We start from the raw sequence: 55,656 nt of genomic DNA on the forward strand, positions 1-55,656 counted from the left end.
ATAGGTAACAATGAGCTATGGTCCGTAAGGTCGGTGCGTTCCTGTCGCGCCCCGCCGCCCGGCGCGCCCGTGCGGTCGTGCGACCGGGTCGTCACCGCCGCGCCCGCCCGACCTCCGTAGGAGCCCATGCACCCCGATCGCGAATCCGCCTGGCAGGCGCCCGCCGACGCTGAGGAACAACCCCGGCAGGTTCGCCGCATCCTGCGACTGTTCCGCCCCTACCGCGGCCGTCTCGCGGTCGTCGGACTGCTCGTCGGCGCCGCGTCCCTCGTCTCGGTCGCCACCCCCTTCCTGCTGAAGGAGATCCTCGACGTCGCGATCCCCGAGGGGCGTACCGGCCTGCTGAGCCTGCTGGCCCTCGGCATGATCCTCGGCGCCGTCCTCACCAGCGTCTTCGGCGTGCTCCAGACGCTGATCTCCACGACCGTGGGCCAGCGGGTCATGCACGACCTGCGTACCGCCGTCTACGGCCGCCTCCAGCAGATGTCCCTCGCCTTCTTCACCCGCACCCGCACCGGCGAGGTCCAGTCCCGCATCGCCAACGACATCGGCGGCATGCAGGCCACCGTCACCTCCACGGCGACCTCCCTGGTCTCCAACCTCACCAGCGTGGTCGCCACGATCGCCGCCATGGTGGTGCTCGACTGGCGCCTGACCGTCGTCTCGCTGCTCCTGCTCCCGGTGTTCGTGTGGATCAGCCGCCGCGTCGGCCGGGAGCGCCGCAAGATCGCCACCCGGCGGCAGAAGCAGATGGCCGCGATGGCGGCCACCGTCACCGAGTCGCTCTCCGTCAGCGGCATCCTGCTCGGCCGCACCATGGGCCGCTCCGACTCGCTGACCCGCGCCTTCGCCGACGAGTCCGAGGGCCTGGTCGACCTGGAAGTGCGATCGAACATGGCGGGCCGCTGGCGGATGGCCGTCATCACGATCGTCATGGCCGCCATGCCGGCCGTCATCTACTGGACCGCTGGCATCGCCCTCCGGTTCGGCGGCCCCGACGTCTCCCTCGGCACGATCGTCGCCTTCGTCTCGCTCCAGCAGGGCCTGTTCCGTCCGGCCGTGAGCCTGCTGTCGACCGGCGTCCAGATCCAGACCTCGCTCGCGCTCTTCCAGCGCATCTTCGAGTACCTCGACCTGCCCGTCGACATCACCGAGCGGGACGACCCCGTCCACCTCGACCGCGTCAAGGGCGAGGTCCGCTTCGAGGACGTCGAGTTCCGCTACGACGACAAGGGCCGCCCGGTCCTCGTCGGCATCGACGTCACCGTGCCCGCCGGCAGCAGCCTCGCCGTCGTCGGCCCGACCGGCGCCGGCAAGTCCACGCTGGGCCACCTGGTGCCGCGGCTGTACGACGTGACCGGCGGCCGGGTCACCCTCGACGGGGTCGACGTGCGCGACCTCGACTTCGACACCCTCGCCCGCGCGGTGGGCGTCGTCTCGCAGGAGACGTACCTCTTCCACGCCTCCGTCGCCGAGAACCTGCGCTTCGCCAAACCGGACGCCACCGACGCGGAGCTGGAGGAGGCGGCGCGGGCGGCGCAGATCCACGAGCACATCGCCGCCCTGCCCGACGGCTACGACACGGTCGTCGGCGAACGCGGACACCGGTTCTCCGGCGGCGAGAAGCAGCGCCTGGCCATCGCCCGCACCATCCTGCGCGACCCGCCCGTCCTCGTCCTCGACGAGGCGACCAGCGCCCTGGACACCCGCACCGAGGCCGCCGTGCAGGCCGCCATCGACGCCCTGTCCGCCGACCGCACCACGATCACCATCGCGCACCGCCTGTCCACCGTCCGGGACGCCGACCGCATCGTGGTCCTCGACTCCGGGCGGCTGGCGGAGCAGGGCACGCACGACGAGCTGCTGGAGCGGGGCGGACGGTACGCCGCCCTGGTCCGCCGGGACGCCCGACTGGAGCCGACAAGCTGACGATATGCCAGGTTTGTCCGCTTATCAGGGTTACCGTGCCCGCATGCAGACGAACACACCGCCGCGCAGCGCGAGAGGCACCAGGAGAACGATCCGACTGACGCGCCGGGGCCGCATCGCCCTGATCGCGACCGGCGCCATCGTGGCCGGTACCGCCGTGGCGGTGCCGCTGCTCATGACGGACGACGAGGGAGAGTCCCGTCCCACGTCCCTCGTGATCCCGGAGGGCTGGCGCGCCACCCAGGTCTACGACGCCGTCGACAAGACCCTGGCCCTGCCCGCGGGCACCACCAAGAAGTCCCTGGACAAGGCCAACCTCAAGCTTCCGAACGACGCGGGGGGCAACCCCGAGGGCTACCTCTTCCCGGCGACCTACCCGCTCGGCGAGGAGCCCACCCCGGAGAAGCTGCTGACGGCCATGGTCGACACGGCGAACGAGAAGTTCACCGGCGCACCCGTCGCCGCGGGCGCCCAGCGCAACGCGCTCAACGTCTACCAGGCGGTCACCATCGCCAGCATCGTGCAGGCCGAGGCCGCCACCAAGGAGGACATGGGCAAGGTGGCCCGGGTGATCTTCAACCGCCTGGAACGCGGCATGCCGCTCCAGATGGACTCCACCATCAACTACGCCCTGGGCCGCTCCACCCTGAAGACCACCACCAAGGACACGAGGATCGACAGCCCGTACAACTCGTACCAGCGCATGGGGCTGCCGCCCACGCCCATCGCCAACCCGGGCGAGGACGCGATGGGCGCCGCGATCAACCCCACGCCGGGGGACTGGCTGTACTTCGTCACCGTCAAGCCCGGTGACACCCGGTTCACCGCCGACTACGCGGAACACCAGCGCAACGTCGCCGAGTTCAACCGCCTCGGGCAGAGCACCTCGGGCAAGGCACAGGACACGTGACCCGGCGGGGCGTCACGCGGCGACCGGATGCCCCTCGGCCAGCAGCCGCCTGATGTCCCGTACGGCCGCGCGGCCCGCCCGGTTGGCGCCGATGGTGCTGGCGGACGGTCCGTAGCCGACGAGATGGATGCGCGGGTCGGCGACCGCGCGCGTCCCCTCGACCCGGATGCCGCCGCCCGCCTCGCGCAGCCGCAGCGGCGCCAGATGGTCGATCACGGGCCGGAACCCGGTCGCCCAGAGGATCACGTCGGCGGCCACCCGCCGTCCGTCGGCCCACGCCACGCCCTCCTCGGTGACCCGGTCGAACATGGGCAGGCGGTCCAGCACCCCGGACTCCAGCCCCGCCCGGACCGCGTCGTTCAGCGGAAGCCCGGTCACCGACACCACGCTCCTCGGCGGCAGCCCCTGCCGCACCCGCTCCTCCACGAGCGCCACCGCGGCCCGGCCCGCCTCCTCGTCGAAGGGCCCCTCCCGGAAGACGGGGGGCCGCCTGGTCACCCAGGTGGTGGCGGCCGCGTACGGGGCCAGCTCCAGCAGGTGCTGGGTCCCCGAGGCGCCCCCGCCCACCACGACCACCCGCTGTCCGGCGAACTCCTCGGGACCGGCGTACCGCGCGGTGTGCAGCTGCCGCCCGCGGAAGGTCTCCTGCCCCGGGTAGCGCGGCCAGAAGGGGCGGTCCCAGGTGCCGGTCGCGTTGACCAGCGCCCGCGTCGACCAGCTCCCGGCCGACGTCTCGACGAGCAGCCGCCCGGCCGTCCCCTCGCGCACCGCGTGGACGTCGACGGGCCGCCGTACCCGCAGGCCGAAGGTCTCCTCGTACGCCGCGAAGTACTCGCCGATCACCTCGGCGGACGGCCGCGCCGGGTCCGCCCCGGTCAGTTCCATGCCCGGCAGCGCGTGCATCCCGTGCACCTTGCCGTACGTCAGCGACGGCCAGCGGAACTGCCAGGCGCCGCCCGGCCCGGGGGAGTGGTCCAGCACCACGAAGCCGCGCTCCGGCTCGAAGCCGGTGCGCCGCAGGTGGTGGGCCGCGGCGAGTCCCGCCTGACCGGCCCCGATGACGACGACCTCGACCTCACGTGTGTGGTTCACACTTCAAGTAACCGCATGGCGCGCCCCGGTCTTCCCCCGATGTCAGGATGGGGGCATGCCAGATGCTCCCTTCACCACCCGGGTCCTGAACCTCGCCACCGGATCGACGGAGCGGGTCGCCGACATCACGGGTGACTGCGAGTCGTTCCTCCGCGAGGCGGCGGCCGGCCGCGACGGCCTCCTCAACGTCTTCGTTCCGCACGCCACCGCCGGCATCGCCGTCATCGAGACGGGCGCCGGCAGCGACGACGACCTGCTGTCCGCCCTGCACACCCTGCTGCCCGCCGACGACCGCTGGCAGCACCGCCACGGCAGCCCCGGCCACGGCCGCGACCACGTCCTGCCCGCCTTCGTGCCGCCGCACGCGACGCTTCCCGTGATCGGCGGCCGGCTGGAGCTGGGAACCTGGCAGTCGGTGTGCCTGGTGGACACCAACAGGGACAACCCGGAGCGGAAGGTCCGGCTCAGCTTCCTGGGCTGACCGGACCGTCACCGGAGTGGCTACTCCCGTGAGCCGACGATGCCGGTGGGGGCGCGTAGGCCCGAGACGACCTAGCAGGCGCCGGGAGCCTGGCCGGGCTCGGTGAGCGGGCCATGGCCGCCAACACCGTCTGGTGCTGCGACACGAGGCCGCCCGCATCCTCCGGTGGCGGAGGAGGGGCGCGCTCCGGCAGAGCGCGCGCCCCGCCTCCGCGGGTGGCTCCGGCGCCCTACTCGACCGCCATCTCACCCAGCTCCGACCAGCCGTCCTGGTCGAGCGTCGTGTTCACGATGCGCGGCGTGCGGGCCAGGTAGCGCGGCAGCTTCTCCTGCGCGGCCCGGAAGTGCGCGGACTGGACGTGCGCGGCGCCGGCCTCGTCGTCGCGGAATGCCTCGACCAGGACGTACTCGGACGGGTCGTCGAGGCTGCGGGACCAGTCGAACCAGAGGCAGCCGGGCTCCTCACGGGTCGCCCGGGTGAACTCGCCGGAGATCTCCGGCCACTGGTCCGCGTGTTCCGGGAGCACCTGGAACTTCGCCGTAATGAAGATCATGACATTCGCCTTCTGTGAGGGGTGGACCGGAGCCGTCCGTCACGGCACCAGGACGGCGCACCCGCGGCCCGGGACCGGTCGAGTGGATATGCCGCCGAGGTTACCGATGAAGTTGATCTCGGACGAAATGCCACCGTTCGGATCTCCCGGTCCGGTGACTCAGGCGCCGCTCCGCGCCCGCTTGCGGACCACCAGCCGCTTCAGCAGCGGCCACGCCAGCAGCAGCACGATCACCGCGTACACCGTCACCGCGAACGGCGTGTCGACCAGACCCGTCACGCTGCCGTCGCTGATCTGCAGGGCCCGGCGCAGCTGCTGCTCGGCGTTCGGGCCGAGGATGACGCCGATCACGGCGGGCAGGATCGGCAGGCCGTAGCGCCGCATGCCGAACCCGACCAGGCCGATGACCAGCAGGGTCACCAGGTCGATCACCTCGCCGCCGACCGCGTACGCGCCGACCGCCGCGAAGAACATGATCCCCGCGTAGAGGTAGGGCCGCGGGATGCGCAGGAGCTTGGCCCACACCGGCGCCAGCGGCAGGTTGAGGGCGAGCAGCAGCACCATGCCGACGAAGAGGGAGGCGATCAGGCCCCACACCAGCTCGGGTTCGCGTTCGAAGAGCAGCGGTCCGGGCTGGATGCCGTACTGCTGGAACGCAGCCAGCATGACCGCCGCGACCGCCGTCGTCGGCAGGCCCAGCGTCAGCATCGACACCAGCGTGCCCGCCGCCGAGGCTGACGCCGCCGACTCCGGGCCGGCCACGCCCTCGATGGCGCCCTTGCCCCACTCGTCCTTGTGCTTGGACAGGCGCTTCTCCGTGACGTACGACAAAAACGTGGGTATCTCCGCGCCGCCCGCCGGGATCGCGCCGAACGGGAAGCCGATGAACGGGCCGCGCAGCCAGGACTTCCAGGTGCGCTTCACGTCACCGCGTCCGAGCCAGGGACGGCCCACCGGGATCGGCTCCGCCGCCCCGCGCCGCAGATGGGCCGCCACCCACAGCGCCTCGCCGATCGCGAACAGCCCGACCGCGACGATCACCACGTCCACGCCGTCGGCGAGTTGCAGCGAGCCGAAGGTGAGCCGCTGCTGGCCGGTCATCTGGTCCAGGCCCACCAGGCCGATCGTCAGTCCGATCAGCAGGGAGGCCATGCCTCTGACGCGCGAGGAACCCAGCACCGAGGTCACCGCGATGAACGCCAGCACCATGATGGCGAAGTAGTCCGGCGCGCCGATGTCCACGGCCAGGTCGGCGACCGTCGGCGCGAGCGCCACCAGCAGGACCGTGCCGATCATGCCGCCCGCGAAGTGGCCGATGGCGGCGGCGGCCAGCGCCTGCGCGCCGCGCCCCGCCTTGGCCATGGGGTTGCCCTCCATGGCCGCGACCACGGCGGCGCTCTCGCCGGGTGTGTTGAGCAGGATGGAGGTGGTGGAACCACCGAACATCGCGCCGTAGTAGATGCCGGCGAACATGATGAACGCGGCGACCGGATCGAGCCCGTACGTCACCGGCAGGAGCAGCGCCACCGCCATCGCGGGGCCGATGCCGGGCAGCACGCCGATGGCCGTGCCCAGCAGCACCCCGAGCGCGGCCCACAGCAGGTTGACCGGGGTCAGGGCCGTGCCGAACCCGTCCATGAGGGAGTTGAGGGCGTTCATGTCAGAGCACTCCCATCAGCGGACCACCGGGCAGCGGCACGCCGAGCAGCTTGTCGAAGACGACGTAGGTGATCAGGGACAGCACCGCGGCGATCAGCGGGTCCCGGTCCGCGCGGCGGCTGCCCAGGGCGAAGGCCGCGCCCCAGAACAGCAGCGCGCCCGCGACGGGGAAGCCGGCCGGCTCGATCAGCACGGCCGCGCCCAGGAAAATCCCGGCGAGCAGCAGCACCGTGCGCCAGTCGGCCGGTTCGGACAGGTCGACGTCCTCGCCGCCCTCGGCCTCGCCCCGGCCGCCGCGCAGGACGTCCACGGCGAGCAGCGCGGCGATCACCAGCAGGCCGATGCCGACGACGATCGGCACGGTCTTCGGGCCGACCGGCCCGCGCTGGGTGATGTCCACGTCCATCGTGAGGGCGTCGGTCAGCACCAGCACGCCGAGCGCCAGCAGCAGGACGCACACGCCCAGTTCGGAGTGCTCGCGCAGCCACGAGCGGCGGCCGGAGGCCGTCCCCGTGGAGGATTCGGTGGTCGGCGCCGTCACAGTCCCAGCTCCTTCAGTACCGACACCACGCGCTTGTCCTGGGCGTCCAGGAAGGTGCCGAACTCCTCACCCGTGAGGAAGGCGTCGTCCCAGCCGTTCTTCTCCAGGGACTCCTTCCATTCGGGGGAGTCGTGCAGCTCCTCGAACAGGCGGGTCAGCTTGTTCCGCTCCGCCTCGGACAGGCCGGGCGGGGCGACGACGCCGCGCCAGTTGGTGAAGTCCACGTCGTAGCCGGACTCCTTGAGGGTCGGCGCGTCCTCGAGGTCGTCGACCCGCTCCGGGCCGGTCACCGCGAGCACCCTCAGCTCGCCGGCCTTGATCTGGTCCAGGTACTCGCCGACGCCGGAGACCCCGAAGCCGACCTTGTTGCCGAGGATCGAGGCGAGCAGCTCGCCGCCGCCGTCGAAGGGGATGTAGTTGACCGACTTGGGGGAGATCCCGGCGGCCTGCGCCATCAGCATCGGCGCGAGGTGGTCGGGCCCGCCCGGCGACGAACCGCCGCCGACCGGGAGCTTGCCCGGGTTCTTCTTCCAGGCACCGATCAGCTCGTCGATCGTCTTGTACGGCGAGTCCTTGGCGACCACCACGACGTCCTGCTCCTCGGTGAGCCGCGCGATCGGCGTGGTGTCGGCGAGGGTCTTCGGCGCGTGGTTGGAGCGGACCGCGCCCACGACGCCGAGGCCCATCGACATGGCGAGCTTGCCGTTGCCGTGCTCGCTCACCAGCCGGCTCAGCCCCACGGTGCCGCCGGCCCCGGGCAGGTTGAACACCTCGATGTTGTGCGTGAGGCCGGCGTCCTCGGCGTTCTTGGCCGCCGTGCGGGCGGTGATGTCGTATCCGCCGCCGGGCGTGTTGGGAACCATGAAGCGCAGGCCGGGGATCTGCGTGCCGGTCTCGGAGTCGCTGCCCGTGGAGAGCAGCGGCGGTCCCGCGAGCACGAGCACGGCGGCCCCGAGCAGGGCAAGGGGGGTGCGCAGGCGCACGTATGACACCACCTGTCGGTTGGGTAGAGGTACGGGGGCAGCCCTGTGGGGGAGGGTGACGTGGGCCACATGGTGCCCGCGCGCCTGCCTCCTGTCTTCCTTGCGGAACCAAGGGAGGTTGTGTTCATTGCGGTCGCCGGTTCATTGCGAAGTCGGCACATCCCTTTCCTTCGCCGCAGGTGAACGCCATGATGGCGACCCGGCCCCCGCCCCCGTCGCCATTCGAGACCCATCCGAGAAGCACCCGAGACCCAGCCCGGATCCAGCCGAGAACGAGTCCGCCGTGGCCCCCACCTTCCGCCGTCAGACCCTCGCGGGCGAGATGCTGGTCCTCCAGCTCGCCATCGTCGTGGTGGTCCTGCTCGCGGTCGCCGGCGTCTCGCTCGCCCAGTCCAGGGCCACCTTCAACCGCGTCGAGGGCCGCCGGGTCGCCGCCCTCGCCGAACAGCTCGCCGCCACGCCCCTGGTCCGCAGCCAGCTCCTGCGCCCCGTCCCGCAGGAGGCCCTCGCCCCGCTGGTCAACTCCACGCAGACCCAGTCCGGCGTCACCTCCGTCACGGTGGCCGACGCCGGCGGCCGCGTCGTCAGTTCCACCGACCCCACGCTGATCGGCGGCCGGCTGCCGCGCGGCGAGGGCGCCACCGCGGGGCGCGGCTGGTCGGGACCGCTGACCGTGCAGGGCGGCCGGGAGCTCGTCGCCCAGGTCCCGGTGCTCGGCGCCACCCGTCAGACCCTCGGCCGGCACCTCGGCACGGTGATGGTCGGCGAGGCCGCCCCGACGGTGTGGCAGCGCCTGAGCGGCGCCTCCTCGTACCTCCTCGCCTACCTCGGCATCGCCAGCGGACTCGGTGTGGCCGGGTCCTGGCTGCTCGCCCGGCGGGTGAAGCGGCAGACCCTCGGCCTGGAGCCGCGCGAGATCGCCGGGCTGGCCGAGCACCGGGAGGCGATGCTGTACGGCATCGCCGAGGGTGTGGTGGCCCTCGACCCGCAGCACCGGCTCACCCTGGTCAACGAGGTGGGCCGGCGCCTGCTCGGCCTGCCCGCCGACTGCGTCGGCCAGAGCCTGGACGGCCTCGGCATCGACGGGCGGCTGCGCGACGTCCTCGCCGGTGCCACGCCGGAGGCGGACGAACCGCGCGACGAGGTCGTCGTCCGGCACGGCCGGGTCCTGGTCATGAACCGCATGACCGTCACCAAGGAGGGCCGTCCGCTCGGCTCGGTCACCACCCTGCGCGACCGCACCGAACTGGCCCGCCTGGAGCGGGAGATCGGCTCCTTCCGCTCCACCTCCGAGCTGCTGCGCGCCCAGGCCCACGAGTTCGCCAACCAGCTGCACACCATCTCCGGGCTCATCCAGATCGGCGAACACGACGAGGTGGTGCGCTACATCCGCGCGCTCAACCAGCGCCGCCAGTCGCTGGACGTCACCCTCAGCCGCCGGGTGCGCGACACCGCCGTCGCCGCGCTGCTGACGGCGAAGTCCTCCCTCGCGGCCGAGCGCCGGGTCGCCCTGCGCCTCTCGGACCGCACGGCGCTCGACCGGCTGGCCCCCGAGGACGCCGCCGATGTGGCCACCGTGGTCGGCAACCTCGTGGACAACGCCGTGGACGCCGCCGCGTCGGCCGGTGACGGCCACGAGGCATGGGTGGAGGTGGAGCTGAGGCAGGACGCCTCCAGCGTCGAGATCGTGGTCCGCGACTCCGGGCCCGGTGTGGCGCCCGAACTGGCCCGTGAGGTCTTCTCCCACGGCTTCACCACCAAGGCCGCCCGGCAGGGCGAGCGCGGCGTCGGCCTGGCGCTGACCCGGCTGGTCTGCGAGCGTCACGGCGGTGAGATCTCGGTGGCCAACACGTCCGAGGGGGCCGTGTTCACCGCACGCATGACCGTCAGCCACCTCACCGACGCGGTGGCGGAAGGAGCAGCACCATGACCGCTTCGAGCGGCCTGTCCGACGCGACCGCCACGACCGCCGAGTCCGGGGCAGGGGATTCCCGGACCCGCGACTCCGCGATCGGCGTGCTCGTGGTCGACGACGACTTCATGGTGGCCCGGGTCCACCGCGCCTTCGTCGAGCGCGTCGAGCCCTTCCGGGTCGTCGGGGTCGCCGGCACCGGCGAGCAGGCCCTCGCCGCCGTCGGCGAGCTGCGCCCCGACCTCGTCCTGCTCGACCTGTACCTGCCGGACGTCTTCGGCCTCGACGTCATCCACAAGCTGCGCGCCGCCGGCCACGACTGCGACGTCATGGTCATCAGCGCGGCCCGGGAGGCGGACGCGGTGCGCGGCGCCGTACGGCACGGAGTGGTCGACTACCTGCTGAAACCGTTCGAGTTCGAGGACCTGCGGGTCCGGCTGGAGCGCTACGCCGCCCAGCGGGGCCGGCTGCTCGGCGCGGTGGTCCGCAGCCAGGCGGACGTCGACCGCGTCCTGGCCGGGGCGGCGCCCGCCTCAGCCGTCCCGGCCCTGCCCAAGGGCATGAGCGTGGAGACCGCCGAGCTGGTCGAACGCGTTCTCCGCGAGGCTGACGGCACCCTTTCGGCCAGCGAGTGCGCGGCGCTGACCGGCGTCTCCCGGGTCAGCGCCCGCCGCTACCTGGAGTACTTCCACACCGTCGGCAGTGTGGACGTCTCCCTGCGCTACGGGGTGGCCGGCCGCCCCGAACGCCGCTACCGCCTGCGTGACGCGGTCACCGGCCGGGCGCTCCCGCCCGCAGCCCGTCCATGACGACGTCCAGGAACCGGGTGACCCGCGGCTGCCAGTCCTCGCCGGGGCCGATCAGCCACAGACCGCCCAGGACGAGGAAGAAGTCGTCGCGGGTCAGGCCGGGCCGGATGGTGCCGGCCTCCTCGTTGGCACGGAGCAGTAGTTCGGCCGCGTCCTCCAGCGGGGTGGGCCGCGGTTTCTCCGGAGCCCCGGGCGCGCTGGTGACCAGCCGGATCGCGTCCGCCAGCCCCGCCTTGGTCATGGCGAACTCGGCGAGACGGTCCATCCACTCGCGCAGGGCCCGGTCGGGCTCCAGGGTGGACAGCATCTCGGGCGCGGCCTCGGCCACCTGCTGCATCCCGTAGCGGTAGATCTCCAGGACGAGCGCCTCGCGGTTCGGGAAATTGCGGTAGAAGGTGCCCTGCCCGACCCCGGCCTTCTTGGCGATGGCGCTCAACGGGGCGTTCGCGCAGTGCGTCAGTTCCTCCGTGGCCACTTCCAGGATGCGCTCGCGGTTGCGCTGGGCGTCCGAGCGCAGGGGAGTGTCCGGCTTGTCCTTCTTCTGCTGCGGCACTCGTCCTCCTTCCGGGTTCGTGACCGAATCCCGACCTTGCTAAGCGGACAGCTGTCCGTTACGTTTTCCGTTGAGCGGACAGTTGTCCGGTTGTAGTCCACTCTAGCGGTGGAAGCGGCCGGTCGCCCCTGCCCATGGACGAAATCACCGCCTACAGCCAGTTTTCCCGGTCACCAGACACCAAAGAAGGCTGATCATGGCCCCAGCGCCCTCGTCGACGTCCAGCGCCGTCATCCTGAACATCAACGGCGAGCAGCACCAGCTGACCGTCGACCACCGCACCACCCTGCTCGACGCCCTGCGCGAGCGCCTCGACCTCACCGGTACCAAGAAGGGCTGCGACCAGGGACAGTGCGGTGCCTGCACCGTCCTGGTCGACGGGCGCCGCACCGTCTCCTGCCTGTCCCTCGCCGTCGCCGCCGAGGGACGCGAGATCACCACCATCGAGGGCATGGCCGAGGGCGACCGACTGCACCCGGTGCAGCAGGCCTTCCTCGACCTCGACGGCTACCAGTGCGGCTACTGCACCCCCGGCCAGATCTGCTCGGCGATCGCCGTCATCGAGGAGCACGCGGCCGGCTGGCCCAGCGCCGCCACCGACGACGTCCGGCCCGAGGCCGGACCGCCACCCCTGACACCGGACGAGATCCGCGAGCGGATGAGCGGCAACCTGTGCCGCTGCGGTGCCTACGTCTCCATCGTCCAGGCGGTCGCCCGCGCGGCCGAGGCGTACGGCGAGGCGGACGCGGGGAGCACGAAGGAGACGGCCGCATGAGGGAGTTCGGATACCAGCGCGCCGACGACGTCCCCGGCGCGGTGGCACTGCTCGCCGCCGACCCCGACGCCCGCTACCTCGGCGGCGGCACCAACCTCGTCGACCTGATGAAAACCGGCGTCGAGCGCCCCGCCCGGCTCGTCGACGTCCGCGAACTCCCTCTGGACGGCATCGAGTACACCCCCGACGGCGGCCTGCGCATCGGCGCCACCGTCACCAACAGCGACCTCGCCGCCCACCCGGACGTGCGCCGCCGCTACCCGGCGCTGACCCAGGCGGTGCTGGCCGGCGCCTCCGGGCAGCTGCGCAACATGGCCACCGTCGGCGGCAACCTCCTCCAGCGCACCCGCTGCGGCTACTTCACCGACGTGAGCAAGCCCTGCAACAAGCGTGTCCCCGGCAGCGGTTGCCCCGCCGTCACCGGCGAGCACCACAACCACGCCATCCTGGGCGCCACCGACCACTGCGTGGCCGTGCACCCCTCGGACATGGGCGTCGCCCTCACCGCCTTCGACGCGGTCGTCACCTACGAAACCCCAGACGGACCAGCCGAGTCGCCGCTCGCCGACTTCTACCTCCCCGTCGGCGACACCCCGCACCGGGAGACCGCCCTGCCGCCCGGCGCGCTGATCACCGGCGTCGTCCTCCCGCCCACGCCGGTCGCCACCCGCTCCCGCTACCGCAAGGTCCGCGAGCGGGCGTCGTACGCCTTCGCCATCGGCTCGGTCGCCGCCGCGCTCGACGTCGAGGACGGCGTCGTACGCGACGCGAGGCTGGCCCTCGGCGCGGTCGCCTCCCGGCCCTGGCGCGCCCACGCGGCCGAGAGAGCGCTGATCGGCGGTCCCGCCGACGGCGCGGCCTTCGCCGCCGCGGCCGACGCCGAACTCGCGGCCGCGAAGCCGCTGCCCGACAACGGATACAAGGTGACCCTCATGCGCAACCTCGTGGTGGCCGTCCTGACCGAACTCTCCGAGGAGGCCGCCCGATGACCACCGCCACGACCGGCACCGCGACGGTCAAGGGCGCCGTCGGCACCGCGCACACCCGTGTGGAGGGCCGCGACAAGGTCACCGGAGCGGCGCGCTACGCGGGCGAGATCCCCTTCGCCGGCCTCGCCCACGGCTGGCTCGCCCTGTCCACCGTCGCCCGCGGACGCGTCCGCTCCCTCGACACCGAGGCCGTCCGCGGCATGCCGGGCGTACTCGCCGTGCTCCACCACGGCAACGCGCCGCGCGTCGACACCGACTACATCGGCCTGCTGGGCATCCCGCCGGACCCGACCGCCGCCGTCTTCCAGGACGACAGGGTCCCGCACGCCGGCTGGCCGGTCGCCCTCGTGGTCGCCGAGACGCCGGAGCAGGCCAGGGAGGCCGCCGAGGCCCTCGTCGTCACCTACGACGAGGAGCCGCACGACGTCGCGCTCACCCACGGCCACCCCGGCGCCTACCCGGCCGACGGGCACATGCCCGCCGAGACCGAGAAGGGCGACCTGGCGGCATCGCTCGCCGCGTCCGCCGTCGTCGTGGACGAGGAGTACACCACCCCCGAAGAGCACCACAGCATGATGGAGCCGCACGCGGCCACGGCCCTGTGGGACGGCGGACGGCTGGAGGTCGTCGACTCCAACCAGGGCACCACCTGGGTCCAGAGCGAGCTGGCGAAGATGTTCTCCCTCGACGAGTCGGCCGTGCGGGTGCGCTCCGAACACATCGGCGGCGGCTTCGGCAGCAAGGGGCTGCGCGCCCACCAGGTCGCCGCCGTGATGGCCACGACCGTCCTGCAGCGCCCGGTGCGCGTGGTGATGACCAGGCGTCAGATGTTCTCGCTGGCCGGCTACCGCAGCCCCACCGCCCAGCGCGTCCGGCTCGGCGCCGACGCCGACGGCCGGCTGCGGGCCCTGGAGCACCGCTCGCTGAACCAGACCTCGACGGTGTACGAGTTCGTCGAGCCCGGCGCCGGCGTCGCCCGGGTGATGTACGACGCCGACGCCCACCGCACCGCCAACCACGTGGTACGGCTCGACGTGCCGTCCCCGACCTTCATGCGCGCCCCGGGCGAGGCGCCGGGTTCCTTCGCGATCGAGTCCGCGCTGGACGAACTCGCCGAGCGCGGCGGCATCGACCCGGTCGAACTGCGCCTGCGCAACGAGCCGGAGGCCGGCCCGGTCTCCGGACTGCCCTTCAGCAGCCGCAACCTGACGGCCTGCTTCCGGGAGGGTGCCCGCCGCTTCGGCTGGGCCGAGCGCGACCCGCGTCCAGGCACCCGGCGCGACGGACGCTGGCTGCTGGGCACCGGCACGGCAGCGGCCTCCTTCGGGGCGGGCGCCGGCCCCTCCACGGCCCTGCTCACCGCCGAGGCCGACGGCACCTTCACCGTGCGGATCGCCGCGGCCGACCTCGGCACCGGCGCCCGCACCGCGCTCACCCTGGTCGCCGCCGACGCGCTGGAGGTCACGCCCGAGCGGGTCCGGGTCCGGATCGGGGACAGCGACTTCGGACCGGCGATGATCGCGGGCGGATCGATGGGCACCCGCTCCTGGGCCTGGGCGATCACCGAGGCGGCCCGCGAAATGCGCGAACGGCTGGCACTGGGCGCGGCCGTCCCCCCGGAGGGCATCACCGTGCGCTCCGACACCACCGCGGCCCTCGGCGCCCTGGCACAGAAGGAACGGCACTCCTACGGGGCGCAGTTCGCCGAGGTCGCCGTGGACACCGCCACCGGCGAGGTGCGGGTGCGCCGCATGCTCGGCATCTTCGCGGCGGGCCGCATCGTCAACCCCCTCACCGCCCGCAACCAACTCGTCGGCGGCATGATCTGGGGTGTCTCCATGGCCCTGCACGAGGAGGCGGTCCGGGACCGCGCCACCGGCGGCCTCTACGCCCCCGACCTCGCCGGCTACCACGTGGCCACGCACGCCGACGTCGGCGACATCGACGCCGACTGGGTGGACGACCACGACCCGGACGACCCGGTCGGCATCAAGGGCGTCGGCGAGATCGGCATCGTCGGGGCTGCGGCGGCCGTCGCCAACGCCGTCTGGCACGCGACCGGCGTACGCCACCGCAGCCTCCCGATCCGTCCCGACCGCGTGCTGTCGGCGACGGCCCCCACCGCCGGGGGCGGGACGGATGCTTGACATCGCCGATGAGCTGAACGCCTGGCTGGAGGAGGGCCGGGAGTTCGCCGTCGCCACCGTCGTCTCCGTCGGCGGCAGCGCGCCGCGCGGGCCCGGCGCCGCCCTCGCCGTCGACAGCGAGGGCACGGCGATCGGCTCCGTCTCCGGCGGCTGCGTGGAGGGCGCGGTGTACGAGCTGTGCGCCGCCGCCCTGAGCAGCGGGGAGACGGTTCGGGAGCGCTTCGGCTACAGCGACGAGGACGCCTTCGCGGTCGGCCTCACCTGCGGCGGGGTCATCGACGTGCTCGTCACGCCGGTGCGCGCGCAGGCGCCCGCTCGGGAGGTGTTCCGGGCGGCGCTGTCCACCGCCGCCCGGGGCGGGCCCGCCGCCCTCGCCCGGATCGTCGAGGGCCCCTCCGGCCTCCTGGGCCGAGCCCTGCTGGTCCGCGCCGACGGTTCGCACGAGGGCGGTCTCGGCGGCCACCCGGAGCTGGACCGTACAGCGGTCGCCGAGGCCGGGGCGCTGCTGCACGCCGGCCGGACCGGCACGGTCGGCCTCTCGGAGGACGGGTCGCACTGCCCCGGCGGGCTCACCCTGCTCGTCGAGTCCAGGGTGCCGCCGCCCCGCATGATCGTCTTCGGGGCGGTGGACTTCGCGGCGGCGCTGGTACGGGCCGGCAAGTTCCTCGGCCACCACGTCACCGTGTGCGACGCCCGGCCCGTCTTCGCCACGCCCGCCCGCTTCCCCGAGGCCGACGAGGTGGTGGTCGACTGGCCGCACCGCTACCTGCGGAGCACTCCGACCGACGAACGCACGGTGCTGTGCGTCCTCACCCATGACGCCAAGTTCGACGTGCCGCTGCTCACCGAGGCCCTGCGGCTGCCGGTCGCGTTCGTCGGGGCGATGGGCTCCCGCCGCACCCACGAGGACCGGAACCGGAGGCTGCGCGAGGCGGGCGTGACCGAGCGTGAGCTCTCCCGCCTGCGCTCACCGATCGGCCTGGACCTGGGCGCCCGCACACCCGAGGAGACCGCGCTCTCCATCGCGGCGGAGATCGTCGCGCTGCGGCACGGCGGGACCGGCGCGCCCCTGACGGGCGGCGCGGCGCCCATCCACCGGGGGCTGAGCGGGGCGGCGGCGGCCTGACGGGAGCGGGCGGCGGTGGCGGCCGCCTCGCGGGCCGGTCGCCCGCCGGCCCACTGCGCGGCCGTCCGCCGGCGGGACCGGTGGGGTAGTGGACCCGGCCGGGGGCATCGCGTCGCAAGGCGCCGGCCGACCGCCCCGAGCGCCGAGGGCTCAGGACAGCGTCGACTCGCCGGCCAGGCGCACCGCGCACTCCAGCAGCAGGGCGTGCACGAAGGCCTGCGGGAGATTGCCGCGCAGCTGCCGCTGCCGCACGTCGTACTCCTCCGCGAACAGGCCGGACGGTCCGCACGCGGCCCGGGTGCGTTCGAACCAGCGGAACGCGCCGCCCCGGTCACCGACGCGGTGTGTCGCGAGCGCCATGGTGAACCCGCAGAGCAGGAACGCCCCCTCCGCCTCACCGAGCGGCACGCCGGGATGCTCGAAGCGGTACAGATATCCGTCCTCGGCCAGCCGGGACTCGACGTACGCGCGGGTGGCGGCGCCGTCGTCGTCCCCGAACGCGCAGCCGCGGGCCATCGGCACCAGCAGTGCGGCCTCGGGCCCGTCGTCGTCGGCGGCCCGCCGCCAGCGGCCGTCGGCGCTCAGGCACCGGCGCCGGGTCTCGGCCAGCACGGTGCCGGCGAGCTCGGCGCAGCGCCGCCCCGGCTTCCCGGGCAGCACCTCCGCCATCCGCCGCAGCCCGCACACCACGCTCAGCCGCGAGTGGGTCCACCACCGGTCCTCCAGCTCCCACAGCCCGGCGTCCGGTGCCTGCCACCGCCGCTCCACGACGTCGACGGCCACGGCGGCCGCCCGCTCCGCGTCCCCCGTGAGCCGGTCGTGCGCGGCCGCCGCGGCGAACAGCTGCAGGGCCTCCCCGAAGGTGTCGAGCTGGAACTGGGTGCCCGCGTCGTTGCCGACATGGTCGGTGCCGCCCGGGTAGCCCGGCAGCCGCAGGGAGCGCTCCCCGCCGACCGGCTGCCCGTCGACCGTGTAGGCGGGCCGGACCTTGTCGCCGTCCTCGAGGACGCGTTCGGCGACGAAGCGCACGGCGTCGTCGACCAGCGGATGCGGGCCGTGCGCGGCGACCGCGAGTCCGGCGTAGCACTGGTCGCGCAGCCACGCGTAGCGGTAGTCGTAGTTGCGTCCGCTGTTGGCCCGCTCCGGCAGGGACGTGGTGGCGGCGGCGACCATGCCGCCGGAGACGCTGGTCAGCCCGCGCAGCACGGCGTACGCGTGCCGGGCGTCGCGCGGCGCGACCAGCCGCGAGCAGTCCGGGACGGCCCGCCGCCACTCCCGCTCCGTGGCCCGCCACAGCGCGTCGGCGTCGAGCGGCCCGGCCTCCCGCCCGGTGCCCAGTTCCAGCACCAGGTCGTGGATCTTGCCCTCGCCCAGCCGGAACTCGCCGCACAGCCCGGCACCGTCCCGCCACACGGTCTGCGGGGCCCCGGCGAACCGCATACGCAGCCCTCCCGCCCCGGCCGTCCAGACCCCGTCGTCCTCCTGCCGGGGGTCGCGCATCCGGACGTCACCGAAGCCCGGCCGCGGGTCCAGATCCAGCCGCAGCCGCGTCTCGCCCCGCTCCACGCGCATCCGGCGCAACAGCACCAGCCGGTCCGTACGGGCCGGCATCGCCAGGGCCTCGCGGCATTCGACCACGCATCCCGAGGTCACCCACCGGCTCACCCGGATCAGCGTGCCCTCCTCGTAGTAGCCGCCCCAGACGTGCCACGGATCGGCCGGCTCCACGGTGAAGTGCCCGGCCCCGCCGATGAGAGCGGAGAAGACCGCGTCGTCGTGCCAGCGCGGGGCGCACAGCCACACGATCCGGCCCCGGGGATCGAGGACCGCCCCCCGCTCACCGTCGGCGAGCACGGCGTACTCGCGCAGTACCCATGGAGGACACGACAGGTCGGGTGCCGCGCGCTGATCGTCGTCCTTCATGACGTTACGGCTGTCCCGGCGCCGTTGACCGAAACGGCGCGGCTCCCGGGGTCACCGGTTCGCGCCGCTCCGCCGCCCGGGGGCCGGCCGCCCCGGCCGCCCCGTGCTCCAGCAGCGGCCCGACCTGCAGCCCGGCCGTCCGGCAGTCGCGCACGATGCCGGGCAGCGCGGCCAGGGCGGCCCGCCAGCGACCGGGGGCGGATGCGTGGTCGGTGTCGTGCAGGAGGACCGTGCCGCCGCCGCGCAGGTCCGCGGCCACGGCGGCCCGGACCGAGGCGGGCGTGGCGTCCCGCCGCCAGTCCTTGCCCCAAGCCGTCCACAGCACCGGCCGCAGCCCCGCCCGGCGGGCCGCGGCCCAGCGGCCGGAGGTGAGGATGCCGTAGGGCGGGCGGTACCAGAGCGGGGCCTGTCCGGTGACCTCGCGCACCGCACGGACGGCCCGTGCCAGCTCACGCGCGTCCCGCGCCGGTGACGGCAGCCAGGGGCGGTCGTGCGTCCAGCCGTGGACGGCGATCTCGTGCCCGCGCCGGGTCAGCTCGCGGGCCTGCGCCCGGTGGCGTACGACGTTCTCGCCCAGGACGAAGAACGTCGCCCGTACTCCGAGCTCGTCCAGTGCGTCCAGGAAACGCGGCGTGGACACCGGTCCGGGGCCGTCGTCGAAGGTGAGGGCGACGTGGTCGGGGCGGCCCTGTCCGGCCAGCGCGGGGAACCGCCGCCGGCGCAGCCCGGGCAGCCAGGTGGCGGCCGGGCCGATGTGGGCCAGCGCTGCGACGACCGGAGCGGCGGCGCACACCACCGGTCCGGCACGGAAACCCTCGCCCATGTGCCTGCTCCTGTCCGATCCTGCCCGGTCCTGTCCGCTCGTCTTCGGTTTCATCGCGGGTCGGTACGCTTCCGGTCACGCGTCACGCGTCACGCGTCATGCCGCTCCGCCCCGCCGCCCGGCCCCGGGCCCGTCCCGCGCCGCCGGAGCCGTGTCCCAGGCGCCGTGCACCGACGGAGCCCGCGCCAGCCCCACGCTGCCGAGGCCGATCAGTGCCACGCCGACCAGCTCGGGCAGCACCCGCACCCCGAGCGCGATCTCCTCGCCGAACAGCGCCCAGCCCAGGGCGACGCTGGTCAGCGCGTCGCCCAGGGTCAGCGCCGGCTGGGACGCCGCGAGGGTCCCCGCCCGCAGGGCGCTCTGCAGCAGCAGGAAGCTGATCACGCCGACCACGCCCGTGGCGTACACCGGCCACTGGGTGAGCACCGCGCCCACCCCTTGCGGAAGCCGCCCGGTGACCTCCTTCAGCAGCGCCGCCGTACCGCCGAACGCCACGGCCGACGCCGACCCGAACAGCGCGGCCCGGGGCGCGCCCCGCACCAGGCTGCCGATCGAGGCGAGGGCCGTCACCACGACGAACAGCGCCAGGCCCGCCCAGCCCCACCGGCCGGAGTCTGCGGTGTCGTGGCCGGCCGAAGGCGCGGCGGCGCCCAGGAACAGGGCGAGGCCCACGGCCAGCGCCACGAACGCCAGCCAGGTCCGCGGGTCGGGACGCCGGTGGAAAACCAGGCTGCCGACCATCAGGGTGAACAGCAGCTCACTCGCCATCAGCGGCTGTACGACCGCCAGACTGCCCACCGCCAGCGCGGCCCCCTGCAGCACCGTCGTCACCGCCAGCAGCAGCGCGCCGCCCACCCAGTACCGGTCACGCACCAGCCGCAGCAGCGAGCGCACCACTGTGTGCCGGGCGCCCGCCCGGTCCTCGTCCTGTGCCGCCGCCCGGCGCTGCAGCACCGACGCCGCCGCGTTGGACAACGCCGCGAACAGGGCCAGGACGACGGTGAGGGCACTCACCGCCGTGCACTCCCGCTCATCCGGGCCCGGTCCTCACCGCACGTCATCCGAACCGCGCGGCCAGCCGCCGGTACACCCCCGGTGCCGCGCCCCGCACCCGGCACGGCAGCCGCAGCCAACCGGGCACGTACACCTCGTCCCGGCCCCGCACCACCGCGGCGCGCACCGCCTCGGCCACCCGTTCGGGCGGCACCGGACGCGGCCGGGAGCGCCGGTAGGGCGTGCCCCGGCGCTCGAAGAACGGAGTGTCGACCACACCGGGCACCACGTGCGTCACCCCGACACCGGTGCCCCGGAGCTCGTACCGCAGGGCGTCAGCGAAGCCGCCGATCGCGGCCTTGGCGGCCGAGTACACGGCCTCGTCGCGCACCGCCACGCTGCCCGCCAGCGACCCGATGAGCACCACGCGCCCCGACCCCGCCGCCACCATGCCCGGCAGCACCAGCCGCACCAGCCGCAGCGTGGCGGGCACATTGATGGCGAGCACCTCGTCGATGGCGTGCACGGGCATGTCCAGGAACTCCCCGGCCCAGCCGACCCCGGCACCGGCCACCAGCAGGTCCACCGGCCCCACCGTGGCCAGCGTGAAGTCGGCGAGCTGCCGGTCCGCGCCGGGCAGGGTGAGATCCGCGGCGAAGGCGGTCGCCGAGGCGTCCTCGGCGACCTCGCGCAGCCGCGACGGGTCGCGCCCGCTGAGCACCAGCCGCCAGCCGCCCTCGTCGCTCAGCCGGCGTGCGACGGCCGCGCCGATGCCGGAGGACGCACCCGTCACGAGCGCCGTCCGCGTCCGCGGCCTCCGCCCGCCGACGGGCTCCCGCCGGGGCCTGGCGCGGTCCGCGTCGGGCGCGACGACCTGCTCTCCGGCAACCGGCCGGGAGCGGGAGAACGCATGGGCCATGAGGACCACCTTGGCTCGGGGCGGACGCCTGAGCCCGGCCGGCCGAGCTGTCGGGCTCGGCTGTCCGGCTGGCCGGGCGGTCACGGAGTATCCCTTGCCGTGCGCCCGAAACACCCGTGTCTGTGGTGGTTTGGAACATTCCGGGTGGGCAACTGGAGGGCCGTGCCTGCCCACCGCTCGTCAGACCCCCGCCGGTCCGCCTCCCCCCGCCCGCCACGGGACGGCAGACGGGTGCTGGTGGTCAGCGCGAGCATGGGCGCCGGACACGACACGGTCGCCGCGGAGCTGGTCCGCCGGGCCCGGGAGCGCGGCGGCGACGCCTGGGTCGTCGACGTCCTCGCGTTGCTGCCGTACGGTCTGGGCACCGCGCTGCGGCACTTCTACCGGGGATCGGTGCGCCACTTCCCCTGGGCGTACGCCGCCCTCTACCGGTACTTCCTGCGCCCCGGCAGCGGACGCCGCCCCGGCGGGACCCCCCTGGCCCGGCTCGCCGCCGGCCGGCTGCGCGAGCTGGCGGAACGCTCGGGCGCCGAGGTGGTCGTCCCCGTCTTCCACCTCGGCGCCCAGCTCACCGGTCACCTGCGTGCCCGAGGGCTGCTGTCCGTGCCCAGCGTCGTCCTCGTCATCGACTTCGCGGTCCACCGGCAGTGGCTCCACCCCGGCAACGACCGCTGCCTGTGCCTGACCGAGGACGCGGCGCGCGAGGTGCGGGCGAGCACCGGGACCCTCGCGGAGACGTGCGGTCCCGTCGTCGCGCCGGAGTTCTTCGCCGACGCTCCGGGCGCGGACGGATGGCGTGAGCGCTTCGGCCGGCTCGCACCGGGGCGGCCCGCCGTGGTGCTCTCCGCGGGCGCCTGGGGAGTGGGCTCGCGCCTGGACACCACCGTCCGGCTCCTGGCGGGGAACGGGTTCCTGCCGGTCGTGCTCTGCGGGGACAACGAGCGGCTGCGCCGCGACCTGTCCGGCACGCCCGGCGTGCTCGCGCTCGGCTGGGTGACGGACATGGCCGGCCTGCTGCGCGCGGCGCGCGCCCTGGTGGACAACGCCGCCGGCCAGACCGCCGTACAGGCGCTCGCCGCCGGGCTGCCGGTCGTCGGGCACCGTCCGATCCCCGGGCACGGCGCGGACGGGGTCCGGCGGATGGCCGCGCTGGGGGTGTCGGAGGTCGCCGAGGACGACACCGCGCTGCTCGGCGCACTGCGCCGGCTCACCGCCCCCGGCCCGGCCCGGCGTCAGCGGATCGCCGCCGGACACGCGCTGTTCACGAACGACGCCCTGACCCGGATACTCGCCGAGGCCGAAGCCGAGGCCGACGCCGAACGCCCCCGGCCGTGAGGGGCCGCGCTCGGGGTGGAGAGGGCCCAGCCGCGTGAGCGCACCCGTTTCCCCGTCCGGCCGCGGGGCACCCGGCCGACGGCGAGAACCGGCCGAGGAGGCGACGCCGTGCGGCTCGACGAATTCCTTACCCTGGTCCGCGACCGTGGTGAATACCACAGCGCGGACGAGGCCGAGCAGGTCAGTACGGCGAGCCTGGCCTCCGACCTGCCCGCACCCCTGGACGACGCACTGCGCCTCGAACGCGGGCGTCCGGAGACGTTCGGCCGCGAGGAGTTCCTGCGGCGCGTGGCCCAGCAGACCGGCGCCCGGCCCCGCACCGCGGAATGGGACGCGGGCGCCGTGCTCTCCACCCTCGGCGAGGCGGTGCCCGGCGATCGCGTCGAGCACCTCCTCGCCCAGCTGCCCGAGGACTGTGCCGACCTCTTCGGCCGAAGGGGCGGTCCCGAAGGAGGTACCCATGACGGACGGTGAACAGCGCTACGACGGCGGGGAGAACACCCCGCTCGGGGGATACGCGGCCCTCGCCACGACGTTCGCGGCGGGGGCCGGGGTGTTCGCCGTGACCGCGTGGCGCCGCGGGCTGCGTCTGCCCGACACCGTCCCCGCCTGGGACGTGGCCATGCTGGGGGCCGCGACGTTCAAGGCGTCCCGGCTGCTGACCAAGGACAAGGTCACCAGCTTCCTGCGGGCGCCGTTCACCCGGCGCGAGGGCGAGGGCGAGGGCAGCGAGGTGATGGACGCCCCGCGCGGCAACGGTCTGCGGCGTGCCGTCGGCGACCTGGTCTCCTGCCCGTTCTGCACGTCCACCTGGGTGGCCGGCGGGCTGGTCGGCACGTACGCCGTCGCGCCCAGGGCCGCCCGGCTGGTGGCCGCCGGCCTGAGCGCCGTCGTGGTGTCGGACTGGCTGCAGTACGCGTGGAGCGTGACCGAGCAGAAGGCCGAGGGATGAGCGGCGGAGACCCAGGGATGAGCGGCAGCGAGCCACGCTGAACCGGGGCGGCGGCCGGTCAGTCCCGCGCGGCCCGCTCCGCACGCTCGGCGTGCAGCTTCTTCACCCGGGCCGCCTCCTTGCGCACGTCGGCCTGGACGGCGCGCTCCCGCTCCAGCCACTCGGGGCGCTCCTCCTTGAGCGCCTCGATCTGCTCGGTGGTGAGCGGCTCCGTCACCCCGCCCCGGTGCAGCCCGGCGATGGAGACGCCCAGCTTGGCCGCCACCACCGGTCGCGGGTGCGGGCCGTCGCGCCGCAGGTCCCGCAGCCACGCGGGCGGGTCGGTCTGGAGCGCGTTCAGCTCGGCGCGCGTGACGACGCCCTCCCGGAACTCGGCGGGTGTGGCCTCGAGGTACACACCCAGCTTCTTCGCCGCGGTCGCGGGCTTCATGGTCTGGGTGTTCTGGTGCGACGTCATGGTGTCAAGGGTATCGAGCGTGTGAGCGGCCTTGGACCACGCCCGGTAACCTGGCCCGGTGACAGGCTCGGAAGAAACCCCCTCGTTCCGGCTCGCGTACGTCCCGGGGGTGACGCCCGACAAATGGGTGCGCATCTGGAACGAGCGGCTGCCCGGCGTCCCGCTGGCCCTGACCCAGGTCCCCGCCGTCGAAGCGGGCGGCGTGCTGCTGGGCGGCGACGCCGACGCCGGGCTGGTGCGGCTGCCCGTCGACCGGACCGTCCTCAGCGCGATCCCGCTCTACACCGAGACCACGGTCGTGGTGGTCCCGAAGGACCACCTCGTCACCGCGGCCGACGAGGTGACCGTCGAGGACCTGGCCGACGAGATCGTGCTGCACCCCCTGGACGACGTCCTCGGCTGGGAGCGGCCACCGGGCCGGCCCGCGTTCGAGCGCCCGGCCACCACCGCGGACGCCGTCGAGCTGGTGGCCGCCGGCATCGGCGTACTGCTCGTCCCCCTGTCACTGGCCCGGCTGCACCACCGCAAGGACCTCACGTACCGGACGGTCACCGACGCCCCCGAGTCGAGCGTGGCGCTGTCCTGGCCCGAGGACGCGCACACGGACCGGGTGGAGGACTTCATCGGCATCGTCCGGGGCCGGACCCTCAACAGCACCCGGGGCCGGCAGCCCGCACAGGCGCCGCGGAAGGGCGAACGGGCGGAAGCCGCCCCCGCGCGGCGCCAACCGGCCGCCGGGAAGCAGACCGGTGGTGCCCGGCGCGGCGCGGGCGGCAAGCCGGGAAGCGGCGGCAAGGGCGGCGGGAAGAGTGGCAGCGGCAAGGGCACCAGGCGCGGCAGACCTCGCCGCGGCTGACGCGCCCGAAGACTCGCCCCGGCTCACCGGACCGTCGGACTCGGACTGGGCGCCGAGGTGTTGACCTCGAGACCGGGCGGCGCGGTGAGGGAGAGCACCGGCTCACCCGGCTGCGGCGCCGGCGGGGTGAGCTGCGCCTTGGGGAGGTTCGGCGGGGCGGACTGCTGGAAGTTGACCTGGTCGAAGTTGACCAGGCCGGTCTTCTCCAGCACCGTGATGTGGTCCAGCACGGTGTCGTTGGCCTGGTCGGCCAGTTGCCGCACCAGGGAGTTCTTGGTGTTGGCGCGGATGTTGGCGATCACCGGGAAGATCTGCCCGTGCGTGACGCGCATGATGTTCACCGCGGTGGTGTCGAACTGCCTGCCCGTGGTCCCGTCCACGGTCGACACGAACTGCTGCTGTTGCGGGGAGGCCAGGTTGGGCAGCGTGATCCCCAGCTCCGGCGCGATCCGGCGGCAGGCCGCGTCGAGCCGTGCGTGCCCCACGACCAGGTGCTCGCCGGCCTCCTTCATCTCCGGTGTCGTCCCCCGCTCCATGGCCATCAGGCCCAGGGGGTGCTCCCACAGCCCGGCTGCCCGCACCTTCACCACGAAGTCCCGGTCGGCCTCGGTGAGCGGCCCGTACACGGTGTTGGTGATGATCCGGGCCTGGTCGCTGCCCGTGTTCCGCACCCCCAGCATGGTCGGGTAGGCGAGCGCGGTGAGGGTGAGGACCAGGGCACCGGCCGTGAAGGCGGTCCCTGCCGTGGTGCGCGTGATGCGCATCGTGCCTCCTGGAGCGAGGACAGGCTCGGACACCAGGAGATACGGACGCGGGCGGCGAACCGATCACTTCCCCGGGCAAAAAGACGGGGGAACTCGAGGACCTTGGGGAATGTCCCGCCCGGTTCAGTCCGCGTACGACGCCTTCCGCGCCGTACGCACCACCTGCTCTCCCTCCGCCCGCCCCAGCAGCCCGCCGTCCACCCACGCGTCCACCGTCGACCGCACGCGGGCAACCAGCTCACCCTTGGCGCGGAACGGCGCCCCGGCCCAGATCTCGTCGAGCAGTGTGGTGCCGTCCGACTTCGCGGGGTTGGCGACGCCCGAGTCGGTGCCACCGAACACCACCCGGGGTTCCGAGCGCCGGAAGTACGCGTGCGTCGGATCCTCGGTGCCCTCGGCGAAGGGCGCCCACTCGGTGCCGTCCAGCGTGTAGTGGAGCGGCCTGCCCGGCACGGGCGTGAACGTGGGCAACAGGTCGCCGGAGAGACCGGCGCCGCGGTACAGCCCGCACTCCAGGAGAGCGGTGGACGGGTCGCGGGCGACCAGGTTGACGGGGCCGAGGAACAGTGCCTGCAACGACGGGTCGTCCACCGCCTTCTCCACCCGCAGCCGGAAGGGCACCCGCACCCGCATGGTGTCGCCCCGCCGCCAGGTCCGGGACACGGTGAAGTAGCTGCCCGGAACCGGGGTCCCCGGCACGGTACGCCCGTTCACGGTGACCCGGAAACCGGCCGCGGCCCACGAAGGCACCCGCAGGCGCAGCGCGAACGCGGCGCTGCCGCCGCCGACGGTGAGGGTGCTGCCCTGCTCCCGGGGATACTCCGTGGTCTGGGTGATGGTCACGCCCCGCTCGGCCCAGGCCAGCGTGGAGCTGCTGTAGAGATTGACGTACAGGGCGCTGCCGTCGGCCGCCGCGAAGTAGACCGAGTCCTGGTACTTGGTGGCGCTCTCCATCCCGGTGCCCTCGCAGCAGGTGGTGCCCTGCTTGGGCGTGTAGTCGCGCACGTGGCCGGGCGTCAGCCCGACGAAGTAGGTGACGAGCGGCTTCTCCGCGTCGGGCCGGTCCTGCTTGGAACCGAGCACCTGGTTGTACAGCGCCCGCTCGTAGTAGTCCATGTACGCCGGGTCCTGGTCGTGGAAGAACAGCGTCCGGCTCAGCTTGAGCATGTTGTAGGCGCAGCAGCTCTCGGCGGTCGTGGCGCCAATGGTCCCCGCGATCACGTCCCGCGCCTTCCAGAACTCGCCGGCGCTGGTGCCGCCGATGGCGTACATGCGGTGCGGTACGACCATCCTCCAGAAGTTCCTCGCCGCGGTGAGGTAGCGCTCCTCGCCCGTCTCGTCGTACAGCCGCACCAGGCCGGTGAAGATCGGTATGTGCTGGTTGGCGTGGAGACCGTCGAGGACGTCGGTGTTCGCGGCGCAGGCGTCGATCAGCCGGTCGAGGTCGAAGAGCCGGGCCAGCGCGAGGTGCCGCGGGTCTTCGGTGACGGCGTGCAGGTCGCAGACCGCCTCGACGATGCCGCCGAACTCACCGCTGGAGAAGATCCCCCACATCCGCTGCAGCGTGGCCGCCGGCAGCACCGACAGCCGGGAGTGCATCCAGCCGCACATCCCGGACGCGAGGTCCAGTGCCCGGTCGTCACCGGTGGCGAGGTGGGCGTCCAGCAGACCCCGGAGGATCTTGTGCGCCGTGTAGTAGGGCGCCCAGACCCTCGTGTAGTCGCTGCCGGTCATCGACTCCAGCTCGATGAACTGCGTCTCCGGGTACGCCGCGAGGAACCCCGGGTGGCTGGGTCCGCCCCACGTGCGGCGCAAGGCGGCCGTCAGATCTCGGCCGGAGCCGTCCGCGAACGTGCCGCCGCCGGTCTCGTCGAAGGCGTACGACGCCAGGTCGCCCCGGCCCGCCGGGGAGTCGGCGGCGCGGACGTCACGCAGCGCGGCGATCTCCTCGGCACTCAGGGCGCGCGACCAGACATTGAACTCCTCGAAGGCGCCCGCGAAGACGGGGTCGGCGGGGTAGTGCGAGCGGCCCAGCCAGTGGTGGGCGAGGGGGCCGAGGGTCGCCGGGGTCAGTGTCATGGCGGTGTTGCGCGCCACCGCGGTGCCGTTGACGTAAAGGGTGCCGGTGCCGTTCGCGAGGGTCACGGCGAGGTGGCTCCACTCGTCGAGGGGCAGCGCGGCCGTGCCGTCGAGGCCCTGCTCGCCGCCGGCGCCGCCGTCCGTGATGGCGAAACGCGGCACGCCGTCCGCGTTGCGGGCGGCGAGGTAGAGGTAGCGGTGGGTGTCGTCGCCGAAATCGAGGACTCGGGCCCAGTCGCCGTCGTGGGTGGGCTTCACCCAGGCCGACAGGGTGATCGCGGGGGTGTCGCCGAGGACGCCCGCGGGGAGGTCGACGTACTGGTGGGAGCCCCGGACGTTCTCGGCGGCGGCGCCGAAGCGGCCCCGCGTGCTCAGCACCGCGGGGTCGCCGCGCAGCGCCTCGCGGACCTCGGCGAGGGCGCCGACCATGGTGGCGATCCGCTCGGCGAAGACCTGCTCGCCGGTGCTGCGGTACGCCTGGGACAGCATGGTCAGGAAGTGGCCCGTGTAGTGACCGCGCAGGTTCCCGTTGGCCTCGCCGTCCAGCCCCTCCCAGCCGCCCGGGGCGACGGCGCCGAGGGTGGACAGGCCGGCGTTGGCCCGGAAGACCTGGAGCAGCCGGTTCACGTCGTAACCGCGGGCGTGGTCCAGCATCAGCCGCCGCTTGTCGCTGAAGACGCCCCGGCCGAGCGTCACGTCCTCGAGTCCGAACGGCCGCACGGACCAGGCCGCCGGTGCCGCGGGGCGCGCGAGGGGCGCGGGCGGGGCCGGTGCCCGGGAGCCGGCACCGGGGCGGCCGGTCGCCGCGTGCGAGAGCGCGGGGGACCCGGCGGCGATCGCCGTGGCGAGCAGGAGGGTCCGCCGGGAGAGGGGCGCTGCCAATGTGCTCCTCGATTCTTGCGAGACGAATCGCTCGACATTGTTCGGTATGTCGAACGGCGTTCGAAAGGTCGCCCAGAAGATAGACAGGAGGCCGAGGGGCGTCAACGCTACCGGCGAGTACCGGGCGGCGGACGCGGTCAGGCGGCCCGCACCGCCCGCACGAGCCACTCGTACGCCGTGCGCGCGGAGAACTCCGACTGGCCGCCGCGCACCAGCAGTCCGGCGGTGGCGAACTCGGGGGCGTCGGCCTGCGCGGCGACGTACGGGATCGCGATGCAGCGCATCCCGGCCGCGTGCGCGGCGGCGGCACCGGGCGCGGCGTCCTCGAGGACCACGCAGTCGGCCGGGTCCGCGCCGAGCCTGCGGGCGGCCTCGAGGAAGACGTCCGGGGCCGGCTTGCCCCGCGCGACCTCGTCGGCCGAGACGACCGTGCGCAGCTGCGCGTCGAGCCCGGTGCGGAACAGGATCGCCTCGATGGCCTCGGGTGACGACCCCGACGCCACCGCCAGTGGCACCCCCTCGCCGGCCAGCAGCTCGACGAACTTCCGCATCTCGGGGTACGCGCGGGCGGACGTGCGGGCCAGCTCCAGATAGTGGCGGTTCTTGACGGCGAGCAGTTCCTCCACCGGGGCCCGCAGGCCGTAGCGCCGCTTCCAGTCGGCGACCGTCTCCTGGGTGCTGATGCCCACGTACTCCTCGTGGTCCGCCCAGGTGAAGCCGGCGACGCCGTACTCGGCGAGGGTCCGCCGGCCCGCCTCGTAGTAGTTCGGCTCGCTGTCCACGAGGGTTCCGTCGAGATCGAAGACGACCGAGATGCCGGCGAGAGTGCGCATGGGGTCCATGATGCCAAGGATCACTTCCGCGCCGAACGCCCGATCGACTCCACCAGGGGCAGCAGCCGGTGCGGGACGCGCTCGCGCAGGGCCACCTCGGTGCGGGTGCGCACCACCCCGGGCAGGCTGATCAGCTTCTGGACCACGTCCTCCAGGTGCGCGTTGTCGCGGGCCACGACCCGTGTCAGCAGGTCTCCGCCGCCGGTGGTGGAGAAGGCCTCGACGATCTCCGGCACGCCCGCCAGCGCCTCGCCCACATCGTCCAGGTGTCCCTGGGTGACCTCGATGTGCACGAAGGCGAGCACCGGGTGGCCCAGGGCGGCGGGGGAGAGGGACGGTGCGGTGCCGGTGATCACTCCGTCGCGCTCCAGACGGTCCAGACGGGCCTGGAGGGTTCCGCGGGCGATCCCGAGGACGCGGGCGTACTCGCGCACACTGGTGCGCGGCTGCTCCAGCAGCAGTCGCAGGATGCGGGTGTCCAGCTCGTCCACGGCCACGGCGTACGCGGTCTCCTTCATCGGCCATTGGCTCGTTCATGGCCGTAGGGGTGCTGTGATCACTGTACCAATGGCCCACTTCCGGGAGTGCCTGTTGAGCCACTGGTGGGAGGGATGCTCCTATAGGAGAGTCGATGGCGCTGCGGACTCCGCGGCGCCTTTTTCATGCCAGTGACTCGGGGCCAGTGTGCGAGGGGGCGGTAGGCAGTGCTGAAGAGGGTGTTCGTGAGCCCGGACCCGGGACGGTTCCGGCTGCGGTTCGCCGCGCGGGCCGTCCTCGGCATCGGACTGGCCGTCGTCGTCTGCGGCCTGGCCGGCACCTCCCTGATCGGTGCGGTCATCGGCGGGCTCGCCGCGCTGCTCGCGCTGTTCACCGTCACCGACGCCACCGTGCGCGGGCAGGCGGTCACCACCGCGCTCCTGCCGGTGGCGGGACTGCCCGTGCTCACCGCCGCGGCCGCGCTGCACGACCACCCCGTGGCACGGGACGTCACCTTCCTCGCCGTCGTCGGCGTGGGGGTGTACGCCCGGCGCTGGGGCCCGCGCGGACACAGCCTCGGCGTGTTCGCCTTCATGACCTTCTTCATCGCGCAGTTCCTGCACGCGACCACGGACCGGCTGCCCGAGATGTACGCCGCCGTCCTGCTCTCCGTGGCCACCGCCGCGGCGGTGCGCTTCGGCCTGTGGTGCTACGAGCGCCGGCTGCCCCCGCCCGCCGCCCCCGCACCTCCCGCGGGCACCGGACTCGCCCGCATCACCACCCGCCAGGCCGTCCAGGCCACCACGGGCGCCGGCTTCGCCCTGGTCGTCGGCCAGCTGGTGTCCGACCAGCGCTGGTACTGGGCGGTCGGCGCCACCTGGTGGGTCTTCGTCAACACCACCTCGCGCGGCGAGACCCTGGTCCGCGGCTTCCGCCGGGTCCTCGGCACGGTCGTCGGCATCGGCCTCGGCTTGCTGGTCGCCTTCCCGCTGGCCGGGGCCGCGGTGCCCACGGCCGTGCTCGCCGCCGCCTGCGTCTTCGGCATCTTCTACACGGCCGCGGTCTCCTACACCTGGATGATGCTCTGCGTCACCCTGCTCGCCGAGCTGCTCTACGGCCTGCTGGGCTTCCTCAGCCCCGGGCTGCTCGCCCTGCGGCTCGTCGAGACCGGCGTCGGGGCGCTCGGTGCCGCGCTGGCCGTGCTCTTCGTCCTCCCCGTCACCACGCACGCCGTGACGGACGCGTGGATCCAGCGCGCCCTGCGGTGCGTCCACGCCTGCACCGCCGAGGCCGCCGCCCGGCTCGCCGGGACCGAGGGCGCCGACCCCGCGCCGCGGGTGGCCGAACTGGAGCAGCTGCTCGGCCGGGTACGGCTGTCCCTCGCCCCCCTCGTGCACCCGCTGAACCCGATGCGCGGCCGCAAGCGCCGCGCCCGCCGCGTGCTCGCCCTGCTCGACGACTGCGCCCGGGAGATCCGCGGCCTGGTCGCCGTCGCCGCCGACCCGGAGGCCTCGCACGACGCCCGGCTCGCCGCCGCCTGCTGGCGTGTCGAGAGCGCGGTCGAGGCGCTCACCGGGGGTGGCTCCGTCCCCGCCCACGAGAACGGACCGCGGGCCGCCGAACCCGCGCTCGCCCACCTCCACGGCCTGGAACGCGCCCTGGCCGAACTCGCCGCGCCCCTGCGCGCCCCCTCGGGATCGCCGCTCGCCGGGACCTGAGCCGGCCGGCCCGCACCACCCGTTTGGTCTAGACCTCGACTGATCGACTGCTACCGTCGCCCCGGGGCAGACGATCAGTCGGCACGATCGTCCGGCACCCGGTGAGACGCCGGACGGACGGCGCGGGGCGGGACGGCGGCACGAGGCGAGGCGAGAGGGGCCACTGGTGACAGACGGCGAGATGCGACGGCGGGCATTCATCGGATCGTTCACGGCGGCCGGCGGGCCCGGCATCGTCACGGCGGTCGTCGCGCCCGACACCGGTGCGCTGACGGTCCTGAGCGGTACGGACCGCCTGGCCGACCCCTCCTACCTCGCCCTGGCCCCCGACGGCGCCACGCTCTACGCGGTCAGCGAGACGGCCGAGGGCTCGGTGGCCGCCTTCCACGTGACCGGGGACAAGCCCGAGCCCGCCGGCCGCCCGGTGCCCGTCGGCGGCGACGGCCCCACCCACCTCAGCCTCCACGCCGGGCACGTGCTGACCGCGAACTACGGCTCCGGCAGCGTCACCGCCGTTCCGGTGCGCTCCGACGGCACCCTTGCCCGGGCCGCGTCCGGCGTCCTGAAGCACACCGGCTCGGGCCCGCACGCCCAGCGCCAGCAGGGACCCCACGCCCACCAGGTGCGGCCCGACCCGAGCGGGCGGTGGGCCGTCAGCGTGGACCTCGGCACCGACTCGGTGCGGGTGTGCACCCTGACGGACGGCGCGCCCGCCGTGCACCGGGAGGTCGCCCTGCGCCCCGGTTCCGGCCCGCGCCACCTGGCCTTCCACCCCGACGGGACCCGCGCCTACGTGGTCAACGAACTGGCGCCCACCGTAACCGTCTGCCGCTGGGACGCCGCCGACGGCGCACTGCGGCCGCTCACCGAGGTGCCGGTGCTGCCCGGGGCCCCGGCCGGTGACGCCTACCCGTCGGGAATCGCGGTCTCGCCCGACGGCCGCTTCGTGTGGACCGCGACCCGGGGCGAGGACGTCCTGTCCGTCTTCGCGGTGGAGCCGGACGGACTGCGGCTGACCGCGACCGTGCCCTGCGGCGGGCACTGGCCGCGGGAGATCGCCGAGTCGGGCGGCTTCCTGTACGCGGCCAATGAACGCTCGGGCGACGTGACCTGGTTCGCCCTGGCCCCCGAGACCGGGGTGCCCCGCCGCGCCGGCTCCCTCGCGCTGCCGGCGGCGTCCTGCGTCGTCTTCGGCTGACGCGCGCCGACGCGGCACGGGCTGAGTGGCCGGGACCGGCGGTCGACAGTGCGGAGGTCCTGTGCCGCCGGCCGGGCCGGGGACGCCTTCTGCCGGGGCTTGCGGCTCTCGGGGCCCGTCGGCTCTGTCGGTGGTGCGGCTTGTCGCGCGGGCGTCGGAGTCGGTCGGCGGTGGTCAGCCGTTCCGCGGGTTCCGGCCGGGACGCCTGGGCCCGGTCCCGTCTCGTCCTTTGCGAGGCCGGGACGGGTGCCGGTGACGCGACCGGCCGTCGTGTGCCGTCATGGCCGGCCTGCGACGGCTCGTCGTTCCGGGTGTTCGGGGCCGGGCCGTGCGCACCTCGCCCCCGGCCCGGAGAGCTGCCTGCGGACGGTCCCGCGAGTCCCGCACGGAGGCAGGCGCCGGCCGGACGGCGAAAGGGCCCGCTCCGTCGCCGGAGCGGGCCCTTCGTCCTTCGTGTCCAGTGCGTCCCGCGTGTCTCGCGTGTCTCGCGCGCCGTGCGCGTCAGCGCACCGGCGCGCCCTGCGGCTGCTGCGGCGAGATGCCGAGCGCCGTCGTGTACTTGGCCAGCGTCAGCTTGCCGATCGCCGGGTAGGGGCCGAGGGGCTCGGCGGTGGAGCAGCCCGCCTCCTTGGCCGCCTCCTCCAGCAGCGACGCCTCGATCTCCGGGCCGATCAGGTACGGCGCGAGCGCCAGCTGCTGGGAGCCCGAGGAGCGCAGCTGCTCGGCCACGGACGCGATCGAGCCCTCCTCGTCCAGGGCCGCCGCCATCACCGGCACGGCGAGGCGCGCGGCGAGCAGCATGCCGGTGATCCCGGCCGCCTGTACGGCCTCGTCACCGCCCACGGAGGCCAGGATGATGCCGTCCGCGGCCGTCGCCACCGTGAACAGACGGGCGCGGTCGGCACGGGCCAGACCCGCCTCGGAGAGCCGCACGTGCAGCGCTTCGGCCAGCAGCGGGTGCGGGCCGAGCACATCGGTCAGCTCGGCCGCGACCTTGCTGTCCATCACGGCCTGGCGGATGCGGCGCAGCAGCGCGCCGTCCGGGCCGGCGAGCAGCGGCACGACGACGGCGACGGGGCCCTCGGGCTCCTTCACCTCCAGGCCGGCGGCGACCGCCTGCTCGTAGCGGGCGGTGCGCTCCTCGGCGGCCCGCGCGAGGACGGTCGTCAGGGTGAGGAACTCCTCGTCGTCCCCGTCGAGCCAGCCGATCCGGGCGTCGAGGCCGGGAAGTTCGGAACGGGCGATGCTGGTGACCTCGTCCGCGAGGCCCCGGGTGGCGCTGCTGGGCGTCCCCGGAACCGCGAGGACGAGCGCCGGCGCGCCCTCGGGAGCCACCAGGGGTTCGGGACGGCGGTGCCGTCCGGGCTGGCGGGGGCGCGGCATTCGTACTGGCAGGCCGGACGCGGGCCCAGTGGGGGAGCTCATGGCGCCGCATGTTACTGGTTTCCCGGGTTTCCCTGTTCGGGGAGGGTGCAGGTGAGCGGTATCCGTCCGGTTTTGTCTGAAGAGTGATGTACGGATCGGCCGACATCGGCACGATTCACCTCGCCGGAGCAGCGATTCTCAGCCGTCCGGGCCAGTCGTCACCCACAGCATTCTGTCGTCACCCGGAAGGGTGAACGAGCCGGTCGCGAGGTCGTTGGCGATCCGCACCGAGCCGTGCAGCGGATCACCTTCGGCCGCCGTCCGCCGCGCGTGCGGCAGCCGCTTCGCCAGCTCTTCCTCCAGCGGTACGACAAGGGGGTCGCCCAGCTTCAGCAGACCGCCGGTGACGGCGACCCGGGGCTCGCCCCCGGGCGGGCACACGGCGGCGGCCGAGTCGGCCATGTGCCGGGCGGCGGCCCGCAGGACGCCCGCGGCGACGGGGTCGCCGACCGCGCACGCGGCCACCTCCGGCGCGAAGGAGGCGAGGACGGCGGGACGGTCGGTGCGCGGATACACCCGGCCGGGCAGCCCCGTCACCGGCCCGAACCGCTCCTCGGCCCGGGCCAGCAGCGGCGCGGAGCCGCCCTCGCGCCCGTCGTGGGCGCGCAGTGCCGCCTCCAGGCCGGCCCGGCCGATCCAGGCGCCGCCGCCGCAGTCGCCCAGCAGGTGCCCCCAGCCGTCCGCCCGGCGCCAGCGGGTCAGGTCGGTGCCGGTCGCGATCAGGCCGGTACCGGCGGCCACCACGGCGCCGGCCCGCGGCCCGAGGGCACCGACGTAGGCGGTGACGGCGTCCGCGACCAGCGCGACCGTCCGCACCCCCAGCTCACGGGCCAGCGCACCCGGCAGCTCGGCGCGCAGCGCGTCGCCGAGGGTGGCCAGTCCGGCGGCCCCGACGACGACGGTGCCGAGCCGGTCCACCCCGGCCTCCTCGCTCAACTCCCTCGCCATGGGCAGCAACTGCGCCAGCAGGTGACCGGGATCGATGCCCCGGGCACCGGTGCGGACCGGCTCCCGCGACGCGCGCCGCCCGGACACCCGCGGACCGTCCACGTCGGCACCTGCCGTGCCGAGGACGATCCGCAGACCCGAGCCGCCGGAGTCGACGGCGAGGAAGCCGGCGCTCACGGCAGGCGCCAGTCGACCGGCTGACCTCCCAGGCGGACCAGCAGGTCGTTGGCCCGGCTGAACGGACGGGAGCCGAAGAAACCCCGGTCGGCCGACATCGGGGACGGGTGCGCGGACTCCACCGAGGGCAGGTCGCCGAGCAGCGGGCGCAGATTGCGGGCGTCGCGGCCCCACAGGATGGACACCATCGGCTTGCCGCGCGCCGCCAGCGCCCGTATCGCCTGCTCGGTGACCTCCTCCCAGCCCTTGCCGCGGTGGGCGGCGGGCTTGCGCGGGGCCGTGGTGAGCGCCCTGTTGAGCAGCAGCACACCCTGCCGGGTCCACGGGGTCAGGTCGCCGCTGGAGGGCTGCGGGAGGCCGAGGTCGGTGTTCAGCTCCCGGAAGATGTTGACGAGGCTGCCGGGCAGCGGGCGCACCTCGGGCGCGACCGAGAACGACAGCCCCACCGCGTGTCCGGGGGTCGGGTAGGGGTCCTGACCGACGATCAGGACCCGGACGTCGTCGAAGGGCTGCTGGAAGGCCCGCAGTACGTTCGCGCCGGCGGGGAGATAGGTGCGTCCGGCGGCTATCTCCGCGCGCAGGAACTCACCCATCGAGGTGATCCGCCCGGCGACGGGTTCCAGGGCCTTCGCCCAGCCGGCTTCGACGATCTCATGCAAGGGTCGTGGTGCCACGGGCGTCACCCTACTGCCGTACGGGTGACGCCGATCAACCGGTGGCCGAGGCCGGTCCCCCGGTCCGGTTCAACCGACGACCGCGGCCCGCACGCACAGCACGTCCGGCAGGTGGGAGGCCAGCTGCCGCCAGCTGTCGCCGTCGTCGTCCGACGCGAACACCTCGCCGTTGCGGTTGCCGAAGTAGACGCCGGCCCGTTCCGCGTCGTCGGTGCACAGCGCGTCCCGCAGCACCGTGCCGTAGTGGTCCTCCTGCGGCAGTCCCGACGAGAGCGGCTCCCAGCTCCTGCCCGCGTCGTCCGTGCGGAAGACCCGGCAGCGGCGGTCCGCCGGGACCCGGTCCGCGTCGGCGTTGATCGGGAAGACGTAGGCGGTGTCCCCGCGGTGCGGATGGGCGGCCACCGCGAAACCGAATGTGGACGGCAGCCCCTCCCCGATGTCCGTCCAGTGCCCCCCGGCGTCGTCGCTGCGGTACACACCCCAGTGGTTCTGCAGGTACAGCCGGTCCGGGGCCGCCGCGTCCCGCGCCACCTTGTGCACACACTGGCCGAACTCCGGGTTCGGGTCCGGCAGGAAGACCGCGGAGACACCGGAGTTGGACGGCGCCCAGCTCGCGCCGCCGTCCGTCGTGCGGAACACGCCGGCGGTCGAGACGGCGACCGTGACGGACTCGGGGTCCCGGGCGTCGGTGAGGACGGTGTGCAGCCCCTCGCCACCGCCGCCCGGCACCCACTGCGACCGTGTGGGGTGCTCCCACAGGGGCCGGACCAGCTCGAAGCTCTCCCCCCGGTCCTCCGAGCGGTACAGCGCGGCCGGTTCCGTGCCCGCGTAGACCACGTCCGGTTCGGCGGCGGCGGGGTGCAGCTGCCACACCCGCTCCAGTGACGCGCCGGTCTCCTTGGGGAACTTGACCGCCGGCTGCGCCGGCTCCGTCCAGGTCCGTCCCAGGTCGTCGGAGTGGAACACCGACGGACCCCAGTGCGCGCTGTCGCCGCCGGCCAGCAGGCGCGGGGTGCCGCCGCGGGTGTCGAGGGCGACCGAGTAGACGGCCTGCGCGTTGAAGTAGGGACTCTCGTCGAACTCCCAGGTGCCACCCCGCCGGCGCCCGATGAACAGGCCCTTGCGGGTGCCCACGGCGAGCAGTACCTCGGTCATGCCGATCACCTCCGCGGCGTCCTCGTCGACGCCTTCGTCTCGGACACGGGCCAGTCTGCACCCCGGCACTGACAGTCACCCCCGGAAAGCCTTCCGGCGCAGGTCAGCGCGGTGATGTCGCAGTCCGCGGAGGTTCTCGGCGCGACCGTCAGTCCTGCTGCGGCAGCGCCCGCGCCAGGATGCCGCCGAGGTCGGCCCCGGACGGCAGCGTGCCGAAGGCGTGCCCCCAGTCGCCGCCGAGCCGGCTCGCGCAGAACGCGTCGGCGACGGCGGGCGGGGCGTGCCGGACCAGGAGGGAAGCCTGGAGGGTGAGGGCCATCAGCTCCACCAGGCGGCGGGCACCCGTCTCGGACGCCTCGGCCAGCTCCGCCTCCAGTCGGGCCACGGCCGCGTCCAGCCGGGCGTCGGCCCCGCGGGCGAGGGCGAGTTCGTCGAAGAGGGCGTGCGCGGCGGCGGGGGAGCGGCCGAGCGCCCGCAGCACGTCGAGGGCGTTGACGTTCCCCGAGCCCTCCCAGATCGACAGCAGCGGAGCCTCGCGGTAGTGGCGGGGCATGCCCGACTCCTCCACGTAGCCGTTGCCGCCCAGGCACTCCAGGGCCTCCGCGGTGAACGCCGGTCCCCGCTTGGTCACCCAGTACTTGCCGACGGCGGTGGCGATCCGCCGGAAAGCCGCCTCACCCGCGTCCCCGCGCACGGCCCGGTCCGCGGCGCCCGCCAGCCGCAGTGTGAGCGTCGTCGCGGCCTCCGACTCCAGCGCAAGGTCGGCCAGGACGTTGCGCATCAGCGGCTGGTCGAGCAGCCGGGCACCGAACGCGCTGCGGTGCCGTACGTGATGTCCGGCCTCGACCAGCGTCTTGCGCATCAGCGTCGCCGACGCCATGACGCAGTCCAGCCGGGTGCAGTTGACCATCTCGATGATCGTCCTGACGCCCTGTCCCTCCGGCCCGACCAGCCAGGCCACCGTCCCGTCGAACTCGGGCTCGGAGGAGGCGTTGGACCGGTTGCCGAGCTTGTCCTTCAGCCGCTGGACGCGGAAGGTGTTGCGGATGCCGTCGGGCAGCACGCGCGGCACCAGGAAGCACGACAGGCCCCCGGGGGCCTGGGCCAGCACCAGGAACACGTCGCTCATGGGCGCCGACGTGAACCACTTGTGCCCGCGCAGCGTGTACACCCCCGACTCGGCGGTCGGGGTGGCCGCCGTGGTGTTGGTGCGGACGTCGGATCCGCCCTGCTTCTCCGTCATCCCCATGCCGGCCAGCAGGCCCCGCTTCCCGGTCGGGGTGCGCAGTCCCGGCTCGTACTCCCGGCTGGTCAGCAGCGGCTCGTAGACCTTCGCCAGCTCCGGCTCGGCGCGCAGCGCGGGAACGGCGGCGTAGGTCATCGACGTGGGACACCCGTGACCCGCCTCGGTGTGCCCCCAGACCAGCCCGCCGGCGGTCCGGGCGACGTGCGCGCCCGGCCGGTCGTCCGCCCAGGCGGAGCCGGCCAGACCCTCGCCGACGGCCACCCGCATCAGATGGTGCCAGCTCGGGTGGTACTCGACCTCGTCGATCCGGTTGCCGTACCGGTCGTGGGTGCGCAGCACCGGTTCGTGACGGTTGGCCAGGTCGCCCCACTCCTGCGCCTGGGCGCTCCCGGCCCGCAGGCCGAGCCGCCGCAGCTCCGCCTCGGCCCACCCGGCGCCCTCCCGGCGCAGCCCCTCCAGCAGGGCCGCGTCCTCGCAGGCGTCGTAGGGAGCCAGGGGAGGGGGCTGGTTGGTGACGTCGTGCGTGGCGTACCCCTGAGGGCGGCCCGCCGACTCCCCGTACGGGCCCTGCGCGAGTGTCGTCATGACGCCGAGTGTTGCACTGTCGCTGCGGTCGCAGCAATAGTGCAACACCGCGAACGCGCGTAGAGTACGTCTCCATGTGGAGGGACGACCGGTACGTGCTCGGGGAGATGTGCGACGCGTGCCCACGCCCATGAACGTGCCCGTGCCGTCCGACGGGCCCGCGCTGCGCCCGCTGTCCGCGCGGTCGGTGGTCCTGAGCCTCCTCCTGGGGGCGCATCCCCCCGAACTGCCGGCCCGGGAACTGGTGCGGCTGGTGGAGGGCTTCGGCGTCGGCGGGTCCACCGCGCGCGCCGCGCTCAGCCGGATGGCCGCCGCCGGTGACCTGCGGCGCACGGACACCGGTTACCGCCTCAGTGAGCGGCTGCTGGAACGCCAGCGGCGCCAGGACGAGGCCGTACGCCCGCGCACGCGCACGTGGGAGGGCGACTGGGAGATGGTCGTCGTCACCGCGACGGGACGCGGCGCGGCCGAACGCGCCGATCTGCGGGCCCGGCTGACCGCCCTGCGCCTGGCCGAACTCCGGGAGGGCGTGTGGCTGCGCCCCGCCAACCTGTGCCGCACGCTCCCCGCCGAGCTGGACCGGGTGGCCGAGCGCCACGCCTCGCGCCCCGCCCGTCCGGCCCGCGACCTGGCGGCCGACCTGTGGCCGCTGGACGCCTGGTCCACCACGGCCAGGGCGCTGCTCGACCGGGTCGGCCGGGCCCGGCGGCCGGCCGACCGGCTCACCGCCTTCGCGGCCGTCGTGCGCCATCTGCTCGCCGACCCGGTCCTGCCCCCCGAACTCCTCCCGTCCGACTGGCCGGGAACGGCCCTGCGGGAGGCCTACGCGCAGTACCAGCGGGAGCAGACCGGACAGGTCCGGGCGCGGGGCACCCGGACCTGAAACGGTGGCGGAACCGTCCGCCGGTCACCTGCGCGTCACTGGTAGGTGATGTCCGACGACCCGTACCTGCAGTGGGTGCCGTCGGGGCCCGAGCCGTTCGAGTCCGGCTCGTCGCCGTCGTCATTGCCGATGTACTTCTGGCACGGGACGATCTTCCGGTCGTCGTCCCCGACGACGGTGATGTCGCGCAGCGTGGCGCTGTCGCCGTAGTTGGTGTTGATGCCGGCGATCCGGCTGCCCTTCCAGCTCACCTCGATCGAGTCGAGGTTGATGGTCCGCTTGTACTGCGTCGAGCAGTTGCCGCAGGAGCGGACGAAGGTGCCGAAGTTCTTCACGGCGAAGTCCGACACGTTGAGCGTCCCGGCGCCGTTGAACTGGAAGACCTTGTCACTGGCCTCCTTCGCGCCGCCGCCGGTGACCGTGTAGACGTTCGACGACGAGGAGCCGCGGAAGGTCGCCGCGTCCTCGCCGACGTCCTCCCACCAGACGTTCTGCAGGGTGCAGCTGCCCTTGCAGTGGATGCCGTCGGCGGCCGGGGCGCCGATGATCACGTTCTTGAGGACGGCGCCGGGAGCCAGTTCCAGGATCGGTCCCTGGTCCTCGTCCTGGCCGCCGGAGCCGAGGTCGCCGGTGCCGTAGAGGCGCTTCATCCCGTAGTCCTTGGTGCCGGAGACCGGGACGGTGGCGGAGACGCCCTCGCTGCCGTTGGGCGTCGGCCAGGTGGCGGCCTGTGCCGGGGAGGCTCCGGAAGTCATGAGCATGCCAACCGAGAGTCCGAGTGCGGCCAGTGCGCCGGTCGTGGCGCGCCGCCGCCCGCGGGGGTGTGCCGCAGCAGTCATGTTCGGGTCCCTTCCGTCAGGGGAGTGGGGGTGGAACGGAACATGTACGTGGACGCTGTGCGTGGTGCTGCTCGCTGCCGCGCGGACGCGATGGGGCAGGCGTGGGGCCTTGCCGGCCATCGCGTCCACAGCGGTCATGCTGATGAACGGACCGTAGGGGGTAAGCGCTTTCTAGTCAACGCCTGGCGCGTCGTTCCGCCTCACACGGCCCACCCGTACTGGTCCGGCATCCGGACCGCGTCGCCCAGCTCCCGCGCCGCGTGCTGCGCCCACGACGGCTCACGCAGCAGCTCGCGGCCCAGCAGTACCGCGTCGGCCTCGCCGTTGGCCAGGACCTTCTCGGCCTGCCCGGCGTCGGTGATCAGGCCGACGGCGGCGACCGGCAGCGTGGTCCCGGCCTTGACGCGCTCGGCGAACGGCACCTGGTATCCGGGGCCGGTGGGGATCCGGACGCGCGGGGCGTTGCCGCCCGTGGAGACGTCGAGGAGGTCGATGCCGTGGGCCTGGAGGTCGCGGGCGAAGCGGACGGTGTCCTCGGGCGTCCAGCCGCCCTCCTCGAGCCAGTCGGTCGCCGAGATCCGGAAGAACAGCGGCTTGTCGTCCGGCCACACCGCCCGTACGGCGTCGACGACCTCGAGGGCGAAGCGGGTGCGGTTCTCGTACGAGCCGCCGTAGGCGTCGGTGCGGTGGTTGGAGAGCGGCGACAGGAACTCGTGGATCAGGTAGCCGTGGGCGCCGTGGATCTCGACGATCTCGAAACCGGCGGCGAGGGCCCGGCGGGCCGCGTCCGCGAACTGCCCGACAATCTCCTGGAGCTGCGCGGAGGTCAGCTCGGTCGGCACCGGGTGGCGGTCGTCGAAGGCCAGCGCGCTCGGCGCCACCGGCTGCCAGCCGTGCGCGTCCGCGCCCACGGGCGCCCCGCCCTTCCAGGGCTGCGCGGTCGAGGCCTTGCGGCCCGCGTGGGCCAGCTGGATAGCCGGCACCGTCCCCTGTGAGCGCAGGAAGTCCGTGATCCGCCGGAAGGCCTCGGTCTGGGTGTCGTTCCACAGGCCCAGGTCCTGCGGGGAGATCCGGCCCTCGGGCGACACGCCGGTGGCCTCGACGACGATCAGCCCGGTGCCGCCGACCGCGCGGGCGCCGTAGTGCGCGAAGTGCCAGTCGCCCGGGACGCCCGCCAGGGGGCCTTCCGGCGCGGCGGAGTACTGGCACATCGGGGACATCCAGACCCGGTTGGGAATCGTGGTGTCGCGCAGCTGGAGGGGCTGGAAGAGGGCGCTCATGGCGGGCTGCTCCCTTGGTCGGGGCGGAAGGAACGGTCGTACGATAACCCTCGTAGTACGGTGAGTGTCAAACTACGGCACCCTTCGTACAATGGAGCCTTCGTCGGAGCCCTGCCGGACAGCGGGCCCCTCCCCGGAACAACTGGAGCCGCCGTGACCCCCGCCGCCCCCGCCGCCGGCACCCGCGATCTGCCCCACCCGGCGCGCGACGACATCCGGCTGGAAGGAGTGCTGCACGCGCTCTCCGATCCGATGCGGCTGCGGATCGTGCGGGAACTCGCCGCCGACAGCGAGGCGCTCCTCTCCTGCTCCCACTTCGTCCTGCCGGTGACGAAGTCCACGACCACACACCACTTCCGGGTGCTGCGGGAGAGCGGGGTGATCCGGCAGACCTACCGGGGTACGGCCAAGATGAACGGCCTGCGCAGGGACGACCTGGACGCCCTCTTTCCGGGGCTGCTGGACGCTCTGCTGGCGGCGGCGGCCCGTCAGGCCGCCCGCCTCGGCACCGGCTGACGGAGTCCGCGAGGAGCTATCGGCCCGCCGCCCCGCGCGCCGCCGCCAGCAGCGAGTCCCAGTCGGGCAGCTTCACGACGTGCCGCCCCAGTGACGCGCCCAGTTCCGCCTCGGCCCGCTCGACGCCCCGCCAGCCGCTCCACTCGACCGGCTCGACGCCTTCGGCGCGCAGCGGTCCGAGGGGATCTCCCGTGGGGAGGTCCCGCCGTACGAGTGCGGGTGCGTCCGCCAGCAGGGACGTCGCCGTCTCCTTCGCGCAGGGCCGGTTGGTGCCGATGACCCCCGTCGCGCCCCGCTTGATCCAGCCGGCCACGTACTCGCCGGGAGCGACGGCACCCGCGCGCAGGACGCGCCCCGCCCGGTGCGGCACCGTGCCGCTCGCCGCGTCGAACGGCAGTCCTTCCAGCGGCACTCCGCGGTAGCCCACCGACCGCAGCACCAGCCCGGCCCCGATCTCCTCGTAGGACCCGGTGCCGGTCACTCCGCCGCGCCCGTCCGGCCGGGTCCGCTCGAAGCGCACGGCGCCCACCCGGCCGTCGGCGCCCGCGGTCAGCCCGACCGGGCGCAGGAAGAAGCGCACACGGAGCCGGCGGGCGGCGTCCGGGGCGGGCCGGCCGGCCCAGCCGCGCAGCACCTCCACGTTGCGGCGCTGCGTGCCGGGCAGCCCCGAGGGGTCCCGGAACGCCGGGTCCAGCGCCAGCTCGGCCGGCTCCACCAGCACGGCGGTGTCCGGCACGGCGCCCAGCTCGCGCAGCTCCTTGGTGGTGAAGCGGGCCTGCGAGGGCCCCCGGCGGCCCACCATGTGCACGTCGGTCACGCACCCGGCGGCGAGCGTGTCCAGCGCGGCCTGCGGAATGTCGGTGCCGCGCAGCTCCGCCGCCCCGCGCACCAGCATCCGCGCCACGTCGACGGCGACGTTGCCCACCCCGATCACCACCGCCGACCGCACGTCGCGCAGGAAGCCGACGTCCACAGCGTCCGGATGGGCGCTGTACCAGGACACGAACTCGGTCGCCGACCAGCTCCCCGGCAGGTCCTCGCCGGGGATGCCCATTCGCCGGTCGGTGGCGGCGCCCACGCAGTACACCACCGCGTGGTAGAGCTCCCGCAGCCGGGCGGTCGGTACTCCGCCGGGGCCGACCGGGACCGCGCCGAGGAACCGCACCCGCTCGTGCTCCAGCACCGTACGCAGGGCGTTCTGCAGTGACTTGATCTTCTCGTGGTCGGGGGCCACGCCGTACCGCACCAGCCCGTACGGGCACGGCAGCCGGTCCAGGACGTCGACGCGCACCTCCTGGTCGAGCTGGACGAGGCTCTGCGCGGTATAGCACCCGCTCGGTCCCGAGCCGACGACGGCGACACGCAGCACGGCGAACTCCTTGTCCGGGGCGGAGTCAGGTCGCTGGGCCTCCAGCATCCCACCGCCCTCGCTGCGCTGACAGGGTGCTGCGCCCGGTGAACGGCGCCACTTCCGCGCGTGTTCCATTCGTATGGAATGTGATCATGAGGTTACGTTCTGTGTATGCTCGACGCATCCTTCGTTGATCGTTCTCTTCAGCTTTCCGATCGCTGTCCGGACGACGGCGAGATGTCCGTGCGGCAGGCCTGGGTGGTGCGCGAGGGTTCCGCCGCCGCCGCGTGGTTCGACGTCCGGCTCACCTTCGCCGACGGCGCCCGGCTGGAGGCGCTCGCCGTGCTGTCCGGTCGGGGGGTGCGGGTCGAGGACGTGCGGGCCCGGCCGCCGCTGTCCCTCGACGACCTGGCCGTACTCGCCGAGTGGCTGGAGCATCCGCTGTTCGACGCCTGTGTGCCGGCCGGTTCCGCAACGGCGTCGCCCGGTTCGCGGCGCGCCCGTCCCGCCTGGCCGGGCGGCAGGGAGGGGCGCCGGCTCGTCGCGCGGGAGTACCGGGCGGCCCGGGAGGAGGGCGGCGACCCGGTCCTCGCGGTGATGCGCGCGACCGGGCACAGCCGGCGGAGGTCGCTCAGGCTGATCGGCCAGGCGCGCGACGACGGCTTCCTGGCCCCGCGCCGAGCGCGTCGCTGACCGACCGCGGACAGGCCGTCACAGCATCCCGCGCATCCGTGAGATCTCGCTCGTCTGCTGGGCCACCACGTCGTCGGCCATCTCCTCGATCCGCACGTTGTTGCCCTGCGACTTGACGTCGGTCGCCATGCTGATCGCACCCTCGTGGTGAGTGATCATCAGCGTCAGGAAGAGCTGGTCGAAGGCCTCGCCCCGGGCTTCGCGCAGCTTCTCCAGCTGCGCCTCGGTCGCCATGCCCGGCATCGCGGCGTGGTCGTGCCCGCCGCCCTTCTCCTTCTCGCCGTGGGTCTTCAGCCAGCCCCTCATCGCCTCGATCTCCGGGCCCTGGGCCGCGGAGATCCGTTCGGCGAGCTTCTTGACCTGGCCGGAGGCGGCCTGCTCCGGCACCAGTTCGGTCATCTCCAAGGCCTGGGCGTGGTGCTGGATCATCATCCGCGCGTAGGAGACGTCCGCCGAGTTGGGGGAGTCGTCGTCGGCGCGCTGCTTCTGGGCCTCCTCGGCGGACAGGGTCCGGTTGTCACCGCCCGGCTCGCCCGGGGCGATCACCGAGGGGCCGGCCGCGTCCGCCTTCCCTCCGTCGGCGCCGGACTCGCAGGCCCCGAGCCCGAGTACGGCCAGCGCCGTCAGTGCGGCCGTGACGAGCGACGCGCGGGTCGACGCGGAGCGGAAGGACACAACGACCTCCTGTGGCTTGTTCGTCCCCCTGGGGCAGGGGCGTGGAGCGCCTCGTGCGGCGGAGCACCTCGTGAGTGCGATGACCGTCTTAGCACGCTTCCGCGTGTCACTGATCAAAAAACTTCATCACGAGCCTGTTGCCCCCTGTTGGTATGAGCATGGCGAAGACGATACTGCGGTGGTGCGTGAACCGTTCCGTCGGAACGGACGTAGGGAGGAAACAGTGATCCTGTCGAACGACCCGCGAACGCGGCGCAGACGCCTGGGAGTCGCGGCGGCCGCCGCCGGTCTCCTGTCCGCGCTGCTCACGGCCGGTCCCGCCGTGGCGACCCCCGACCCCGGGGACGGCCCGGCGAAGTCGAAGGAGGTGTCCAAGAGCGCGCGCGCCGAAGTGCGCGACGCCATCGAGGGCGGCGAGATACCCGGCGTGGACCAGACAGTCCACTCCGACAACATCGAGCACCTGGCCAACATCCCCAAGGACGCGCTGCCCGGCACCAATTCGGACCTGGCCTTCCAGGGCCGGTACGCCTTCGCCGGCAACTACGACGGTTTCCGCATCTTCGACATCAGCAACCCGAAGAAGCCGAAGACCGTCGCCCAGGTGCTGTGCCCCGGCTCGCAGAACGACATCTCCGTCTCCGGCGACCTGCTGTTCCTGTCGACCGACTCCTCGCGCAGCGACAGCAGTTGCAACAGCACCACGCAGCCGGCGACCGAGAAGTCCTCCTGGGAGGGCATGAAGGTCTTCGACATCAGCGACAAGCGGAACCCGAAGTACGTGGCGGCCGTCGAGACCGCCTGCGGTTCCCACACCCACACGCTGGTGCCCGAGCGCAGGAACGTCTACATCTACGTCTCCTCGTACTCGCCGAACGCCGCGTACCCGGACTGCCAGCCTCCGCACGACGGCATCTCCGTCATCAAGGTGCCTCGCAAGGCGCCCGAGCGGGCGGCCGTCGTCAACTTCCCGGTGCTGTTCCCCGGTGAGGGACCCGACGGCGGCGGCAACCCGGGCGGGCCGACCAACCCGGGCGTCTCCAAGACCACCGGCTGCCACGACATCACCGTCCTGCCCTCGAAGGACCTCGCGGCGGGCGCCTGCATGGGCGACGGCATCCTGTTCTCCATCAGGGACCCCGAGCGCCCGAAGGTCATCGACCGCGTCCAGGACAACGTCAACTTCGCGTTCTGGCACTCGGCGACCTTCAACCAGAAGGCGGACAAGGTGGTCTTCACCGACGAGCTGGGCGGCGGCGGCGCCGCCACCTGCAACGCGGAGATCGGCCCGAACCGCGGCGCCGACGGCATCTACGACATCGTCGGCCGGGGAGACCACCGCGAGCTGGTCTTCCGCAGCTACTTCAAGATCCCCCGCCACCAGGCGGACACGGAGAACTGCGTCGCCCACAACGGCTCGCTGATCCCGGTCAAGGGCCGCGACATCATGGTCCAGGCCTGGTACCAGGGCGGCGTCTCCGTCTGGGAGTTCACCGACTCGAAGCGCCCGAAGGAGATCGCCTACTTCGAGCGCGGCCCGCTGAGCACGGAGACCATCTCCACCGGAGGCTCGTGGTCGGCGTACTACTACAACGGCTACATCTACTCGAACGACATCGCCAAGGGCTTCGACGTCCTCAAGCTCAGCGACCGGCGCACCGACCCGGCCAAGCGGGTCCACCTGCGTGAGCTCAACACGCAGACGCAGCCGGACTACTTCGACTGAGCCGGCCGGCCGGGTCCACCGGTCGCGAAGAACCGCGACAGGTCCGTGTCGCACACAGTCCCGCCGGGCGCCCCGGCGTCCGGCGGGACACCCAGCTCCCATTCCAGCCGGTAGCGCTTGAACAACTCGGCGCGCAGCACCGGCACGGGCATCGGCACCCCCGGCACCAGGGCGGCGAACACGGCTCCCATCAGCAGCGCCCGCAGCATCGGGTAGTCCCGGTCGACGTCCCGCGAGCCGTGCCGGGCCACGGTGTCCCGCAACAGCTCGGCCAGCCGCCGCTGCTCCGGGCACGGCACGAAACCCACCTCGGCCTGGAGCAGGCCCGCCATGTGCTGGCGCATGAGCACGGGCCGGTCACGGGCGAGACCCAGGACCGCGTCGATGGCCCGCGCCATCCGCTCCGGCCCCTCGCCGGTGCGCGGCTCGCGCTCCAGGGCCTCCTCCAGAGTGCGGTGCATCAGCCGGTGCACGGCGGACTGCACGAGCTGCCGCTTGCCGGGGAAGTAGTAGGAGACCAGACCGCGGGCCGAACCGGCCCGGTCGGCGATGGCACCCAGCGTGGTCGCCTCGTACCCGTGCTCACCCACCAGCTCCACCGCGGCCTGCAGAAGCCGCTCCTTCGAACGCCTCCGCAACTCTTCATTGACCGAGGCGCTGCGCGGGGACATCCTGTACTCCTGCGTTGACTGGCTGCCAGCCAACTATACTCGGCGCAGGCGGACGGACCCTGACGGGTCCGGTCCGGCAACCGTCTGCCTCGGGCGACACGGGGGATCGTCCGAGGCGGGCGGACACCTTCCTTGGTTGCCTCGGGCTACGGGGTGGTCGGATGTTGCCGGGCGCGTCGGCGGCGGTCGGCGCACCAGGTCCAGCACCGGCCCCAGTCCCGCCGCCCGCTCGGTCACCGGCAGATGGTCCACGAAGTGCACGGCGCAGCCGAGGGCTGCCGCGCCGCCGTCCGCCCGCCGGTCGTCTCCGACCATGAGCGTCCGGCCCGGCTCGGCCCCCAGCGCCGCGCAGGTGATCGCGAACAGCCGTGGGCCGGGCTTCTGGACGCCGTGCTCGTAGGACAGGACATACGTGTCGACGTACCGGTCCAGCCCGTGCGCACGGAAGACCGGGCGCAGGTCCCAGCCGATGTTGCTGACCACCCCGACGGCGATGCCCCGCTCGCGCAGCGCGCCCAGTACCTCGGCGGCGTCGGGGTAGGGAGTCCACGCGTCCGGCGTCATGTGCCGGTCGTACAGCACGTCGTGCAGTTCCGGGCCCGGCAGCCGTACCTGCCGGGACAGTCCGGTGTACGCGGCCCGGTGCAGCCGGGCGCTCTCGTCCCGGACCTCCCACGTCCCGGCGAGTCCCTCCGGTACCCGCTCCGGCGGGGCACCGCCGGGCAGCGCCCCGGCCTCTTCCAGCGCGCGGGCCGTCTCGGCCTGCTCCGGTCCGGTCAGCGTCGTGCCGGTGCGCGCGAGCGCCCCGCTCAGCCAGGCCTCGGTGGTCTCGATGCGGAAGAGGGTCCCGGAGAAGTCGAACAGCACGGCAGTCCCACGGCCGGGCGCCGGCGTCCTCACGGATGCCGTCGCTCGTGGACGAGTGCCGCGACGGCCACCACCAGGGCGCCGAGGAGCCAGCCGCCGACGACGTCCGTGGCCCAGTGCACGCCGAGCCACACACGGGTCACGCCGACGCCGATGACGGAGATCACCGCCACGGCCAGGGCGGTCAGGCGCACGCCGCGGGTGGCGTCGTAGTGGTGGAGCAGCCAGACGAGCAGGCCGCACACGAACGTGGCGGTCATGGCGTGCCCCGAGGGGAAGGCCGCGTAGTGCGCGGAGTCCACGGGGTCGGGCCAGACGGGGCGGGCCCGGTCCACGGCCGCCTTCAGCGCCTGCTGCAGCAGGCTTCCGAGCAGGCAGGTCATCGCCAGCCACACGGCCGTCCACCGGTCCCGGCGCCGGAACCAGAGCCACAACACCACCGCCGCGCACAGCAGTCGCATCGTCCACGTGTCCCACACCCAGTCGGTGAGGATCCGCATGGCGTGCGTGGTGCCCGGCTCGTCGACCGCCCAGCGGTGCGTCGTGTCCGCGATGTCGTCGTCCACGCCGACCAGCGGTCCCCATGCGAGGGCCACCAGGGTGAGCAGGAGCGCCGAGCACACGGTCAGCACCCAGGTGGCGCGGCGGGCGGTGCGCGGCTGCGGGGGACCGGGCGGGGAGTCGACGGAGGGCGTCTGCATGCTGCGATACTCGCCGACTCGAGCGCTCCGGGGCCAATCCCGGGGTGATTCCCGCGATGCGGGAGCGTGGAGTGCCGCGCGCGGGGCTACCCCAGCGCCCGCAGCCCCGGTACGAACGCCACCAGCACCGGCACCACCGGAACCAGCGCGGCCGCCGCCGTCAGTCGCAGCCGACGGGCCGCCGACAGCCGGTTCGGCGGGGTGAGCAACCGGTGCACCCGCTGCGGGACATGGGCGTGCGTGGTCGGGCAGGGACCGAACACACCCCGGTCCTCGTTGAGTTCGACCAGCGCGAGCGCGGTCGTCAGCCGGCCGAAGCGGCGGGAGGCCACGTCGTCGGCGGCGAGTTCCACCAGGCGGTGCATCTCGTCGCGGAACGCCGCGAACACCGGGACCTGCGGGAAGCCGTCCGCCAGCGCCGCCGAGCAGTGCAGCAGCCAGTCGTGCCGTGCCTGCGCGTGCCCCTTCTCGTGGGCGAGCACCGCGTCGAGCTGACGGCCCTTGAGGCGGCGCAGCGCGGCGGTGGTGACGACCAGCTGCGGGGGAGTACCGGGCAGCCACCAGGCGTCCGGCCGGTCGCCCTCCAGGACGACGAGCGGGTCCGAGCGGGGCGCCTCGCCCGGCAACAGCGGAGCTCGGTGCAGCAGTTCGGCGCGGCGCCGCCGACGCCGGGTCCGGGCCCGCCCGATCTCACGGACCAGCATCGCGGCGCTCCACAACCCGCCACAGGCCAGCGCCAGGGCGGTCGTGTCCGCCCAGAGCCCGGACGTGCCGAGCGCGTACGCCTCCACCACCGGACGCGGTGCCGTCGCGAAGACGTGGCCGCCCACCGCGTGCCACGCCGCCGCCGCGCTGAACGTCATCGACAGCGCACAGCACACGAGCACGGCCGCCACGACGCACTGCCACACCCACAAGGCGACCACCGGTTCACGGTCCGGCCAGTCGGCGCGGGCGAGCAGCCTCGGGCCGAGGACGGCGGTCAGAGCGCCGAGCAGCAGCAGCGCCGCGGGGAGAAACATGGCAGCAGCCTATGAGCCCAGCACCCGCCGCAGTACGGCCCGCCGCACAAAGTGACGCAGGCAACGATTGCGCACGGGATGCGCCGGGTAGCGCTCGCGTGCCCGCGCCGGGCGTCCCGTGGAGCACAGATGTCACATGGTCAGCAGCATGGCCAGCATCGCGATGCCCATGGAGAGCCGGCACGCCCGCGCCAGCTCCGGCCGGTCGCCCCAGCCGTTCGCCGCGCCGCCCTCCGCCGCACCGTCCCCGGCCGTGCCGCCCCCCGCCACGACGGTCACCGGCAGCAGACGCACGCCGGTCAGCAGCACGTACCCGGTGAAGTAGATCAGCAGCACCCCGGTCAGCAGCGGTACGCCGGACGATCCGTGCGCGTGACCCCGGGCGGACGAGCCGGCCATCACCAGCGCCATGTACACCATGGCCGCGTCCCCGACGAGGTGGTGCAGGTGATGACGTCCCGACCGGGCCGCCCACAGGGCGCGCAGCCCGGCTGCGCCGAACACCGCCGCGTAGGCGGGCCAGGCCCAGGCCGGCGGGGTGAACACCGCCGCGGGCACGGCCATGGCGGCCATGCCGAAACCCATGAGCGCCTCGCCGCCCGCGGCACGGCGCTGCTCCCGCACCCCGCTGCGCATCCGCAGCAGGCAGTACGCGCCGGTCGCCGCGCACAGCGCGACCAGCAGCCACCCGGACGACGCCGGTCCGTGCACACGTACCTCCCCCGCTCGCGGCTCGACGGCCGAAGCCCGCCGGCCGGTTGCCCGCCGGTCGGTCAAGGACTGCCCGGGCCGTGCGGCGTGCACGCGAGCGCAAGGGAGTACACGGGGGTATTGGGGGGAGCACGGCGGATCGCCGCTGGTCGTGCCGGGCTAGTCGGCCCGGCCCGGCATTTTATTTACAGGTAAAACACCTGTTAAGCTTTTCGCCATGAGCAGTGCGACCCCCACCACCGGCATCTCACTCGGCCGCCGACTGTCACTGACCGGCGTGCTGCGCCTGCGCCGCCCCTCCGAGATCTGGTTCAAACCCGCGCTGAGTTCGGTCGCCGCCGTCGCCCCGCCCAACCTCATCCTGCTGGCGCTCGGGCGGCTCGACCTGGCGATGTACACCATGGCCGGGTCCCTGTGCGCCCTCTACGCCCACAACCGCCCCTACGCCGCCCGGACCCGCGTGCTGGCCCGGGTCGTCCTCGGCATGCTCGGTGGCGTCGCCGTCGCCCTGGTCACCGCCTCACTCACCCGCAACGCGGTCGTCCTGGTCACCGTCGGCGCCCTGCTGGCCGCCGTCCAGAAGGCCCTGTGCGACGCCACCCGCGTCGGCCCGCCGGGCAACGTGGTCCTGACCTTCATCAGCTCCGCCGCCCTCTTCGTCCCGCAGACCTTCGGGCAGATCCCCGGCCACCTGGCGCTCGGCGCCGCCGCCGGCGCGTGGGCCTGGATCGTCGGCATGGCGCCCGCCCTCGTCCGCCCGCACGGTCCTGAACGCCGGGCCACCGCCCAGGCGCTGAACGCCGCCGCCGCGTACGCCGGCACCCGGGGTGCCGGGGACGGCCACACCGCGGCGCGCGCCGCCGGGTACGCCGCCGTACAGGCCGCCTGGCAGACACTGCTGGCCCTCCCGGCGACGGGCACCCGCGCCACCACCCGGCACGCCCTGGAACGCCTCGTCGTCCGCGCGGAGGTCGCGCTCGCCGCGCCTACCGACACGGACCCGGAGCGCCTGCGCGACTGGGCCCGCGCCCTGCGCGGCACCGGCCGGATCCCGCGCACCGGCGCCACCCCGGGCGCCACCGAAGAACTCCTCGGCATCGACACCGAACTCGCCGGGCCCCCCACCCCCTTGTGGCAGCGGCTCCGCCCCCTGGGCCCGATCGCCCTGCGCACCGCCCTCGGCTGCGCCCTGGCCGGCTACGCCTCCCTGGCGCTCGGCATCGGCCGCCCGTACTGGGCCCTGGTCACCGCCGCCGCCCTCTACCAGGCGAACATGACCCTCACCTGGAGCCGGGCCGTCCAGCGCGTCGTCGGCAACCTCGCCGGGGTGCTGGTGTTCGCGGCCATCGCCCCGCTGGCCCACCTCGGGCAGGTCCTCCTGGTCCTGCTCTGCCTCGCCCTCAACTTCGGGGCCGAGGCGCTGATCACCCGCAACTACTGGCTCGGCAGCGTGTGCGTGACCCCGATGGCGCTGCTCATCACCGAGTTCGCCCGGTACCAGCAGCCCGGCGAGCTGATCACCGAACGCGTGGTGGACACCCTCGTCGGCGCCCTGGTCGGCTTCCTGGCCGCCGTGGCCGTCACCAACCGGCGCGCCGGCAGCCGGGTCGGACAGGCGGTGACCGCCGCCGACCGCGCCCGCGAGCACGCCGCCCGCCTCCTGGCGGAGCCCGACCCCGCCCCCGGCGCCCTGGAGGCCGCCCGCCGGGGCCTGGCCGCCGCCCTCACCGACCTGCGGGCCACCGTCGACGCCGCGGCCGGCGAATGGTGGGGACGCGCGCTGCCCCAGGAGAGGGTCGTGCTCGCCGAGCAGTCCGGACACCGTACGCTCGCCGCAACGGTGCGACGCCAGGCAGCGCGTACGGACCGGGAACCGGGCACGAGAACGGAGGACGTACGGCCATGACCGCAACCGACGGGGGATCGGCGACCGGGGGCGACGAGAGGGGCGGACCGGGCGGGGACACCGTCGCCGCGGTCGTACGGCAGTGGCGGGCCGTCCACCCCGGACTCGACACCGGTCCGATGGAGATCATCGGCCGCATCAACCGCTGCGCCGCCCTCCTCCAGCAGGCCGAGGACGCCCCGCTGCGCCGGGCCGGGCTCACTCGCGCCGAGTTCGACCTCCTCGGCGCGCTGCGCCGCACCGGGCACGAGCTGACCCCCGGAGACCTGGCCCGCGAGACCTTCTCGTCCGGCGCCGCGGTCACCAAGCGCCTCAAGCAGCTCACCGAGCGCGGACTGGTGGAGCGGCGCGGCGACACCCGTGACCGCAGGGTCGCCCACGTCCGCCTCACGGACAGCGGCCGCGACCTGGTCGACGGCATCCTGCCCGAACAGCTCGCCTACGAGTCCGCCGTCCTGTCCGGCGTCGACGGACCGGACCAGGCGGAGCTGGCGGCACTCCTCGGGGCGCTGCTGGGCCGGCTCGAGAGCCGGCCGCAGGCACTGCGGTTCTGAGGCGGCCCGGAAACGACGCCGGGGGCGCGGGTGTGGGGGTGACCTGCGTCGCGGGTGTCCTGCGCCGCCGGGCCGCCGGGGGCCGCCCCCGTGTTGCCCCCCCCGGGCGGCGCTCAGCGCTCGTCGCCCGCCCGGTACACGCCGAACATCGCCCCCTGCGGGTCCCGCAGCACCGCGATGCGCGGTCCGTCGGGAGGCGACGTCGGCTCCATGAGCACGGTGCCCTCGCTGTCGGTCGTGTCGACGGCGGCGGTGTCCACGTCCGCCACGGCGAAGTACGGCAGCCAGTGGGCGGGCACCTCGTGCGGGAACTTCTCGTCCATCGTCACCATGCCGCCGAAGTCCGCGCCGTCGATCCCCCACTGCGGATAGCGGTCCGACGCGGACACGCTCCAGCCGAACACCGTGGTGTAGAAGTCGGCGGCCCGGCCGGGCTCCCGGGTCAGCAGCTCCACCCAGCCCAGCGCGCCGGGCGCGTTGAACAGCCCCGCGCCGGGGAACGACCGTCCCTGCCACAGCTGGAACACCGCGCCGCCCGGATCCGCGGCCACCGCGAACCGTCCGGAGTCGAAGACGTCCGTGGGCCCGTGCAGGGGCGTCCCGCCGGCCGCCGTCACCTGCCGCACGGCGGCGTCCGCGTCCCGCACCGCGAACGACACGTTCCAGGCGACCGGCTGCCCCTGCTGGTACAGCGGCGTCAGGGCGGCGACCGCCGCGTCGCCGAGGCGGGCGATCGTGTAGCCGCCCGCCTGCTGCCGGCCGTCCGTCTCGGGACGCCAGCCGAACAGCTTGGTGTAGAAGCGCTTGGCCGCCACAAGGTCGCTGGTCCCCAGCTCGGCCCAGCAGGGACCGCCGGGCACCGGTTCGTGGAGCTTCATCGCGTGGGGCGTCCTTCCACTCGGCCGCGGACCGTCCGTCCCCCTCCTGCACGCTAAGGCCGGGCCCGGACCGCGGCCATCCGGCGCGTACCGTCCCGGTGGGTCAGATGCCCGGCCGGTAGCGCAGCGGGTGGTCCGCCGGGACCTCCACCAACACGATCTGGGTGCCGTCCGGGTCCGCGATCCACATCTCCACCAGCCCCCACGGCTCCCGCACCGGCGGCCGCACGATCTCGACGCCCTTCGCGCGCAGTTCCTCGTGGGACGCCGCCGCGTCCTCGATCTGGAGCCACAGCTTGAGAGCGGGAGACACGGGTGCGTCGGCGCGGCCGGAGACCTCCAGGAAGCCGCCGCCGAGGAAGTACACGGTGCCCCGCTCCGGCCCGGTGCCGAACTCACGGTGGACGGCGAGGCCGAGCTGTTCGCCGTAGAAGGCCCGGGAGCGGTCGGGGTCGCTGGGGCGGAGCAGGGTCCGGCTGCTGAGTACATGCACCATGCGGACCGAGACTACTGGCAGCGTTACTCTCATCGGTGCCCCCGCCGCGCCCCAGCACGAAACGCGCCCGAGAACGAACCGGAGACGCCCCAGATGGACACCACCGCCGGCCGACTGACCTACCGTGACGCCACCGACACCGACGTGGACGAGATCGTGGCGCTCATAGAGTCCGCGTACCGCGGCGATTCCAGCCGGGCCGGGTGGACCACCGAGGCGGACATCCTCCAGGGGCAGCGCACGGACCCGGAGGGCGTGCTGGAGGTGATCAAGTCGCCGGACAGCCGTCTGCTGACGGTCGAGCGGGACGGCGGGATCGTAGCCTGCTGCCAGCTCGAGCACCGCGGTGCGCACGCCTACTTCGGAATGTTCGCCGTCAGCCCGGTGCTCCAGGGCGGGGGGCTGGGCAAGAGGATCATCGCGGAGGCGGAGCGGCAGGCCCGCGCGGCGTGGGGTGTGACGGAGATGCACATGACCGTCATCTCCGTGCGGGAAGACCTCATCGCCTGGTACGAGCGCCGCGGCTACCGCCGTACGGGAGAGACGACCCCGTTCCCGTACGGCGACGAGCGCTTCGGCATTCCGCAGCGCGACGACCTCCGGTTCGAACTGCTGGTCAAGCCGCTGGTGTGAGCCTCAGGCCGTGAAGCGGCCGGTGCGCTTGATCTCCGGGTAGTCGGTGGTCGCGCCGTCGAGCCCCAGGGCGCGCACCAGCCGCAGGTGGTCCTGGGTGTTCACGGTCCAGGAGAAGACCCTGAGGCCCGCCTTGCGGGCGCGCCGCACGATCTCCAGCGTGATCCGGTTGATGTCCAGGCAGAGCGTCCCGGCGCCCGCCGCCACGGCCCGGTCCACGACCTCGGGGCCGTAGTACTGAGCGACCAGCGCGGTCCGCACCCCCGGCACCAGCCGGGCGATCTCGACGATCGCCTCGTCGTGGAACGAGATGACCTCCACCCGGTCCACCAGGTCCCGCCGCAGCATCACCTCGGCGAGCGTGCGCGCGGCCGCC

Annotated in this window: 53 protein-coding genes and 1 pseudogene (1 of these 54 running past the window's edge); 22 read left to right on the forward strand and 32 right to left on the reverse strand. The window is 73.8% G+C overall.

The window, feature by feature from the left end:
* The first annotated feature begins 126 nt into the window (after positions 1–126).
* Positions 127–1,929, forward strand: a complete 1,803-nt coding sequence (locus tag ACFW47_RS27175; protein WP_386307422.1) for an ABC transporter ATP-binding protein — start codon at positions 127–129, stop codon at positions 1,927–1,929.
* Between the two features lie 43 nt (positions 1,930–1,972).
* Complete coding sequence (gene mltG / locus ACFW47_RS27180; RefSeq protein ID WP_386285286.1) at positions 1,973–2,839, forward strand: endolytic transglycosylase MltG; 867 nt, start codon at positions 1,973–1,975, stop codon at positions 2,837–2,839.
* Positions 2,840–2,851: 12 nt separating this feature from the next.
* Here mltG and ACFW47_RS27185 read toward each other — a convergent pair whose 3' ends face one another.
* On the reverse strand, positions 2,852–3,931 hold the full coding sequence (locus ACFW47_RS27185) for an NAD(P)-binding domain-containing protein (RefSeq protein ID WP_386307424.1): 1,080 nt from the start codon (positions 3,929–3,931) through the stop codon (positions 2,852–2,854).
* 55 nt (positions 3,932–3,986) lie between these two features.
* On the opposite strand from ACFW47_RS27185, the gene ACFW47_RS27190 reads away from it, so the two are divergent.
* Positions 3,987–4,412 carry a YjbQ family protein gene (locus ACFW47_RS27190; RefSeq protein ID WP_386285282.1) on the forward strand — a complete coding sequence of 142 codons (426 nt, stop codon included), beginning with the start codon at positions 3,987–3,989 and terminating at the stop codon, positions 4,410–4,412.
* Positions 4,413–4,641: 229 nt separating this feature from the next.
* On the opposite strand, the gene ACFW47_RS27195 is transcribed toward ACFW47_RS27190, so the two are convergent.
* The 4 genes from ACFW47_RS27195 to ACFW47_RS27210 all read right to left on the reverse strand — a co-directional run bounded on the left by ACFW47_RS27195 (position 4,642) and on the right by ACFW47_RS27210 (position 8,148).
* The gene (locus ACFW47_RS27195; protein WP_073731250.1) at positions 4,642–4,965 is read right to left on the reverse strand and encodes a putative quinol monooxygenase; all 324 of its coding nucleotides are present in this window, start codon (positions 4,963–4,965) and stop codon (positions 4,642–4,644) included.
* 159 nt (positions 4,966–5,124) lie between these two features.
* Positions 5,125–6,624, reverse strand: coding sequence for a tripartite tricarboxylate transporter permease (locus ACFW47_RS27200; RefSeq protein ID WP_386285279.1), 1,500 nt, complete (start codon positions 6,622–6,624; stop codon positions 5,125–5,127).
* 1 nt (position 6,625) lies between these two features.
* A complete protein-coding gene (locus tag ACFW47_RS27205) occupies positions 6,626–7,165 on the reverse strand; it encodes a tripartite tricarboxylate transporter TctB family protein (RefSeq protein ID WP_386307425.1) in 540 nt (179 codons plus the stop codon).
* Positions 7,162–8,148, reverse strand: a complete 987-nt coding sequence (locus ACFW47_RS27210) for a Bug family tripartite tricarboxylate transporter substrate binding protein (RefSeq protein ID WP_386285275.1) — start codon at positions 8,146–8,148, stop codon at positions 7,162–7,164. The genes ACFW47_RS27205 and ACFW47_RS27210 overlap by 4 nt, the downstream gene beginning before the upstream one ends.
* A 283-nt stretch (positions 8,149–8,431) precedes the next feature.
* On the opposite strand from ACFW47_RS27210, the gene ACFW47_RS27215 reads away from it, so the two are divergent.
* Both ACFW47_RS27215 and ACFW47_RS27220 read left to right on the forward strand, forming a co-directional pair.
* Positions 8,432–10,078 carry an ATP-binding protein gene (locus tag ACFW47_RS27215; RefSeq protein ID WP_386307426.1) on the forward strand — a complete coding sequence of 549 codons (1,647 nt, stop codon included), beginning with the start codon at positions 8,432–8,434 and terminating at the stop codon, positions 10,076–10,078.
* Positions 10,075–10,869, forward strand: coding sequence for a response regulator (locus ACFW47_RS27220; protein WP_386285270.1), 795 nt, complete (start codon positions 10,075–10,077; stop codon positions 10,867–10,869). The genes ACFW47_RS27215 and ACFW47_RS27220 overlap by 4 nt, the downstream gene beginning before the upstream one ends.
* On the opposite strand, the gene ACFW47_RS27225 is transcribed toward ACFW47_RS27220, so the two are convergent.
* Positions 10,832–11,422, reverse strand: a complete 591-nt coding sequence (locus ACFW47_RS27225; protein ID WP_386285268.1) for a TetR/AcrR family transcriptional regulator — start codon at positions 11,420–11,422, stop codon at positions 10,832–10,834. The two genes, ACFW47_RS27220 and ACFW47_RS27225, sit on opposite strands and share 38 nt — an antisense overlap.
* A gap of 196 nt (positions 11,423–11,618) precedes the next feature.
* Between ACFW47_RS27225 and ACFW47_RS27230 the strand changes: the two genes are divergently transcribed.
* Genes ACFW47_RS27230 through ACFW47_RS27245 form a run of 4 tightly spaced genes read left to right on the forward strand, consistent with a single transcriptional unit; the run spans position 11,619 to position 16,459 of the window.
* Complete coding sequence (locus tag ACFW47_RS27230) at positions 11,619–12,197, forward strand: (2Fe-2S)-binding protein (protein ID WP_386285265.1); 579 nt, start codon at positions 11,619–11,621, stop codon at positions 12,195–12,197.
* Complete coding sequence (locus tag ACFW47_RS27235; protein ID WP_386285263.1) at positions 12,194–13,186, forward strand: FAD binding domain-containing protein; 993 nt, start codon at positions 12,194–12,196, stop codon at positions 13,184–13,186. The genes ACFW47_RS27230 and ACFW47_RS27235 overlap by 4 nt, the downstream gene beginning before the upstream one ends.
* Positions 13,183–15,333 (forward strand): xanthine dehydrogenase family protein molybdopterin-binding subunit, encoded by a 2,151-nt coding sequence (locus tag ACFW47_RS27240; protein WP_386285260.1) that lies wholly within the window; start codon positions 13,183–13,185, stop codon positions 15,331–15,333. The genes ACFW47_RS27235 and ACFW47_RS27240 overlap by 4 nt, the downstream gene beginning before the upstream one ends.
* Positions 15,326–16,459 (forward strand): XdhC family protein, encoded by a 1,134-nt coding sequence (locus ACFW47_RS27245; protein WP_386285258.1) that lies wholly within the window; start codon positions 15,326–15,328, stop codon positions 16,457–16,459. The genes ACFW47_RS27240 and ACFW47_RS27245 overlap by 8 nt, the downstream gene beginning before the upstream one ends.
* Before the next feature lie 150 nt (positions 16,460–16,609).
* Here the strand turns inward: ACFW47_RS27245 and ACFW47_RS27250 are convergent, their stop codons facing one another.
* From ACFW47_RS27250 to ACFW47_RS27265, 4 genes are all read right to left on the reverse strand, one after another.
* On the reverse strand, positions 16,610–18,382 hold the full coding sequence (locus tag ACFW47_RS27250) for a glycoside hydrolase family 15 protein (protein WP_386307427.1): 1,773 nt from the start codon (positions 18,380–18,382) through the stop codon (positions 16,610–16,612).
* Between the two features lie 4 nt (positions 18,383–18,386).
* The gene (locus tag ACFW47_RS27255) at positions 18,387–19,205 is read right to left on the reverse strand and encodes a polysaccharide deacetylase family protein (protein WP_386285253.1); all 819 of its coding nucleotides are present in this window, start codon (positions 19,203–19,205) and stop codon (positions 18,387–18,389) included.
* A 96-nt stretch (positions 19,206–19,301) separates the two neighbouring features.
* The gene (locus tag ACFW47_RS27260) at positions 19,302–20,219 is read right to left on the reverse strand and encodes a DMT family transporter (protein ID WP_386285251.1); all 918 of its coding nucleotides are present in this window, start codon (positions 20,217–20,219) and stop codon (positions 19,302–19,304) included.
* A 43-nt stretch (positions 20,220–20,262) separates the two neighbouring features.
* Positions 20,263–21,117, reverse strand: a complete 855-nt coding sequence (locus ACFW47_RS27265) for an SDR family NAD(P)-dependent oxidoreductase (protein WP_386285248.1) — start codon at positions 21,115–21,117, stop codon at positions 20,263–20,265.
* 252 nt (positions 21,118–21,369) lie between these two features.
* Here ACFW47_RS27265 and ACFW47_RS27270 point away from each other — a divergent pair, with 252 nt between their 5' ends.
* The 3 genes from ACFW47_RS27270 (at position 21,370) to ACFW47_RS27280 (ending at position 23,404) form a co-directional block, all read left to right on the forward strand.
* Entirely contained in the window at positions 21,370–22,452 is a 1,083-nt protein-coding gene (locus ACFW47_RS27270) for a galactosyldiacylglycerol synthase (RefSeq protein WP_386285717.1), read from the forward strand.
* Between the two features lie 108 nt (positions 22,453–22,560).
* Positions 22,561–22,926, forward strand: a complete 366-nt coding sequence (locus ACFW47_RS27275; RefSeq protein ID WP_386307429.1) for a DUF2267 domain-containing protein — start codon at positions 22,561–22,563, stop codon at positions 22,924–22,926.
* The gene (locus ACFW47_RS27280; RefSeq protein WP_386285244.1) at positions 22,913–23,404 is read left to right on the forward strand and encodes a DUF1360 domain-containing protein; all 492 of its coding nucleotides are present in this window, start codon (positions 22,913–22,915) and stop codon (positions 23,402–23,404) included. The genes ACFW47_RS27275 and ACFW47_RS27280 overlap by 14 nt, the downstream gene beginning before the upstream one ends.
* A gap of 58 nt (positions 23,405–23,462) precedes the next feature.
* Here ACFW47_RS27280 and ACFW47_RS27285 read toward each other — a convergent pair whose 3' ends face one another.
* Positions 23,463–23,861, reverse strand: coding sequence for a DUF5997 family protein (locus ACFW47_RS27285; RefSeq protein ID WP_217250224.1), 399 nt, complete (start codon positions 23,859–23,861; stop codon positions 23,463–23,465).
* Between the two features lie 58 nt (positions 23,862–23,919).
* On the opposite strand from ACFW47_RS27285, the gene ACFW47_RS27290 reads away from it, so the two are divergent.
* Complete coding sequence (locus tag ACFW47_RS27290; RefSeq protein WP_386285240.1) at positions 23,920–24,717, forward strand: LysR substrate-binding domain-containing protein; 798 nt, start codon at positions 23,920–23,922, stop codon at positions 24,715–24,717.
* 23 nt (positions 24,718–24,740) lie between these two features.
* On the opposite strand, the gene ACFW47_RS27295 is transcribed toward ACFW47_RS27290, so the two are convergent.
* From ACFW47_RS27295 to ACFW47_RS27310, 4 genes are all read right to left on the reverse strand, one after another.
* Positions 24,741–25,481 (reverse strand): DUF4142 domain-containing protein, encoded by a 741-nt coding sequence (locus tag ACFW47_RS27295; RefSeq protein WP_386285238.1) that lies wholly within the window; start codon positions 25,479–25,481, stop codon positions 24,741–24,743.
* Between the two features lie 123 nt (positions 25,482–25,604).
* A complete protein-coding gene (locus ACFW47_RS27300; RefSeq protein WP_386285235.1) occupies positions 25,605–28,442 on the reverse strand; it encodes a beta-L-arabinofuranosidase domain-containing protein in 2,838 nt (945 codons plus the stop codon).
* Positions 28,443–28,579: 137 nt separating this feature from the next.
* Complete coding sequence (locus ACFW47_RS27305) at positions 28,580–29,275, reverse strand: HAD family hydrolase (RefSeq protein ID WP_386285232.1); 696 nt, start codon at positions 29,273–29,275, stop codon at positions 28,580–28,582.
* 20 nt (positions 29,276–29,295) lie between these two features.
* The gene (locus ACFW47_RS27310; RefSeq protein WP_386285715.1) at positions 29,296–29,772 is read right to left on the reverse strand and encodes an Lrp/AsnC family transcriptional regulator; all 477 of its coding nucleotides are present in this window, start codon (positions 29,770–29,772) and stop codon (positions 29,296–29,298) included.
* A 207-nt stretch (positions 29,773–29,979) separates the two neighbouring features.
* Between ACFW47_RS27310 and ACFW47_RS27315 the strand changes: the two genes are divergently transcribed.
* The gene (locus tag ACFW47_RS27315) at positions 29,980–31,470 is read left to right on the forward strand and encodes an FUSC family protein (RefSeq protein WP_386285230.1); all 1,491 of its coding nucleotides are present in this window, start codon (positions 29,980–29,982) and stop codon (positions 31,468–31,470) included.
* Between the two features lie 166 nt (positions 31,471–31,636).
* Complete coding sequence (locus ACFW47_RS27320) at positions 31,637–32,668, forward strand: lactonase family protein (protein ID WP_386285227.1); 1,032 nt, start codon at positions 31,637–31,639, stop codon at positions 32,666–32,668.
* 501 nt (positions 32,669–33,169) lie between these two features.
* Here ACFW47_RS27320 and ACFW47_RS27325 read toward each other — a convergent pair.
* The 5 genes from ACFW47_RS27325 to ACFW47_RS27345 all read right to left on the reverse strand — a co-directional run bounded on the left by ACFW47_RS27325 (position 33,170) and on the right by ACFW47_RS27345 (position 38,878).
* On the reverse strand, positions 33,170–34,093 hold the full coding sequence (locus ACFW47_RS27325) for a sirohydrochlorin chelatase (protein ID WP_386285225.1): 924 nt from the start codon (positions 34,091–34,093) through the stop codon (positions 33,170–33,172).
* 138 nt (positions 34,094–34,231) lie between these two features.
* Positions 34,232–35,218 carry an N-acetylglucosamine kinase gene (locus tag ACFW47_RS27330; protein WP_386285222.1) on the reverse strand — a complete coding sequence of 329 codons (987 nt, stop codon included), beginning with the start codon at positions 35,216–35,218 and terminating at the stop codon, positions 34,232–34,234.
* On the reverse strand, positions 35,215–35,892 hold the full coding sequence (locus ACFW47_RS27335) for a uracil-DNA glycosylase (protein WP_386285220.1): 678 nt from the start codon (positions 35,890–35,892) through the stop codon (positions 35,215–35,217). The genes ACFW47_RS27330 and ACFW47_RS27335 overlap by 4 nt, the downstream gene beginning before the upstream one ends.
* Positions 35,893–35,961: 69 nt before the next feature.
* On the reverse strand, positions 35,962–37,116 hold the full coding sequence (locus ACFW47_RS27340; RefSeq protein ID WP_386285218.1) for a WD40/YVTN/BNR-like repeat-containing protein: 1,155 nt from the start codon (positions 37,114–37,116) through the stop codon (positions 35,962–35,964).
* Between the two features lie 79 nt (positions 37,117–37,195).
* Positions 37,196–38,878 (reverse strand): acyl-CoA dehydrogenase family protein, encoded by a 1,683-nt coding sequence (locus ACFW47_RS27345; RefSeq protein ID WP_386285216.1) that lies wholly within the window; start codon positions 38,876–38,878, stop codon positions 37,196–37,198.
* A gap of 130 nt (positions 38,879–39,008) precedes the next feature.
* Between ACFW47_RS27345 and ACFW47_RS27350 the strand changes: the two genes are divergently transcribed.
* Positions 39,009–39,761 (forward strand): PaaX family transcriptional regulator C-terminal domain-containing protein, encoded by a 753-nt coding sequence (locus ACFW47_RS27350; protein WP_386307446.1) that lies wholly within the window; start codon positions 39,009–39,011, stop codon positions 39,759–39,761.
* A 35-nt stretch (positions 39,762–39,796) separates the two neighbouring features.
* Here ACFW47_RS27350 and ACFW47_RS27355 read toward each other — a convergent pair whose 3' ends face one another.
* Both ACFW47_RS27355 and ACFW47_RS27360 read right to left on the reverse strand, forming a co-directional pair.
* Positions 39,797–40,600 carry a pectate lyase gene (locus tag ACFW47_RS27355; protein WP_386285214.1) on the reverse strand — a complete coding sequence of 268 codons (804 nt, stop codon included), beginning with the start codon at positions 40,598–40,600 and terminating at the stop codon, positions 39,797–39,799.
* A gap of 200 nt (positions 40,601–40,800) precedes the next feature.
* On the reverse strand, positions 40,801–41,880 hold the full coding sequence (locus ACFW47_RS27360; protein ID WP_386285212.1) for an NADH:flavin oxidoreductase/NADH oxidase: 1,080 nt from the start codon (positions 41,878–41,880) through the stop codon (positions 40,801–40,803).
* A 153-nt stretch (positions 41,881–42,033) separates the two neighbouring features.
* On the opposite strand from ACFW47_RS27360, the gene ACFW47_RS27365 reads away from it, so the two are divergent.
* Positions 42,034–42,396, forward strand: a complete 363-nt coding sequence (locus ACFW47_RS27365) for an ArsR/SmtB family transcription factor (RefSeq protein ID WP_386285210.1) — start codon at positions 42,034–42,036, stop codon at positions 42,394–42,396.
* Positions 42,397–42,412: 16 nt separating this feature from the next.
* On the opposite strand, the gene ACFW47_RS27370 is transcribed toward ACFW47_RS27365, so the two are convergent.
* Positions 42,413–43,765, reverse strand: coding sequence for an FAD-dependent oxidoreductase (locus ACFW47_RS27370; RefSeq protein WP_386307448.1), 1,353 nt, complete (start codon positions 43,763–43,765; stop codon positions 42,413–42,415).
* 219 nt (positions 43,766–43,984) lie between these two features.
* Between ACFW47_RS27370 and ACFW47_RS27375 the strand changes: the two genes are divergently transcribed.
* Positions 43,985–44,440: a DUF6214 family protein gene (locus ACFW47_RS27375; protein ID WP_386285208.1), complete on the forward strand. Its 456-nt coding sequence runs from the start codon at positions 43,985–43,987 to the stop codon at positions 44,438–44,440.
* Between the two features lie 18 nt (positions 44,441–44,458).
* Here the strand turns inward: ACFW47_RS27375 and ACFW47_RS27380 are convergent, their stop codons facing one another.
* Positions 44,459–45,115, reverse strand: a complete 657-nt coding sequence (locus ACFW47_RS27380) for a DUF305 domain-containing protein (protein WP_386285206.1) — start codon at positions 45,113–45,115, stop codon at positions 44,459–44,461.
* Between the two features lie 223 nt (positions 45,116–45,338).
* On the opposite strand from ACFW47_RS27380, the gene ACFW47_RS27385 reads away from it, so the two are divergent.
* Positions 45,339–46,841, forward strand: coding sequence for an LVIVD repeat-containing protein (locus tag ACFW47_RS27385; protein WP_386307431.1), 1,503 nt, complete (start codon positions 45,339–45,341; stop codon positions 46,839–46,841).
* Here ACFW47_RS27385 and ACFW47_RS27390 read toward each other — a convergent pair.
* The 5 genes and pseudogenes from ACFW47_RS27390 to ACFW47_RS27410 all read right to left on the reverse strand — a co-directional run bounded on the left by ACFW47_RS27390 (position 46,829) and on the right by ACFW47_RS27410 (position 50,813).
* On the reverse strand, positions 46,829–47,512 hold the full coding sequence (locus ACFW47_RS27390) for a TetR/AcrR family transcriptional regulator (RefSeq protein WP_386285202.1): 684 nt from the start codon (positions 47,510–47,512) through the stop codon (positions 46,829–46,831). The genes ACFW47_RS27385 and ACFW47_RS27390 overlap by 13 nt on opposite strands.
* Before the next feature lie 192 nt (positions 47,513–47,704).
* Positions 47,705–48,379, reverse strand: a pseudogene (locus tag ACFW47_RS27395) (HAD family hydrolase); the annotation flags it as partial.
* A 29-nt stretch (positions 48,380–48,408) separates the two neighbouring features.
* Positions 48,409–49,080 carry a phosphatase PAP2 family protein gene (locus ACFW47_RS27400; RefSeq protein WP_386285200.1) on the reverse strand — a complete coding sequence of 224 codons (672 nt, stop codon included), beginning with the start codon at positions 49,078–49,080 and terminating at the stop codon, positions 48,409–48,411.
* An 86-nt stretch (positions 49,081–49,166) separates the two neighbouring features.
* Positions 49,167–50,102, reverse strand: coding sequence for a M56 family metallopeptidase (locus ACFW47_RS27405; protein WP_386285197.1), 936 nt, complete (start codon positions 50,100–50,102; stop codon positions 49,167–49,169).
* Positions 50,103–50,234: 132 nt separating this feature from the next.
* Positions 50,235–50,813 carry a DUF5134 domain-containing protein gene (locus ACFW47_RS27410; protein WP_386285195.1) on the reverse strand — a complete coding sequence of 193 codons (579 nt, stop codon included), beginning with the start codon at positions 50,811–50,813 and terminating at the stop codon, positions 50,235–50,237.
* Between the two features lie 217 nt (positions 50,814–51,030).
* Here ACFW47_RS27410 and ACFW47_RS27415 point away from each other — a divergent pair, with 217 nt between their 5' ends.
* Both ACFW47_RS27415 and ACFW47_RS27420 read left to right on the forward strand, forming a co-directional pair.
* Complete coding sequence (locus ACFW47_RS27415) at positions 51,031–52,719, forward strand: FUSC family protein (RefSeq protein ID WP_386307432.1); 1,689 nt, start codon at positions 51,031–51,033, stop codon at positions 52,717–52,719.
* Entirely contained in the window at positions 52,716–53,273 is a 558-nt protein-coding gene (locus ACFW47_RS27420; RefSeq protein WP_386285191.1) for a MarR family winged helix-turn-helix transcriptional regulator, read from the forward strand. The genes ACFW47_RS27415 and ACFW47_RS27420 overlap by 4 nt, the downstream gene beginning before the upstream one ends.
* 113 nt (positions 53,274–53,386) lie before the next feature.
* Here ACFW47_RS27420 and ACFW47_RS27425 read toward each other — a convergent pair whose 3' ends face one another.
* Positions 53,387–54,151: a VOC family protein gene (locus ACFW47_RS27425; protein ID WP_386307434.1), complete on the reverse strand. Its 765-nt coding sequence runs from the start codon at positions 54,149–54,151 to the stop codon at positions 53,387–53,389.
* 103 nt (positions 54,152–54,254) lie between these two features.
* A complete protein-coding gene (locus ACFW47_RS27430; RefSeq protein ID WP_386285186.1) occupies positions 54,255–54,647 on the reverse strand; it encodes a VOC family protein in 393 nt (130 codons plus the stop codon).
* 93 nt (positions 54,648–54,740) lie between these two features.
* Between ACFW47_RS27430 and ACFW47_RS27435 the strand changes: the two genes are divergently transcribed.
* A complete protein-coding gene (locus tag ACFW47_RS27435; RefSeq protein ID WP_386285184.1) occupies positions 54,741–55,280 on the forward strand; it encodes a GNAT family N-acetyltransferase in 540 nt (179 codons plus the stop codon).
* 3 nt (positions 55,281–55,283) lie between these two features.
* On the opposite strand, the gene ACFW47_RS27440 is transcribed toward ACFW47_RS27435, so the two are convergent.
* Positions 55,284–55,656, reverse strand: the 3' portion of a protein-coding gene (locus tag ACFW47_RS27440) for a glycerophosphodiester phosphodiesterase (RefSeq protein WP_386285182.1). The gene runs 311 nt beyond the window's last position; 373 of the gene's 684 nt are visible here — the last part of the coding sequence; its start codon lies off the right edge, out of view — the gene reads right to left on this strand; it ends in the stop codon at positions 55,284–55,286.

It is taken from the genome of Streptomyces sp. NPDC058796, from assembly GCF_042745235.1.
In the GTDB taxonomy this organism is placed as follows: Bacteria; Actinomycetota; Actinomycetes; order Streptomycetales; family Streptomycetaceae; genus Streptomyces.

Excerpts from the sequence above, each read along its gene's own strand:
- ACFW47_RS27175 (WP_386307422.1), top strand. The coding sequence starts at position 127 with ATGCACCCCGATCGCGAATCCGCCTGGCAGGCGCCCGCCGACGCTGAG.
- mltG (WP_386285286.1), top strand. The coding sequence starts at position 1,973 with ATGCAGACGAACACACCGCCGCGCAGCGCGAGAGGCACCAGGAGAACG.
- ACFW47_RS27190 (WP_386285282.1), top strand. The coding sequence starts at position 3,987 with ATGCCAGATGCTCCCTTCACCACCCGGGTCCTGAACCTCGCCACCGGA.
- ACFW47_RS27195 (WP_073731250.1), bottom strand. The coding sequence starts at position 4,965 with ATGATCTTCATTACGGCGAAGTTCCAGGTGCTCCCGGAACACGCGGAC.
- ACFW47_RS27200 (WP_386285279.1), bottom strand. The coding sequence starts at position 6,624 with ATGAACGCCCTCAACTCCCTCATGGACGGGTTCGGCACGGCCCTGACC.
- ACFW47_RS27220 (WP_386285270.1), top strand. The coding sequence starts at position 10,075 with ATGACCGCTTCGAGCGGCCTGTCCGACGCGACCGCCACGACCGCCGAG.
- ACFW47_RS27230 (WP_386285265.1), top strand. The coding sequence starts at position 11,619 with ATGGCCCCAGCGCCCTCGTCGACGTCCAGCGCCGTCATCCTGAACATC.
- ACFW47_RS27235 (WP_386285263.1), top strand. The coding sequence starts at position 12,194 with ATGAGGGAGTTCGGATACCAGCGCGCCGACGACGTCCCCGGCGCGGTG.
- ACFW47_RS27240 (WP_386285260.1), top strand. The coding sequence starts at position 13,183 with ATGACCACCGCCACGACCGGCACCGCGACGGTCAAGGGCGCCGTCGGC.
- ACFW47_RS27245 (WP_386285258.1), top strand. The coding sequence starts at position 15,326 with ATGCTTGACATCGCCGATGAGCTGAACGCCTGGCTGGAGGAGGGCCGG.
- ACFW47_RS27250 (WP_386307427.1), bottom strand. The coding sequence starts at position 18,382 with ATGAAGGACGACGATCAGCGCGCGGCACCCGACCTGTCGTGTCCTCCA.
- ACFW47_RS27255 (WP_386285253.1), bottom strand. The coding sequence starts at position 19,205 with ATGGGCGAGGGTTTCCGTGCCGGACCGGTGGTGTGCGCCGCCGCTCCG.
- ACFW47_RS27265 (WP_386285248.1), bottom strand. The coding sequence starts at position 21,117 with ATGGCCCATGCGTTCTCCCGCTCCCGGCCGGTTGCCGGAGAGCAGGTC.
- ACFW47_RS27270 (WP_386285717.1), top strand. The coding sequence starts at position 21,370 with ATGGGCGCCGGACACGACACGGTCGCCGCGGAGCTGGTCCGCCGGGCC.
- ACFW47_RS27280 (WP_386285244.1), top strand. The coding sequence starts at position 22,913 with ATGACGGACGGTGAACAGCGCTACGACGGCGGGGAGAACACCCCGCTC.
- ACFW47_RS27285 (WP_217250224.1), bottom strand. The coding sequence starts at position 23,861 with ATGACGTCGCACCAGAACACCCAGACCATGAAGCCCGCGACCGCGGCG.
- ACFW47_RS27295 (WP_386285238.1), bottom strand. The coding sequence starts at position 25,481 with ATGCGCATCACGCGCACCACGGCAGGGACCGCCTTCACGGCCGGTGCC.
- ACFW47_RS27305 (WP_386285232.1), bottom strand. The coding sequence starts at position 29,275 with ATGCGCACTCTCGCCGGCATCTCGGTCGTCTTCGATCTCGACGGAACC.
- ACFW47_RS27325 (WP_386285225.1), bottom strand. The coding sequence starts at position 34,093 with ATGAGCTCCCCCACTGGGCCCGCGTCCGGCCTGCCAGTACGAATGCCG.
- ACFW47_RS27345 (WP_386285216.1), bottom strand. The coding sequence starts at position 38,878 with ATGACGACACTCGCGCAGGGCCCGTACGGGGAGTCGGCGGGCCGCCCT.
- ACFW47_RS27350 (WP_386307446.1), top strand. The coding sequence starts at position 39,009 with ATGAACGTGCCCGTGCCGTCCGACGGGCCCGCGCTGCGCCCGCTGTCC.
- ACFW47_RS27355 (WP_386285214.1), bottom strand. The coding sequence starts at position 40,600 with ATGACTGCTGCGGCACACCCCCGCGGGCGGCGGCGCGCCACGACCGGC.
- ACFW47_RS27360 (WP_386285212.1), bottom strand. The coding sequence starts at position 41,880 with ATGAGCGCCCTCTTCCAGCCCCTCCAGCTGCGCGACACCACGATTCCC.
- ACFW47_RS27375 (WP_386285208.1), top strand. The coding sequence starts at position 43,985 with ATGTCCGTGCGGCAGGCCTGGGTGGTGCGCGAGGGTTCCGCCGCCGCC.
- ACFW47_RS27390 (WP_386285202.1), bottom strand. The coding sequence starts at position 47,512 with ATGTCCCCGCGCAGCGCCTCGGTCAATGAAGAGTTGCGGAGGCGTTCG.
- ACFW47_RS27400 (WP_386285200.1), bottom strand. The coding sequence starts at position 49,080 with ATGCAGACGCCCTCCGTCGACTCCCCGCCCGGTCCCCCGCAGCCGCGC.
- ACFW47_RS27405 (WP_386285197.1), bottom strand. The coding sequence starts at position 50,102 with ATGTTTCTCCCCGCGGCGCTGCTGCTGCTCGGCGCTCTGACCGCCGTC.
- ACFW47_RS27415 (WP_386307432.1), top strand. The coding sequence starts at position 51,031 with ATGAGCAGTGCGACCCCCACCACCGGCATCTCACTCGGCCGCCGACTG.
- ACFW47_RS27420 (WP_386285191.1), top strand. The coding sequence starts at position 52,716 with ATGACCGCAACCGACGGGGGATCGGCGACCGGGGGCGACGAGAGGGGC.
- ACFW47_RS27425 (WP_386307434.1), bottom strand. The coding sequence starts at position 54,151 with ATGAAGCTCCACGAACCGGTGCCCGGCGGTCCCTGCTGGGCCGAGCTG.
- ACFW47_RS27430 (WP_386285186.1), bottom strand. The coding sequence starts at position 54,647 with ATGGTGCATGTACTCAGCAGCCGGACCCTGCTCCGCCCCAGCGACCCC.
- ACFW47_RS27435 (WP_386285184.1), top strand. The coding sequence starts at position 54,741 with ATGGACACCACCGCCGGCCGACTGACCTACCGTGACGCCACCGACACC.